Annotated in this window: 51 protein-coding genes, 1 tRNA gene, 1 other RNA gene, 2 pseudogenes and 1 riboswitch (2 of these 56 cut by a window edge); of the genes and pseudogenes, 26 read left to right on the plus strand and 29 right to left on the minus strand. The window is 46.3% G+C overall.

Annotated features, from left to right (window positions below; translation table 11 throughout):
• Positions 1 to 941 carry the 3' portion of a TRAP transporter large permease subunit gene (locus VC182_RS09575; protein WP_323485160.1) on the plus strand. Its footprint begins 592 nt before the window's first position, so only the last 941 of its 1,533 coding nucleotides appear in the window; its start codon lies off the left edge, out of view; its stop codon occupies positions 939 to 941.
• A 294-nt stretch (positions 942 to 1,235) separates the two neighbouring features.
• Here VC182_RS09575 and VC182_RS09580 read toward each other — a convergent pair whose 3' ends face one another.
• The 4 genes from VC182_RS09580 to VC182_RS09595 are packed head-to-tail and all read right to left on the minus strand — an operon-like array spanning position 1,236 to position 5,876.
• Complete coding sequence (locus VC182_RS09580; RefSeq protein ID WP_323485161.1) at positions 1,236 to 3,503, minus strand: arginine/lysine/ornithine decarboxylase; 2,268 nt, start codon at positions 3,501 to 3,503, stop codon at positions 1,236 to 1,238.
• Entirely contained in the window at positions 3,500 to 4,414 is a 915-nt protein-coding gene (locus VC182_RS09585) for an ion channel (protein ID WP_072583774.1), read from the minus strand. Before VC182_RS09585 ends, VC182_RS09580 begins: the two co-directional genes overlap by 4 nt.
• A 12-nt stretch (positions 4,415 to 4,426) precedes the next feature.
• A complete protein-coding gene (gene dcd / locus VC182_RS09590) occupies positions 4,427 to 4,993 on the minus strand; it encodes a dCTP deaminase (RefSeq protein WP_071464932.1) in 567 nt (188 codons plus the stop codon).
• 40 nt (positions 4,994 to 5,033) lie between these two features.
• The gene (locus VC182_RS09595; RefSeq protein ID WP_216121311.1) at positions 5,034 to 5,876 is read right to left on the minus strand and encodes a formate dehydrogenase accessory sulfurtransferase FdhD; all 843 of its coding nucleotides are present in this window, start codon (positions 5,874 to 5,876) and stop codon (positions 5,034 to 5,036) included.
• Between the two features lie 161 nt (positions 5,877 to 6,037).
• Between VC182_RS09595 and metG the strand changes: the two genes are divergently transcribed.
• The 5 genes from metG (at position 6,038) to VC182_RS09620 (ending at position 10,932) form a co-directional block, all read left to right on the plus strand.
• A complete protein-coding gene (gene metG / locus VC182_RS09600; RefSeq protein ID WP_323485162.1) occupies positions 6,038 to 7,708 on the plus strand; it encodes a methionine--tRNA ligase in 1,671 nt (556 codons plus the stop codon).
• Positions 7,709 to 7,811: 103 nt separating this feature from the next.
• Complete coding sequence (locus tag VC182_RS09605) at positions 7,812 to 8,000, plus strand: DUF3460 family protein (protein WP_072583777.1); 189 nt, start codon at positions 7,812 to 7,814, stop codon at positions 7,998 to 8,000.
• Between the two features lie 28 nt (positions 8,001 to 8,028).
• A complete protein-coding gene (locus VC182_RS09610; protein WP_237767787.1) occupies positions 8,029 to 8,868 on the plus strand; it encodes a segregation and condensation protein A in 840 nt (279 codons plus the stop codon).
• On the plus strand, positions 8,865 to 9,716 hold the full coding sequence (gene panC, locus VC182_RS09615) for a pantoate--beta-alanine ligase (RefSeq protein WP_323485163.1): 852 nt from the start codon (positions 8,865 to 8,867) through the stop codon (positions 9,714 to 9,716). Before VC182_RS09610 ends, panC begins: the two co-directional genes overlap by 4 nt.
• Before the next feature lie 70 nt (positions 9,717 to 9,786).
• Positions 9,787 to 10,932: a hypothetical protein gene (locus VC182_RS09620; protein ID WP_323485164.1), complete on the plus strand. Its 1,146-nt coding sequence runs from the start codon at positions 9,787 to 9,789 to the stop codon at positions 10,930 to 10,932.
• 165 nt (positions 10,933 to 11,097) lie between these two features.
• Here VC182_RS09620 and VC182_RS09625 read toward each other — a convergent pair whose 3' ends face one another.
• The 12 genes from VC182_RS09625 to VC182_RS09680 all read right to left on the minus strand — a co-directional run bounded on the left by VC182_RS09625 (position 11,098) and on the right by VC182_RS09680 (position 22,827).
• Positions 11,098 to 11,586 (minus strand): cupin domain-containing protein, encoded by a 489-nt coding sequence (locus VC182_RS09625; RefSeq protein WP_323485165.1) that lies wholly within the window; start codon positions 11,584 to 11,586, stop codon positions 11,098 to 11,100.
• A 6-nt stretch (positions 11,587 to 11,592) separates the two neighbouring features.
• The gene (locus VC182_RS09630) at positions 11,593 to 13,032 is read right to left on the minus strand and encodes an amino acid permease (RefSeq protein ID WP_323485166.1); all 1,440 of its coding nucleotides are present in this window, start codon (positions 13,030 to 13,032) and stop codon (positions 11,593 to 11,595) included.
• Positions 13,033 to 13,090: 58 nt separating this feature from the next.
• Positions 13,091 to 13,762, minus strand: coding sequence for an amino acid ABC transporter permease (locus VC182_RS09635; protein ID WP_323485167.1), 672 nt, complete (start codon positions 13,760 to 13,762; stop codon positions 13,091 to 13,093).
• Positions 13,763 to 13,764: 2 nt separating this feature from the next.
• Positions 13,765 to 14,493, minus strand: coding sequence for an amino acid ABC transporter ATP-binding protein (locus VC182_RS09640; protein WP_323485168.1), 729 nt, complete (start codon positions 14,491 to 14,493; stop codon positions 13,765 to 13,767).
• Positions 14,490 to 15,149 carry an amino acid ABC transporter permease gene (locus tag VC182_RS09645; protein WP_323485169.1) on the minus strand — a complete coding sequence of 220 codons (660 nt, stop codon included), beginning with the start codon at positions 15,147 to 15,149 and terminating at the stop codon, positions 14,490 to 14,492. The genes VC182_RS09640 and VC182_RS09645 overlap by 4 nt, the downstream gene beginning before the upstream one ends.
• Positions 15,150 to 15,169: 20 nt before the next feature.
• Positions 15,170 to 15,922 carry a transporter substrate-binding domain-containing protein gene (locus tag VC182_RS09650; protein ID WP_072583785.1) on the minus strand — a complete coding sequence of 251 codons (753 nt, stop codon included), beginning with the start codon at positions 15,920 to 15,922 and terminating at the stop codon, positions 15,170 to 15,172.
• 209 nt (positions 15,923 to 16,131) lie between these two features.
• Positions 16,132 to 17,064 (minus strand): methionyl-tRNA formyltransferase, encoded by a 933-nt coding sequence (locus tag VC182_RS09655; RefSeq protein WP_323485170.1) that lies wholly within the window; start codon positions 17,062 to 17,064, stop codon positions 16,132 to 16,134.
• Between the two features lies 1 nt (position 17,065).
• Complete coding sequence (gene frc, locus VC182_RS09660; RefSeq protein ID WP_072583787.1) at positions 17,066 to 18,313, minus strand: formyl-CoA transferase; 1,248 nt, start codon at positions 18,311 to 18,313, stop codon at positions 17,066 to 17,068.
• 139 nt (positions 18,314 to 18,452) lie between these two features.
• Positions 18,453 to 18,881 carry a PAS domain-containing protein gene (locus tag VC182_RS09665; protein WP_216121294.1) on the minus strand — a complete coding sequence of 143 codons (429 nt, stop codon included), beginning with the start codon at positions 18,879 to 18,881 and terminating at the stop codon, positions 18,453 to 18,455.
• An 82-nt stretch (positions 18,882 to 18,963) separates the two neighbouring features.
• Positions 18,964 to 20,214, minus strand: a complete 1,251-nt coding sequence (gene frc / locus VC182_RS09670) for a formyl-CoA transferase (RefSeq protein ID WP_215357501.1) — start codon at positions 20,212 to 20,214, stop codon at positions 18,964 to 18,966.
• A gap of 80 nt (positions 20,215 to 20,294) precedes the next feature.
• Positions 20,295 to 22,004, minus strand: a complete 1,710-nt coding sequence (gene oxc, locus VC182_RS09675) for an oxalyl-CoA decarboxylase (protein WP_323485171.1) — start codon at positions 22,002 to 22,004, stop codon at positions 20,295 to 20,297.
• Between the two features lie 205 nt (positions 22,005 to 22,209).
• Complete coding sequence (locus tag VC182_RS09680) at positions 22,210 to 22,827, minus strand: Crp/Fnr family transcriptional regulator (protein WP_072583791.1); 618 nt, start codon at positions 22,825 to 22,827, stop codon at positions 22,210 to 22,212.
• 82 nt (positions 22,828 to 22,909) lie between these two features.
• Positions 22,910 to 23,126: riboswitch (cobalamin riboswitch) on the plus strand.
• A gap of 142 nt (positions 23,127 to 23,268) precedes the next feature.
• Between VC182_RS09680 and VC182_RS09685 the strand changes: the two genes are divergently transcribed.
• The 5 genes and pseudogenes from VC182_RS09685 to VC182_RS09700 all read left to right on the plus strand — a co-directional run bounded on the left by VC182_RS09685 (position 23,269) and on the right by VC182_RS09700 (position 26,884).
• Positions 23,269 to 25,236, plus strand: a complete 1,968-nt coding sequence (locus VC182_RS09685; protein WP_323485172.1) for a TonB-dependent receptor domain-containing protein — start codon at positions 23,269 to 23,271, stop codon at positions 25,234 to 25,236.
• A 27-nt stretch (positions 25,237 to 25,263) separates the two neighbouring features.
• Complete coding sequence (locus tag VC182_RS09690) at positions 25,264 to 25,551, plus strand: hypothetical protein (RefSeq protein WP_323485173.1); 288 nt, start codon at positions 25,264 to 25,266, stop codon at positions 25,549 to 25,551.
• Positions 25,532 to 25,747, plus strand: a pseudogene (locus VC182_RS11580) (cell division protein ZapA); the annotation flags it as partial. The gene VC182_RS09690 and the pseudogene VC182_RS11580, both read left to right, overlap by 20 nt.
• A gap of 99 nt (positions 25,748 to 25,846) precedes the next feature.
• Positions 25,847 to 26,065, plus strand: a non-coding RNA gene (ssrS, locus tag VC182_RS09695) — 6S RNA.
• Positions 26,066 to 26,884: a sulfite exporter TauE/SafE family protein gene (locus tag VC182_RS09700; protein ID WP_323485174.1), complete on the plus strand. Its 819-nt coding sequence runs from the start codon at positions 26,066 to 26,068 to the stop codon at positions 26,882 to 26,884.
• On the opposite strand, the gene VC182_RS09705 is transcribed toward VC182_RS09700, so the two are convergent.
• The 9 genes from VC182_RS09705 to VC182_RS09745 all read right to left on the minus strand — a co-directional run bounded on the left by VC182_RS09705 (position 26,885) and on the right by VC182_RS09745 (position 36,740).
• Positions 26,885 to 28,414 carry a malonyl-CoA synthase gene (locus VC182_RS09705; protein WP_323485201.1) on the minus strand — a complete coding sequence of 510 codons (1,530 nt, stop codon included), beginning with the start codon at positions 28,412 to 28,414 and terminating at the stop codon, positions 26,885 to 26,887. It lies immediately after the preceding gene.
• Between the two features lie 13 nt (positions 28,415 to 28,427).
• A complete protein-coding gene (locus VC182_RS09710) occupies positions 28,428 to 29,783 on the minus strand; it encodes a TRAP transporter large permease (RefSeq protein ID WP_323485175.1) in 1,356 nt (451 codons plus the stop codon).
• Between the two features lies 1 nt (position 29,784).
• Positions 29,785 to 30,303 (minus strand): TRAP transporter small permease, encoded by a 519-nt coding sequence (locus VC182_RS09715; protein ID WP_323485176.1) that lies wholly within the window; start codon positions 30,301 to 30,303, stop codon positions 29,785 to 29,787.
• 1 nt (position 30,304) lies between these two features.
• Positions 30,305 to 31,339: a TRAP transporter substrate-binding protein DctP gene (dctP, locus tag VC182_RS09720; protein ID WP_216243956.1), complete on the minus strand. Its 1,035-nt coding sequence runs from the start codon at positions 31,337 to 31,339 to the stop codon at positions 30,305 to 30,307.
• Between the two features lie 142 nt (positions 31,340 to 31,481).
• Positions 31,482 to 32,786: a malonyl-CoA decarboxylase domain-containing protein gene (locus VC182_RS09725; RefSeq protein WP_072583799.1), complete on the minus strand. Its 1,305-nt coding sequence runs from the start codon at positions 32,784 to 32,786 to the stop codon at positions 31,482 to 31,484.
• A gap of 138 nt (positions 32,787 to 32,924) precedes the next feature.
• Positions 32,925 to 33,833 carry a LysR family transcriptional regulator gene (locus VC182_RS09730; RefSeq protein ID WP_216121284.1) on the minus strand — a complete coding sequence of 303 codons (909 nt, stop codon included), beginning with the start codon at positions 33,831 to 33,833 and terminating at the stop codon, positions 32,925 to 32,927.
• A gap of 7 nt (positions 33,834 to 33,840) precedes the next feature.
• Positions 33,841 to 34,629 carry a prolipoprotein diacylglyceryl transferase gene (gene lgt / locus VC182_RS09735; protein ID WP_072583801.1) on the minus strand — a complete coding sequence of 263 codons (789 nt, stop codon included), beginning with the start codon at positions 34,627 to 34,629 and terminating at the stop codon, positions 33,841 to 33,843.
• Positions 34,630 to 34,643: 14 nt separating this feature from the next.
• The gene (locus tag VC182_RS09740; protein ID WP_323485177.1) at positions 34,644 to 35,108 is read right to left on the minus strand and encodes a DNA polymerase III subunit chi; all 465 of its coding nucleotides are present in this window, start codon (positions 35,106 to 35,108) and stop codon (positions 34,644 to 34,646) included.
• A 27-nt stretch (positions 35,109 to 35,135) separates the two neighbouring features.
• Positions 35,136 to 36,740 carry a leucyl aminopeptidase gene (locus VC182_RS09745; protein WP_416350583.1) on the minus strand — a complete coding sequence of 535 codons (1,605 nt, stop codon included), beginning with the start codon at positions 36,738 to 36,740 and terminating at the stop codon, positions 35,136 to 35,138.
• A 164-nt stretch (positions 36,741 to 36,904) separates the two neighbouring features.
• Between VC182_RS09745 and lptF the strand changes: the two genes are divergently transcribed.
• The 3 genes from lptF (at position 36,905) to VC182_RS09760 (ending at position 40,175) form a co-directional block, all read left to right on the plus strand.
• Positions 36,905 to 38,020, plus strand: coding sequence for an LPS export ABC transporter permease LptF (gene lptF / locus VC182_RS09750; protein ID WP_216243967.1), 1,116 nt, complete (start codon positions 36,905 to 36,907; stop codon positions 38,018 to 38,020).
• Positions 38,017 to 39,171 (plus strand): LPS export ABC transporter permease LptG, encoded by a 1,155-nt coding sequence (gene lptG, locus VC182_RS09755; protein WP_323485179.1) that lies wholly within the window; start codon positions 38,017 to 38,019, stop codon positions 39,169 to 39,171. Before lptF ends, lptG begins: the two co-directional genes overlap by 4 nt.
• A 62-nt stretch (positions 39,172 to 39,233) precedes the next feature.
• Positions 39,234 to 40,175 (plus strand): CysB family HTH-type transcriptional regulator, encoded by a 942-nt coding sequence (locus VC182_RS09760; RefSeq protein WP_323485180.1) that lies wholly within the window; start codon positions 39,234 to 39,236, stop codon positions 40,173 to 40,175.
• A 38-nt stretch (positions 40,176 to 40,213) separates the two neighbouring features.
• Here VC182_RS09760 and VC182_RS09765 read toward each other — a convergent pair.
• Positions 40,214 to 40,298, minus strand: a tRNA-Leu gene (locus VC182_RS09765).
• Positions 40,299 to 40,450: 152 nt separating this feature from the next.
• Here VC182_RS09765 and VC182_RS09770 point away from each other — a divergent pair.
• From VC182_RS09770 to rng, 8 genes and pseudogenes are all read left to right on the plus strand, one after another.
• Positions 40,451 to 41,170 carry a YebC/PmpR family DNA-binding transcriptional regulator gene (locus VC182_RS09770; protein WP_072583807.1) on the plus strand — a complete coding sequence of 240 codons (720 nt, stop codon included), beginning with the start codon at positions 40,451 to 40,453 and terminating at the stop codon, positions 41,168 to 41,170.
• Between the two features lie 52 nt (positions 41,171 to 41,222).
• Positions 41,223 to 42,500: a phosphoribosylamine--glycine ligase gene (gene purD / locus VC182_RS09775; RefSeq protein ID WP_323485181.1), complete on the plus strand. Its 1,278-nt coding sequence runs from the start codon at positions 41,223 to 41,225 to the stop codon at positions 42,498 to 42,500.
• A gap of 42 nt (positions 42,501 to 42,542) precedes the next feature.
• Entirely contained in the window at positions 42,543 to 43,454 is a 912-nt protein-coding gene (gene hemF, locus VC182_RS09780; RefSeq protein WP_323485202.1) for an oxygen-dependent coproporphyrinogen oxidase, read from the plus strand.
• Positions 43,451 to 44,140 carry a nicotinate-nucleotide adenylyltransferase gene (locus VC182_RS09785; RefSeq protein ID WP_216243386.1) on the plus strand — a complete coding sequence of 230 codons (690 nt, stop codon included), beginning with the start codon at positions 43,451 to 43,453 and terminating at the stop codon, positions 44,138 to 44,140. The genes hemF and VC182_RS09785 overlap by 4 nt, the downstream gene beginning before the upstream one ends.
• 45 nt (positions 44,141 to 44,185) lie before the next feature.
• Positions 44,186 to 44,572 (plus strand): annotated as a pseudogene (gene rsfS / locus VC182_RS09790) (ribosome silencing factor); the annotation flags it as partial.
• Between the two features lie 23 nt (positions 44,573 to 44,595).
• Positions 44,596 to 45,039 carry a 23S rRNA (pseudouridine(1915)-N(3))-methyltransferase RlmH gene (gene rlmH, locus VC182_RS09795; RefSeq protein ID WP_072583962.1) on the plus strand — a complete coding sequence of 148 codons (444 nt, stop codon included), beginning with the start codon at positions 44,596 to 44,598 and terminating at the stop codon, positions 45,037 to 45,039.
• Entirely contained in the window at positions 45,032 to 45,667 is a 636-nt protein-coding gene (locus VC182_RS09800; RefSeq protein ID WP_323485182.1) for a Maf family protein, read from the plus strand. The genes rlmH and VC182_RS09800 overlap by 8 nt, the downstream gene beginning before the upstream one ends.
• Positions 45,664 to 47,127, plus strand: coding sequence for a ribonuclease G (rng, locus tag VC182_RS09805; RefSeq protein ID WP_072583964.1), 1,464 nt, complete (start codon positions 45,664 to 45,666; stop codon positions 47,125 to 47,127). Before VC182_RS09800 ends, rng begins: the two co-directional genes overlap by 4 nt.
• Positions 47,128 to 47,137: 10 nt before the next feature.
• Here the strand turns inward: rng and msbA are convergent, their stop codons facing one another.
• Positions 47,138 to 48,901, minus strand: a complete 1,764-nt coding sequence (gene msbA / locus VC182_RS09810) for a lipid A export permease/ATP-binding protein MsbA (RefSeq protein WP_323485183.1) — start codon at positions 48,899 to 48,901, stop codon at positions 47,138 to 47,140.
• Positions 48,902 to 48,911: 10 nt separating this feature from the next.
• Here msbA and VC182_RS09815 point away from each other — a divergent pair, with 10 nt between their 5' ends.
• From VC182_RS09815 to VC182_RS09825, 3 genes are read left to right on the plus strand one after another with little or no spacing between them, the layout of a single operon-like run.
• Positions 48,912 to 49,673, plus strand: coding sequence for a glycosyltransferase family 2 protein (locus VC182_RS09815; protein WP_072583966.1), 762 nt, complete (start codon positions 48,912 to 48,914; stop codon positions 49,671 to 49,673).
• Complete coding sequence (locus VC182_RS09820; RefSeq protein ID WP_072583967.1) at positions 49,670 to 50,449, plus strand: glycosyltransferase family 2 protein; 780 nt, start codon at positions 49,670 to 49,672, stop codon at positions 50,447 to 50,449. The genes VC182_RS09815 and VC182_RS09820 overlap by 4 nt, the downstream gene beginning before the upstream one ends.
• Before the next feature lie 14 nt (positions 50,450 to 50,463).
• Positions 50,464 to 51,621, plus strand: a complete 1,158-nt coding sequence (locus VC182_RS09825; protein ID WP_216121266.1) for a glycosyltransferase family 9 protein — start codon at positions 50,464 to 50,466, stop codon at positions 51,619 to 51,621.
• Between the two features lie 28 nt (positions 51,622 to 51,649).
• On the opposite strand, the gene dnaE is transcribed toward VC182_RS09825, so the two are convergent.
• Positions 51,650 to 55,267 carry a DNA polymerase III subunit alpha gene (gene dnaE / locus VC182_RS09830; protein ID WP_323485184.1) on the minus strand — a complete coding sequence of 1,206 codons (3,618 nt, stop codon included), beginning with the start codon at positions 55,265 to 55,267 and terminating at the stop codon, positions 51,650 to 51,652.
• Between the two features lie 15 nt (positions 55,268 to 55,282).
• Here dnaE and gluQRS point away from each other — a divergent pair, with 15 nt between their 5' ends.
• Positions 55,283 to 56,221 carry a tRNA glutamyl-Q(34) synthetase GluQRS gene (gene gluQRS, locus VC182_RS09835; RefSeq protein WP_323485185.1) on the plus strand — a complete coding sequence of 313 codons (939 nt, stop codon included), beginning with the start codon at positions 55,283 to 55,285 and terminating at the stop codon, positions 56,219 to 56,221.
• 12 nt (positions 56,222 to 56,233) lie between these two features.
• Here the strand turns inward: gluQRS and VC182_RS09840 are convergent, their stop codons facing one another.
• Positions 56,234 to 57,671, minus strand: partial view of a DEAD/DEAH box helicase gene (locus tag VC182_RS09840; protein WP_323485186.1) — the 3' portion only. The gene runs 29 nt beyond the window's last position; only the last 1,438 of its 1,467 coding nucleotides appear in the window; the start codon falls outside the window, past its right edge; its stop codon occupies positions 56,234 to 56,236.

Genomic DNA, 57,671 nt, shown 5'->3' on the forward strand with positions numbered 1-57,671 from the left:
AGATCGCCCTCTTTGCCCTATATACCTTCTTCCTGAGTCGTGTTCGCCCCGACTATCTACCGCCCGTACCTGAAAGCGATCTCACGCTCAACGGCTGGGCACTTTGGAAAAAATGTCTCATGGGGATCATCCCATCAGCGGTCCTGATCTTCCTGGTTCTGGGTACCATCATGACTGGCATTGCCACGCCCACAGAATCTGGTGCCATGGGTGCAATGGGTGCACTTCTTCTCGCTTGGCTGCGCCGCGCAAGCATTCCGAATCTCAAAGGACTGATTCAAGAGGCCTATCAAAACACGATGCGTATTACTGCCATGGTGGTTTTTATTCTGATTGGATCTACTTGCTTTTCTGTTGTGTTTCAAGGAGTAGATGGTGGCTTCTGGGTAGAAGAGCTTTTCTCTAATCTTCCTGGTGGTTGGATTGGGTTCTTAATCGTTGTGAATTTGTTTGTTTTCTTTTTGGCCTTTTTCTTAGACTTCTTCGAAATCGCCTTCATTGTTGTGCCAATGTTGGCACCAGTAGCAGTGAAATTACTCTCACCGGTATTACTCGATTCCATGAATGGCAATCCTCAAGCAGCAGCCAGTGCAGCACTAGTGTGGTTTGGGGTCATGCTTTGTGTGAATATGCAGACTTCTTTTATGCATCCCCCTTTTGGCTTTGCCCTCTTCTACCTGAGAGGCGTAGCGCCCAAAGAGGTGAAGAGTAGTGATATCTACTGGGGCGCACTCCCCTGGGTAGGTCTGCAGCTAGTGATGGTCGTGCTGGTGATGGCCTTCCCCGCGCTGGTAACAACACTCTTAGATAAGCCTGCTGCTGTGATCGAGAGCAAAGACTTTAATTTCACAGGGGGCGAAGAGGGTAAGCCAGAAGCACCATCAACGAAGACGGATGAGGATACTCCTGTAACATTTCAGTTAGATAAACCGATTAAATAAAAACTAATCGCGTCAATATTTCTTTTTCTTGCCATTTAAATATTGGGCAATGGATAAGCTAAGATGCCTAGCATTCGCTAGCCACCTCAATAGATTTAAGGTCTCCGTCATACCCTTATCAGCATGCGTAGAGTTTAGAGGATGGCCTAATAAAAATTTTGGTACGCGTTTCTTGCCCATTAAAATCTCACTCTTTCAAAATAATTATTAAGCAAGATACAGTACCGTTTTTAGATCGGCAAATAAAAAAATGCCCTGAAATTTTCAGGGCATTAGCTCAACTAAGAGGTGAGATTAAAGGGTGATGTCCCGCCCTTGCCTGACACAATCGACGTAATACTCACTCTTACCATCGATACTGGCTTTAACGAGCCCATGAATATCCGTCTCAAATCCAGGGAATTTTTCATTAAAGTCTCTAGCGAAGTAGAGGTAGTCAATGATGCGTTTGTTAAAACGCTCGCCTGGAATCAACAATGGAATGCCTGGAGGATAGGGAGTAACTAACATGGCTGTTACGCGCCCCTCTAATTGATCCAGCGGCACACGATCTACTTCTTTATGTGCCATCTTCGCCCATGCCTCTGAAGGCATCATGGCCGGCACCATATCGGATGTGTACATCTCAGTAGTCATGCGCGCTACATTGCGGCTCTTATAGAACTCATGAATTTGCTGGCAAATATCTTTTAAGCCAACGCGCTCATATCGTGGATGTTTAGCGACAAACTCAGGCAATACTTTCCAGAGTGGCGCATTCTTATCAAAGTGATCCTTGAATTGCTGCAACTCTGTTACGAGCGTGTTCCAACGACCTTTGGTAATACCGATCGTGAACATGATGAAGAATGAGTAGAGACCGCACTTCTCCACGATCACCCCGTGCTCAGCAAGGTATTTGGTCACGATACTGGCTGGGATACCCATGGAACCAAAGTTACCCTCAATATCCAATCCAGGCGTAACAACCGTCGCCTTAATGGGATCGAGCATATTGAAGTCTTTGGCCAATTTGCCAAAGTCATGCCAAGCAGCAGAGGGTTCCAATACCCAATCTGAACGTTCACCAATACCCTCTTCTGCCAAATGATCTGGGCCCCAAACCTTAAACCACCAGTCTGCGCCAAACTTATCATCTACCTCACGCATAGCGCGGCGGAAGTCCATTGCTTCAGCAATAGACTCCTCAACGAGCGTCGTGCCGCCAGGAGACTCCATCATGGCCGCAGAAACATCGCATGAAGCAATGATGGCGTACTGAGGACTAGTAGAGGTGTGCATCAAATAGGCTTCATTAAAGCAATCACGATCAAGCTTGGTATCTTCTGCATCTTGAACTAACACCTGTGATGCCTGGGATAAACCAGCCAGCAACTTATGGGTAGACTGCGTTGCAAACATCAAACTCTTCTTAGTGCGCTTACGATCTGATCCAATCGCATGCATATCCTTATAGAAAGGATGGAAAGCCGCATGCGGCAACCAAGCTTCATCAAAATGCAAAGAGTCCACCCTACCGTCTAACATCTCTTTAATCATTTCAACGTTGTAAACGATGCCATCGTAAGTGCTTTGCGTCAGCGTCATTACACGAGGTACAACATTCTTATCTTTGATGAACGGATTAGCATCAATTTTCTTCTTGATGTTTTTCCATTCGAACTCTTCTTTAGGAATGGGTCCAATAATGCCCAAGTGATTACGAGTAGGCATCAAGAAGATGGGAATCGCGCCCATCATGGTGATGGAATGAATGACTGACTTATGACAGTTACGGTCAACCAAGACCACGTCGCCAGGTGCAACCGTAGAGTGCCAAACAATCTTGTTGGAAGTCGATGTGCCATTGGTTACAAAGAATAAATGGTCTGCATTAAAGATGCGCGCTGCATTGCGTTCACTCTGCAGCACTGGACCTGTATGGTCTAGGAGCTGGCCCAACTCCTCCACTGCGTTACAAACGTCAGCGCGCAACATGTTTTCACCAAAGAATTGATGGAACATTCTTCCTACTGGGCTTTTTAAGAAAGCAACGCCACCGGAGTGACCTGGGCAATGCCAAGAATATGAACCTTCAGAAGCGTAGTTAGTTAAAGCGCGGAAGAATGGCGGCGCTAATGAATCTAAATACACTTTGGCTTCACGAATAATGTGACGTGCCACGAATTCTGGGGTGTCTTCATTCATATGAATGAAGCCATGCAACTCGCGCAAGATGTCATTAGGCATATGACGTGAGGTACGTGTCTCACCATATAAGAAGATAGGGATATCTTCATTACGTTTACGTACTTCGGTAATAAAAGCACGCAAGTTATTTAAGGCTGGAAGATCATTATCTTCTGAGTCAGAGTCAAACTCCTCATCATCAATCGAGACGATGAATGACGATGCACGAGAAGCTTGCTGAGCAAACGAAGTCAGGTCACCATAGCTCGTTAAGCCAATAACCTCCATGCCTTCATTCTCAATCGCCTCGGCGAGGTCACGAATTCCCGAACCCGAAATATTTTCGGAGCGGAAGTCTTCATCAATAATGATGATTGGAAAACGAAATTTCATAAAAACTCCCCTGCTAATTTATCCGAGACATTCGGAACCCACTTCTCAAAGTTGGCTAAATCTATTATCCGGCCGCCATCTGGCGAAACCGTGACTATATCGACAAAAGTCGCATTTTGCTGCACATCTCTTGGTAAGTAAACATGGCGAGCATAGACTTGATTGGCCAGGCTCTCGTGATACCCCGTAAAGGTAATTAAAAGATGCCAATGACCATTCAATTCTGCTTTACCCAAGAAATCTTTTAGTGGACTTGCCTCATCCACGCTATGCATCGCCGTCCAGGTCAAGGAAAAGACTGGGCTCTCGGAGCGATGCAGCTGCAATTCAACAGATCGACGATAGCGCTCACCCTCGCTTGTCATGCTTTCTGCAATGAGCCATAAGCGTAACTGCGCCTCCACAATATGGGAGCTGCGATCATTGGCTACTCGGAACTTCAATGTTTTGATGCCGTCATGGTTGCCCACTACAGCTACTTTAGAAAAACGTATGCCTGCGGTAGGCCTAGTAAAGCGCGCAAAGGCCAGACCCGTAGTTAATGCGGAGTAAACAATTCCAAAGAACGCCTCAAACGTCACAATCGCATTTGGCCAACTACCAACCGGAGTCATTCGGCCATATCCAATGGTTGCCATCGTTTGCACACTAAAGAAAAAGACATCCAACAAAGAGCCTGGTCGGGCATTGGTAATGGCCCCGTCTCCACATGCGATATAAGCAAAAGCAAATATAAGATTTGTACCGAGATATACAAAAACGACTAGCAACATAAAGCTAGTCCAGGTGGTACCTAGCAGCCAATGGTAGAAATTATTCTCTGGACGCGCCATTTCTGAGCGCGAGAGTGTGGCGCGATATTCTTCTAGATTAATCCGTGATGGACGGCGATTAAATAGAAATTTACGCACTGCCGTAATGGCTTAGGTCTTAGGCAGGGTTACGCCCCGCTGACCTTGATACTTACCACCGCGATCTTTATATGATGTTCCACACACTTCATCACTCTCAAAGAAGAGTACTTGCGCACAACCTTCACCCGCATAAATCTTTGCAGGCAATGGTGTAGTATTTGAAAACTCTAAAGTGACATAACCTTCCCACTCAGGCTCAAATGGCGTGACGTTCACAATAATGCCGCAGCGAGCATAAGTACTCTTACCAACGCAGACGGTTAATACGCTACGTGGAATCTTAAAGTACTCAACCGTTCTTGCCAATGCAAAAGAGTTTGGTGGAATGATGCAAACATCACCCTTGAAATCGACGAATGATTGCTCATCGAAATTCTTCGGATCAACGATGGTGCTATTGATATTCGTAAAGATTTTGAATTCGTCTGCGCAACGAATGTCATAGCCATAGCTTGAAGTGCCATAACTTACGATTTTGTTGCCGGCGGCATCTTGGCGAACTTGCCCAGGTTCGAATGGGCTGATCATGCCTTGCTCGCCCATGCGGCGGATCCAGTGGTCTGATTTAATAGTCATGACCGAATTGTAAAACCTTCGCCCTTACCTGCTGACGAATTTATTGGGGTTTTTGGCTAAAAACGACCCTCTCCGGGGCGTTATAGATCTCAAAGTGTTTGCCGGAGCAACGGGAGAGGATGGTGAGGTTAGTCTTGCGCGCCAGCTCCAGACCCATCAAGGTCACGCCAGAGCGGGTCAGAAGGAAAGGGATGCCCATCTGAGCCCCCTTGATCACCATCTCTGAGGTCAGGCGCCCAGTAGTAAAGAAAATCAAATCCTTGCCCGGTTTATTCACTAGCCACATCAAGCCAGAAATCGAGTCGACCGCATTATGGCGACCAACATCTTCAATAAAGTGCAGCAGTCGCACCCCATCCTGCCCGTCCCGCTCATAGACTGCGCAGGCATGAACCGAACCAGACTTCTTATAAATGGTGTCATGGATTCGAATGGAGTCAATCAAGGCAACTATTGCCTCTTGAGAGAGTAGCGGTCCCTCGGGAAGCTGAATCGCATCCATCTCCTCGATTAAGCCACCAAACATGGTTCCCTGACCGCAACCAGTCGTTACTACCCGCTTGCTGGTTAGGGCATCAATATCCACCGTACTCCGGCGGGTTTTAACAGCAGCCGAATCGGTCTCCCAGTCAACCTGAATGCTTTCGATGTCATCAGGAGACTCCACGAGGCGCTGGTTACGTAAATAGCCCAAGACCAGGGCTTCTGGAGCACTTCCCAAGGTCATCAGCGTCACCACTTCACGCTTATCCAAATAAATGGTTAAAGGGCGCTCCCCCGGAATATGGGTAGTTTTAAGGCGACCCAGCTCATCCATAACCTCGACCTCATGCACCAAAGGCACTGAGGCACAAGACATCTGAATGGTTGGTTTTGCTGCCATAAAATACTCTCTAAGGTCGGGCTGAACTCAATTTTATCGGGGTTTAGGAACACTCCGAGGAGCCTTACTTTAACCGCAGACTAAAATCACTGCATTAGCCAGCATAATTGAGCGCTGCACCCTATTTAACCTTCTTACATTCTTATTTAAGTCCGCACTACATGAGCAGTTCTCAACGCCGCCTTCTTGTCACCTCCGCCTTACCGTATGCCAATGGTCAGATCCATATCGGCCATTTGGTGGAATACGTTCAGACTGATATTTGGGTTCGCTTTCAGAGAATGCGTGGTCATGAGGTTCACTATGTTGGTGCTGATGACACGCATGGCACCCCCATCATGTTGCGCGCTGAAAAAGAAGGCATCACCCCTAAAGAACTCATTGCTAATGTTTGGAAAGAACATAAGCGGGACTTTGATAACTTCCTCATCTCATTTGATAACTACTACACCACAGATAGCCCTGAGAATGAGAAGTTAGCGCAAAGTATTTATCTCAAGCTGCGTGATGCTGGCTTGATTGAAAAGCGTGCGATTGAGCAAGCTTACGATCCTGTTAAAGAAATGTTCTTACCGGATCGCTTCATCAAGGGCGAGTGCCCTAAGTGCGGCGCTAAAGATCAGTATGGTGACAACTGTGAAAAGTGTGGCGCAACGTATTCACCTACAGACCTGAAGAATCCTTTTTCAGTAGTCAGCGGTGCAACCCCTATCAAAAAGATTTCTGATCACTATTTCTTTAAGTTATCTGATCCACGTTGCGAAGAGTTTTTACGTGACTGGACTCAAGTCAAAACTCCATTGCAGCCTGAAGCTCGCAATAAGATGAAAGAATGGGTTGGCCAGCCCGGCGAAAGCAAACTGGGCGATTGGGACATCTCCCGCGATGCCCCATATTTCGGGTTCGAGATCCCTGATGCACCAGGTAAATACTTCTATGTGTGGCTTGATGCCCCGATCGGCTACTATGCCAGCTTCCTCAATTACTGCCAAGCTAAAGGCCTTAATTTTGATGAGTGGGTTAAGCCAGATACCACTACCGAGCAATACCACTTCATCGGCAAAGATATTCTGTATTTCCACACTTTATTCTGGCCTGCTACTTTGAAGTTTGCCGGCTATCGCACACCAACCAACGTATTTGCTCATGGCTTCTTAACCGTAGATGGCGAGAAGATGAGTAAGTCACGCGGCACTTTAATTTCTGCAAACAGCGTGATTGAGTGCGGCTTTAATCCTGAGTGGTTCCGCTATTACTTTGCGACTAAGCTTAATGACAGCATGGAAGATTTAGATTTAAATCTTCAAGACTTTGTTGCGCGCGTGAATAGTGACCTACTCGGTAAGTACATCAATATTGCTAGTCGTAGCGCAGGCTTCTTAGTGAAGCGATTTGGTGGCGTAGTTTCTGATGAAGCGATGAGTAATCCACTACTCAAAGAGATTGCCGCTGCTAGCGAAAAAATAGCTGAACTCTATGAGGGACGCGAATATGCAAAAGCACTGCGTACCGTGATGGAGTTAGCTGACAAGGTAAACGGCTTTGTAGATGAGAACAAGCCATGGGAAATCGCTAAAGATCCAGAACGTGAAGCAGATTTACAGCGGGTTTGTAGTATTACGTTAGAGGCATTCCGGATGATGAGTCTGTACCTCAAGCCAGTGATTCCTCAAGTTGCAGCTGGCGTTGAAGAATTCTTCTCCTTGCCACCCCTTTCCTGGTCAGACATTTATACACCGCTCTCCAGCAAGAACCCTATCAAGCCCTATAAACACCTCATGACCCGGGTGGAAGCCCCTCAAATTGAGGCTTTGCTGGCTGCAAACTTGTAAAAAGCCCCCTAAAAAGCACCTATAATGGCGGTTGTAGTCCCTAGATAACTTTTCGAATTAATTTCATAAGTTATTGAATTTATTGAGTATTTTAGGAAATGCCATGGCAAGATATCAATCTGAAATCACCCAGTTCTTAACTGAACTCAAAACCGAGCATCCACAGCTCGAAGCTGAACAACAGGCTGGTCGCGCCCTCCTGTGGGACAAAGAGCCATTGAGCGTTGAAGATCAGCGCCGTGCCAAAGCTGCAAAACTCAAGCAACGCGCCTACGTGTACTCGAATGACTAATCAAGGCAATGAGCCTAGCGCTCAGCCAATGTCGGATTTACTCGATAGCACTCCATCGGTTACCGATGGCATGTCGGCCGCTTTCGCCAAACTATATGGCGAACCGCTTTTTAAGCTCCCTACTGATCTTTACATTCCACCAGATGCACTAGAAGTTTTTCTAGAGGCATTCGAAGGTCCATTAGATCTATTGCTGTATTTGATTCGCAAACAGAACTTCAACGTTCTCGATATTCCAATGGCACAGGTTACTCAACAGTACCTGAGCTATGTCGATCAAATCCGTCATCACAATCTTGAACTGGCTGCTGAGTATCTACTCATGGCTGCCATGTTGATTGAAATTAAATCTCGCATGCTCCTGCCAATGAAGAAGGCAGATAGCGAAGAAGAAGTAGAAGATCCACGCGCAGAATTAGTACGTCGTCTCTTAGAGTACGAGCGTATGAAGCTTGCTGCACAAGAGCTTGATCAGATTCCACAGCAAGGGCGTGATTTCCAGGTAGCACACGGCTATGTGGATACCACCGTCGCAATTGCGTGGCCAGATGTCAATGTAGAAGACTTGCAAATGGCTTGGCGTGATGTTTTACACCGCGCCAAACTCACTCAGCATCACACGATTACCCGTGAAGAATTATCGGTACGTGACTTTATGACCCGCATCTTGCGCCGCTTGCAGAGCACTAAGTTTGTTGAGTTCAGCGAGTTATTTGAAGATGCCATCAATTCCGGCAAAGGCATACCGGTTGTTATCGTGAACTTCATTGCGATGCTTGAGCTCTCACGCGAAGCTTTAGTAGAAATTACCCAAGCTGAGCCCTATGCGCCGATTTATGTGCGCCTTGCCTACACACCCGTTGCATGAAAATCATTAGCGACATACAAGAATTACGTGACCATTTAAGAGGTCAAAACCGCGCTTCATTTGTACCGACCATGGGTAACCTCCATGAAGGCCATCTTTCATTGATGCGTCTAGCAAGACAGCATGGTGACCCTGTAGTAGCGAGCATCTTTGTAAATCGTTTGCAGTTTGGTCCTAACGAAGACTTTGATAGCTACCCACGCACCATGCAGGCGGATATCGACAAGCTAGAAAAAGAAGGTGTGTACATCTTGTTTGCGCCTACCGAGCGAGACCTCTATCCACAGCCACAAGAATATCGAGTTGATCCACCACAGCAGTTGGGCGACATCCTTGAGGGTGAGTTCCGTCCAGGCTTCTTCAAAGGCGTCTGCACTGTTGTATTGAAGCTCTTTTCTTGCGTGCAGCCTAAGGTTGCCGTGTTTGGCAAAAAGGATTACCAACAGCTGATGATTATTCGTCAGATGGCTAAGCAGTTTGCTTTGCCGGTGGAAATAATTCCCGGTGAAACCATTCGCGCGGAAGATGGCCTTGCCCTCTCCTCTCGCAACGGCTACCTCTCAGTTGAGGAACGTGCTGAAGCACCAGAGTTAATGAAGGCACTCAAAGAAGTTCGGGAACGCGTCATCCAACTGAAGGATCGCAACAGCCAGTCTATTTCCGAGATTGAAAAGGCTGCAGTTGCCTCTTTAGCTAAACGCGGTTGGCAACCGGATTACATCGCTATTCGTCAGCAGAGTGATTTAGCACCTGCAAGCAACGAACAATTACAAGCTGGCGAGCCGCTCGTTATTTTGACGGCAGCTAAGCTTGGCAAAACACGCTTGATTGATAACCTAGAGATTTAATCTCTAGGCTTTCTAACTCCAATAGGGCGATAGTCAATATCTCCCTTTCAATAAATTTTATAAGGTAAAAATGAATACCATCAACTTCAATCGCCGTCTTGCACTCAAAGGAATTGGCGCCATGGGAACCTCAGGGGCTCTTGTTGCATGCGGTGGCGGAGGCTCTTCATCCCCGGCCATTCAGTACTTTACTGAACCCTACATGCCAGCGGGATCGACTGAGATTACTGGCGTAAGAGGTGTTAGCAACTCTACAGATGTCTTTCTTACAGGCATCAACATGGACACCACTACCACACCCACAACCAATTACGGTCTACTCTACCGCGGCCCTCTATTAATACCCAATGTGAGCAGCTGGAACAAGATTGGTCCAGCCAAGACCATTATTAAAAAGGTTGGGACCGATACATCATCAGGCTTAAACTTTTACGGACCCAATAATGGTGCAAGCTCTGGATCAATTGTGGTTGTTGGCAACTACAACCTTACCGGCGTAAGTACAGCATACGGACTACTGTATCTAGGCAGCATTGATGGCTCCGGGACTTACACCAAAATCTCGCCAGATAGCCTCACTGTTGGAACGGTAAGTAGCACTATCGCTCATAGCAATATGAATGGCTATGTTGTAGGAAACTTCAACACCTCCTTAGATTCCGCAAGCCATGCATTTATTATGGCTATTGGCAGCGCACCTACCAATCCGAACACCTATACCTATTTTGATATTCCATTGAGCATAGTGAGCGGCGGAGCAGCAAGCATTACTGCGTATGGTATATGGTACAACTCAAACCTCAATAATTACACGATCGTTGGTGGATATAGCAAAGTAATTGGAGATAATGGATTATCAACTGGCTATATCGTTGACTGGGATCCAATAGGTGGATTTGTAAATTTTGCACCTCTCTTCTACAACAACGATTCGACCACCTCTAAAGTTTCACACGTCGAAGGCATCACTACAGACAATGCAGGTGGATACTATCTTTCAATTGACTGGGCTCAAACCTCTTCAACATATCCAACCGGTGCTGCGCTAGTTCAAGTAGGTCGCAACTCCTCAGGAGGTTTTGGTACACCAACTTGGACTAACTTTGCCTTCCCAGGCGCAGCGATTACCTCGGCGAATACTGTATTTGAAAAGAATGTTTTGGGTGTATACGCAGATCCGGCTCCGACAACTCCTTATCTCGCCGTTTTCCCATAAGCCCATCAAGAAATTGTTCGACAAAAGCCTCGCTCTGCGGGGCTTTTTTATTGCCTATATTTTAGAGGGCCCTCAGAAAATCCTACTAACTCATCTACCATAGTGAGTAAAAAATCTCAGCTAATAACCTCGAAATCTAAGTCTTGGGGTCGGTCGAGATATTGATCAAGCCCTTGTAAGGGTCTCAATAGCCTTGATGTTATCTGCAGAGTGGCCAAGCTCTCTTAACAAGATCTCCCGCTGACCAATTTCAAAATCTACAAACTCGAAACCGGGCGCTACAGCACAGCTCACTAAGCAAAACGAGTTTTGATGCATGGGTTTGGCAGCAAACCAAGTATTGGCTGAAATAGTGGCTTGCAAGCATTTCGAATCCAACCCCAATTGAATGGTTTGCAGCTCTTTATTCATATCAAAGAAGTAGATGATGACATCGCAGCCACTATGAAAGTACCAAGTCTCATCTGATTTGATTCGATGCCATGATGAAAAATCTTCACTCGCAAGGAGGTAGTAAATACTGGTGTAAGCGCTCTTTTGTCCTGAGCCGTCAGCACTAACAATAGTTGGCGATCGATACATCTCTCGATAAAAGCCACCCTCTGGATGCGGGAGAAGGCTGAGATCTTCTACGAGAGAATTCACTGTTTGCATATATTCCTATCGAGCCCTATATATTTTTGCAGCAACATTTTGCTCTATGACTTTTTTCTTAAAGGCTGCAATCAATGCTTTCTGATTCACACTTCTACGAGTTTTAAACCAGTAGAAAAATCCAAGCACCACAAACCATAATGGCAAGAAGTACAGCGCAATGCGTGTGTTCTCATTTAGGCCTAGAGCGTAGATCACGATAGCAAAAAATACAAATGCTACATAAATCATCGTTTTACCCAGAGGAGTCTTAAACTTCGACTCATCATGAGCCTGGGGTAGACGCTTGCGATAAGCAAGGTAGGCCAACAAAATCATCGACCATATGTAAATAAAGAGGATGGCCGTTACGCTACCAACCAATTCAAATGCACTCATCATGGACTGTGTAGTTGTCAGTATGAGGGATGCCGATAGCACAAGACCTGTTCCAAAAAAGATGCCACCAGTTGGAATTTTATGAGAAGACAACTTTCCAAAGATGGATGGTGCATGATGATTCTTTGCTAGGCCATACACCATGCGTGATGTAGCGTATATGCCGCTATTGCTCGAAGACGTTGCCGAACTAATCACCACGCCGTTAATCAAGGATGCAGCACTCACCATACCCACCAGCGAAAACATTCCGACAAAAGGACTTTCGTTAGGAGAGATATCCACCCAAGGAGTCACCATCATTAAAACCATGACCGTGCCAATATAGAAAATCATGATGCGGAAAGGTATTTTATGAATTGCATCGGGCAGCATCCGCTCTGGATCCTTTGTTTCTGCCATCATGGTGCCAATGATTTCCATGCCAGCAAATGCGAAGATGGCAGTCTGAAGACCTCCCAGCAAGCCCGAGACCCCATTAGGAAACAGTCCTCCGTAGGACCATAGGTTACTAATGTGGGCGGTAACCCCACTCGGAGAAACAAAGCCAGTAATACATAAGTAAATCCCGAGAGCAATCAGACTAATAATGGCGATCACTTTAATAATGGCTAACCAAAACTCTAGCTCCCCAAATGCTTTAACACTAAGAATATTTAATGCGAGCAATAAAAGCACAATAGAAAGAGCGGATATCCAAGGGGGCAAGTTAGGCCACCAGAAAGCAATATAGCCAGTAATCGCAATAATCTCAGCAATCGCAGCTACGATCCAAGCAAACCAATACGTCCAGCCCATAAAAAATCCTGCTGACGGTCCCAGTAAGTCTTCTGAAAAATCAACAAAGGATTTGTAATTGAGGTTAGATAGGAGCAACTCTCCCATAGCTCGCATCACAAAATATAAGATGCAGCCAATGACGGCATAAATCAAAATGATGCTGGGGCCAGCAATCGATATGGTCTTTCCAGAGCCCATGAATAAGCCGGTGCCAATACAGCCGCCGATGGCGATCATTTCGATTTGTCGCTGACCTAAACCACGCTCTAATTTATGATTGCTTTCCATACAAGTCCAAGTTCTGGTGAAAACTAATTTAGCTTTCTTTAGCTGAATTTAGCTGAGTTCAATTAATCGGTATTAGCACCCGCCGCTCAATCCTTCTAGCAATCAAGACAATCACGGAAACCAAGAGTAAATATGCTAAAGCGGTGAGCAAGTAGGCTTTGAAGAACTGAAAATTAGTGGAAGCCAGCTCTTGCATACGGGCAAAGAACTCGGTGTACTGAATCAAAAACGTAATTGAACTGTCTTTGAGGTTTCCTATTACTTGGTTGGTTAGTGCTGGCACTGAAGTATGCAATACCTGCGGCAGAGTTATCAAGCGAAATACCTGTGACGACTTAAAGCCTTGCGCCCTAGCAGCCTCTAACTGAGTCTTATCCAGGCCATTAAACGCTGTCTTTAGATATGCTGCATTGTATGCAGCCACATTTAAGGTAAATCCAATCACTGCCACTGTAAATGGATTGAGTCGGACCCCCCATTGAGGGAGTCCGTAATACATTAAGAACAAAAGCACGATCAAAGGCATGCCGATAAAAAAGGAAATGTAGCCATTAATGGCATTGCGGATCAAGACATTCTTACTGAGCGTCAGATAAAAGACAACAACACCCAATAAAAATCCTGTAATGCTAATTACAACTGCTAATTGGAGAGTATTGGAAAGTCCAGCCAATATGAGCGGCATCTGCTCAAGAAGATCACGCTCAAAACCGCTCCAAGATCCCGCCATGACTACCCTCTCTTACCAAAAAAAGCTTGCAGCTCTGGATCAGAATGATTGTTGGCAAGAACATCAATGCGCTCGTCTGCACGAATGACACCCTTGTCCAAAAATAGCACCCGATCTGAAATGGCGCTTGCCAAATCCAAGTCATGAGTTACACAAATCATGGTGATTCCATTATGGTGCAGGCGATTTATGAGATCTCCCACATCACGAGACATGATGGGATCCAGTGCTGAGGTTGGCTCATCCAACAGCAATACGGCTGGGTCCATCGCTAAAGCTCGTGCAATAGCAACGCGCTGCTTCTGTCCACCGGATAATTGAGATGGGTACTTACTTTGATGGGACGTCATCTCAAATCGAGACAACTCATGTAAAGCCTTCTCATTGGCTTCTTTAAGCCCCATACCCTCTAATTTACGCAATGCTAATGTGACATTTTCTAAGGCAGTGAGATGGCTATACAAAGCAAATTGCTGAAACACAAAGCCAATTTGCTTGCGTAATTGCCGCACATCTACATTGGGGCCCAAGATCTCATTACCCTTGAACTGAATTGATCCGGAGGTAGGCTCTACTAAGCGATTTAAGCACCTCAAGAGGGTTGATTTTCCGCTTCCAGAAGAGCCCATCAGGACCTTCACCTCACCTTGCTGCAAGTCTAGGTTAATCCCAGAGAGAACTAAATGACCCTCAAATTCCTTGGTGAGGTCTCGGATGGTAATAACGGTCATACTGCTGCTTCTTTCATGCCTGGAATTTCATAATGTTTTTGAATTAATTGGACACCGATCAACAAAATCCGATAGATGACAAAGTACAGCACTCCAACCATCAGATAAACATCAATTCCCTTTAGGGTATTGGCTGTCAATGTCATGGCTTCCTTGGTGATCTCTGGAATACCAACGGTGTAGGCAAAGGGAGAATATTTCAGAACGGAGGTAAATTCATTCACCATGCCGGGAATGGAAAAGCGGAGCATCTGAGGAATTTCAATATAACGAAGCACCTGGATGCGACTCATGCCCATTGCCTGTGCAGCAACAATTTCGGCTGGATCAACAGAATTAAATGCCCCACGAAAAACTTCTGTTAAGTAGGCGCCGGCCACCAAACCCAGGCTAAGGGCCATGGCCATTAAAGGCGGAGGTTTAATACCAATTCCGGGAAGGCCAAAGTACACCATGAATAGGAGAACAAGTACCGGCACTCCCCTAAAGACGTAGGTGTAGATATCAATAAGAAATGAAACACTTCTGATGGAGAGTCGATGAAGACTAGAAAGCAGTAGACTGACAACAAGGCCGGTCATACTGCAAACCAGTGTCACGATAACGGTGTAGATAACACCCTTACAGAGCTCCAGCAGAATATCTAAAAGACTCATGACAACCTTTTGTTAGAGGATTACTTCATCCACTTATCTAAGATCGCTTGAATTTTTTCCGGTCCTAGCTCTGTTAAATACTTATCAAAGTCATCACGCAACTTGGATCCTTTGGCAAAGGCAAATCCCAACTTATCGTAACCCTTGAATACATAAGCACTTTCCAATGGTAGCTTCAGTTTGTTTTCATAATTTAAGAGCACAGGCTCTTCAATAAATGCCAAATCAATATTGCCATTCTGCAGATCAGTTACCACCTCAGCATATGAGGGATAAAGCTTTACCTTGCTTAAAGAGTAGTAGCCCTTAGGCTCCAGCTCATTTCTGATCAAGTCATCGTAAGCCATGCCGCGTGGGTAGCCAATCGAATACTTCTTGAGTTGATTTAAGTCCGTAATCTTAATGTTCTTACTTTTAAGACTTACGAGATGCCAAGAGTTATCGTAATAAGGCTGAGAAAAATCCATCGCCTCTTTGCGCTTATCCGTGATTGAGATGCCAGAAAAGGCAACATCGGCTTGACCGCTTGAAACAGCACCAAGCATTCCCTGCCAATCATAAGGAGTTACTTTTAAAGTGCAGCCACGGGATTTGCAATAGCCCTGGAAAATATCCATATCGACGCCAACAATCTGACCATTTTGATCAAATAGCATTGGTGGTGACGCAGGCGATACGGCTACCTTAATTTCACTTGAATTCGTCCCCTTAGAGCAGGCAACCATTCCTAGGCTTAGGGCACAAATCAGTAATAGCAAAAATCGGCGTTTCATAGACAAAATCCTTGTAGTAAAAATCGGGGCAATTAAGCTTAAAAACATTCCGTAAATCTGACCAATAATGCACCAAGATCAGAAGCGGCACAATGAAAAGTATTTCATCAAAAGGTATTGGCAGAAAGGCTGTTTGCAAATGATGATTCTTTGGCAGGAATTGCAGAACATCACAATTCATGCCGTCATTGGGTTGTTTGCCAACCGATCTAAAGAATAAAGAACCGCCCTACTTCTAGATTCAGCTCTTTAGCCAATTCAGCACCAGTCACTTTACCCGCAGCGCCTTTAGCCTTCAGGACCTCAATCTGTCCACCATGGCAGGTGACGAAGAATGAATCTAGCGTGATTTGGGTCACTTCACCTGGCTTGCCTTTGACAGCACCAAACGTTGCAGCCACATGTTTATGGCAATCGTAGATCTGTACTTTTTGTTCGCCAAACTTAGTCCATGCACCAGGCGCTGGATTACATGCACGAATGAGATTGTAGATTTGACTGATGTGTGTCGCCCAATGAATCTGTGCAGCATTCGCATCAAACCAACCTTCGTAGTTCGCTTGCGATTCATCTTGAACAACTTCTTGATGCTTACCTACAACTACAAGATCAGCAGTCTCTAGGAGAGCTTGTACACCGATCGGGAATAAATGATCAAAGTAGATCTTGCCTAATGTGTCATTAGGCCCAATGGCTACTTCTTTTTGCAAAATCACTTCGCCTTCATCTAAGCCATCGGATGGACGGAAGATGGTTAAACCAGTCTTCTCTTCACCCAATGCAATTGCCCAATTGATGGCGCTCGGACCACGGTATTTAGGCAGCAAGGATGGGTGGTACTGAATCGTGCCGTGCTTCGGAATCTTACAAAGCTCTTGCGGCACAAACTGAAGCACATAAGCCATTACACAGATGTCTGCGTTGGCATCAATCATGGCTTGAGCAGCTTCTGGGCCCTTCAAGGAAGAAAACTGCAAGGGGGTTAAGCCCCTTGCTAACGCCGCTTCTTTTAAGACTTCGGGTTTGCTTGATTTAGGATTGTCGGGTGGGCAGAAAACGGCAACCACTTCATCGCCGCGATCTAAAAAGGCTTCTAGCGCCGCCTTACCAAAATCCGCACTCCCAATTAAAGCAACCCGCATCTTAGATCACCTTCTCGTGACGTAATGCGATCAATTCATCAGTTGAGTAACCTAACTCACTAAGAATCTCATCAGTATGCTCACCAAGCAAAGGTGAACGAGTCACATCGGTTGGGCTATCAGACATCTTGATTGGGTTACCAACAGTGAGGTACTTGCCACGAATTGGATGATCAACCTCAACAACTGTCCCAGTCGCGCGCAATGCAGGCTCTTCAGCAATTTCTTTCATGGACAGAATTGGACCGCATGGAATGTCATATTTATTCAATACGTCCATGACTTCAAACTTCGTCATGGTCATGGTCCACTTTTCGATCTCACCGAAGATTTCCATAAGGTGTGGCAAGCGTGCCATTGGCGATGCGAAACGCACATCGGTAATCCAATCTTCACGGCCGATTACTTTGCAAATTGCTTCCCAAACTGGCGCTTGTACGATCACATACATGTAAGCATTTGGATCAGTTTCCCAGCCCTTACACTTCACAATCCAACCAGGCTGACCACCGCCAGAAGCATTACCAGCACGGGGTACAGCGTCACCGAACTCACCGTTCGGGAATTGTGGGTACTCTTGCATCAGACCAACGCGCTCTAAACGCTGTTGATCGCGCAACTTCACGCGGCACAGGTTCAACACTGCATCTTGCATTGCTGCCAATACTTTCTGACCACGGCCAGAGTGCGTGCGTTGGTATAGAGCTGTAACAATACCAAGTGCTAAATGCAAACCGGTTCCGCTGTCACCAATTTGTGCACCAGTCACCATTGGAGGGCCGTCATCAAAACCAGTAGTAGATGCAGAACCACCAGCGCACTGCGCTACGTTCTCATACACCTTGCAATCTTCATATGGACCAGGACCAAAGCCTTTGACAGAAGCCATGATCATCATTGGATTGAGTTCTTGAATGCGCTCCCAAGAAAATCCCATGCGATCAAGTGCGCCGGGTGCAAAGTTCTCAACCAATACGTCGCACTCTTTAATGAGGCGCTCTAGAATTTCTTTACCCTTTTGGGTTTTGGTATTCACGGTAATGGAACGCTTGTTATGGTTCAACATCGTGAAATACAAACTATCCGCATCGGGGATGTCGCGCAATTGGCCACGCGTTGCATCGCCTTCACCGGATTTTTCTACTTTGATAACATCTGCACCAAACCAAGCCAGCAACTGAGTGCAGGTCGGACCTGATTGAACGTGCGTAAAGTCGAGAATTTTGACCCCTTCTAGTGCTTTTGCCATGATTTAAGTCCCAATAAGAATGAAATTTTGAATTAAGGCGATTTTACCAGTGGGATATAGGGGAAATTGAGGCGTGCCCGCTTTTTGGGCATATATTCCGTCTAAACCTGCATTTACTCTTGTTAGGGTCTATATGCGACTAAGCCTGGGGATTTTCAAGCTCAGAAAGTCGCTTTTTAAGGGCCCTTTCTTCGGCAAAACGCTCGCTTTCATCCCGAATAATGGCAGCCACCCCGCTAGCCTTCCCCGAGGCGTCAAACAGCATGCCTACAGTGAATGCAATCGATATAGTGCTGCCATCCTTGTGCTTGGCTGGCACTTTCAATAAGGATGCGCCATAACGGGTCGTGCCCGTCTCCATTGAATGGTTGTATCCCTCATTGTGTTTCTGGCGCTGACGCTCAGGAACAATGAGATCTAAAGTATTTCCAAGGGCTTCTTGCTCTGAGTATCCAAAGATACGTGTGGCCGCAGGATTCCACAGCACGATCTTTTCATCAGCATCGGCAACCACAATCGCATCGCCTACGCACTCTACTAACTGGTGTAAATCAATATTGGTGTTCATGTGATCAGTCTATAGAGTTTTTAAGAAATAAAAAAGGCGCTCACTAGGAGCGCCTTCAAATTAATGCCAATGTTACTTGTTATTAAACTGCTTTAGCTGTGTGCAACTTAGCGATGTCATCAGCGCTATAGCCAAGGTCAGCCAATACTTCGTCAGTGTGCTCACCCAATACTGGTGATGGACCAACTTCGATTTCCAAATCAGAGAACTTGATTGGGCTACCGATAGTCAAATACTTACCACGTACTTTGTGGTCCACTTCAACAATAGAACCGCTCTTACGCAAGTCAGGTGAGTTAGCCAATTCTTTCATGGAGAGAACTGGGGCACATGGAATATCAAACTTGCGGAGAATGTCTACAGCTTCGTATTTAGTCTTATCTTTGAGCCAGTCTTCAATAGTTGCGAAGATGTCAAAAATCTTGTCTTGACGCGCTTCAGCAGTCATGTACGCTGGATCAGTTGCCCACTCTGGCTTACCAATCGCACGAGTAATTGGCTCCCAAGCGTGACCTTGAATAGTGAAGTAGATGTATGCGTTTGGATCTGTTTCCCAACCCTTACACTTCAACACCCAACCTGGCTGACCGCCACCACCAGCGTTACCGCCACGTGGAACTACGTCAGTAAATGAACCGTGTGGGTACTGTGGGTACTCTTCCAAGTAACCAATTTTGTCCAAACGTTGTTGGTCGCGCAACTTCACGCGGCACAAGTTCAATACAGCGTCTTGCATTGAGCAAGAAACTTTTTGACCTTTGCCAGTTTTTTGACGTTGCATCAAAGCTGTCAAGATACCGATTGCCAAGTGCATACCAGTATTTGAGTCACCCAAAGCAGCAGCAGAAACTGTAGGAGGACCATCCCAGAAGCCAGTTGTAGAAGCAGCACCGCCAGCGCACTGAGCAACGTTCTCATACACTTTTAAGTCTTCGTATGAGTGGCCATCACTAAAGCCTTTAACAGAAGCCATGATCATTTTTGGGTTCAATTCTTGGATACGCTTCCAAGAGAATCCCATACGATCCAAAGCGCCTGGGCCAAAGTTCTCAACCATGACGTCAGAAGTTTTGATCATCTTCTCTAAAACTTCTTTACCTTCTTGAGTCTTAGTATCCAAAGTCAATGAACGCTTGTTACCGTTCAACATTGTGAAGTACAAAGCATCTGCACCTGGAATGTCGCGCAATTGGCTACGAGTTACGTCGCCAGAACCTGGACGCTCAACCTTGATTACGTCAGCGCCGTACCAAGCCAACAACTGAGTACATGCAGGGCCTGCCTGTACGTGTGTGAAGTCAATAATGCGAATACCGTCTAATGGTTTAGTCATGTGTGTTTCTCCTTAAGTCTTTCTTGTTTACTTCAAATTTAGCTCAAAAATATTAACTTTTTATTACCGTTTTTAATATCTTATTTCTTAGCAGCTGCTGTGGATGGGTTTAAGTTCGTTAAACGTCCACTCTCAGTACCTGCAGTTTCATCAATAACAGCATTGATGAGGGCTGGTTTACCGGCAGCAATCGCTTCTGTTAACGCTGCTTCTAATTCTGCTGGGGTAGTTACGTAGTAACCAACACCACCAAATGCTTCAATCATTTTGTCGTAACGAGCATCTTTAACGAACACAGTTGGTGCAACATCAGCGCCGCCTGTTGGGTTAACGTCAGTACCGCGGTATACGCCGTTGTTGTTGAATACAACAGTCGTGATTGGCAAGTTGTAACGGCAAACTGTTTCCAATTCCATACCGCTAAAGCCAAATGCGCTATCGCCTTCAACTGCAACTGTTGGCAAGCCGCTAGTAACGGCCGCGCCAATTGCATAACCCATACCGATACCCATAATGCCCCAAGTACCAGAGTCAAAACGCTTACGTGGCTTGTACATATCAACGATTGCACGGCAATAGTCGAGTGTATTTGCACCTTCGTTTACCAAGTTCACATCTGGGTTCTTCTTGATCACATCACGAATCACACGTAATGCGCCATGGAAGTTCATTGGATTTGCTTCTTTAGCCAATGTCTCTGACATCTTGGCTAAGTTCTTATCCTTCTTCTCAGTGATCGCAGCAATCCACTCAGCACTTGGCTTAGGAACAGCAGAGATGCCCTTCAAGAGTTCACCAACGCATGAACCGATATCACCAATCAATGGAGCAGCAATTTGAACGTTGCTATCCACTTCGTTTGCTTGAATATCAATTTGGATAAATTTCTTAGGCTCTTTGCCCCAAGTTTTACCTTTACCGTGTGCCAGCAACCAGTTCAAACGTGCACCAACCAATAACACTGCATCAGCTTCAGCCAATACAAATGAACGCGCTGCAGAAGCAGATTGTGGGTGATTGTCTGGCAACAAACCTTTAGCCATCGACATCGGCAAGTAAGGGATACCTGATTTTTCAACTAAGTCACGAATCTCTTTATCGGCTTGAGCATAAGCAGCGCCCTTGCCCAAGAGAATCAATGGACGCTTAGCGCCCTTCAACACATCTAATGCACGAGCAACTGCATCAGCCGCTGGGATTTGACGTGGAACTGGATCGATTACTTTGAAAATGGATTTCTTAGCTTCATCAGCAGGCATCGTTTGAGCAAGCAACTGAGCTGGCAAGTCTAAATACACGCCACCTGGACGACCAGAAACGGCAGCGCGGATTGCGCGAGCAAAACCGATGCCGATATCTTCAATATGATTAATACGATATGCAGCTTTGCAGTATGGCTTAGCAGCATTGAGCTGATCCATCTCTTCGTAGTCACCCTGTTGCAAGTCAACGATTTCACGTTCGCTTGAACCAGAGATCAAAATCATTGGGAAGCAGTTCACAGTGGCGTTAGCTAAAGCTGTCAAACCGTTCAAGAAACCAGGAGCAGAAACAGTCATACAGATACCTGGCTTTTGCGTCATGTAACCAGCAATAGCGGCAGCATTACCTGCGTGTTGTTCGTGGCGGAAGCCGATAAAACGCAAACCTTCTGCTTGCGCTAAACGGCATAAGTCAGTAATTGGAATACCAACGAGGCCGAAAATAGTATCGAGATCGTTTGCTTTCAGGGCGTCAATGACGAGGTGAAAGCCATCGGTTAATTGTGTGTTTTGATTATCAGTTGTCATAGAAATTTATATAGAAATTGCGGGTTTGCTCTTCTAGAGCCAATGCAATTTAGCTTTCGCTAACGTCTCCAATGTAGTTATAAATCGCATAACGGGTTTTGTGTCCCGCTTAGGCTGAGATGAATATTAGGCTTGGGGGAGAGGTTCATCATTGACTTCGGTCAATTTCCCCCCTAAATCCTGTAATTACGGGCGGTTTTGCCCCTTAAACAAAGAGCTCTTTATGCTTCGTTTTAAGGCGACTTAGGGTCTCAGGAGAGAGATTGAGATAGGCTGCCAGCTCCTTCTTTGGTAGAAGCTCGAACAAATCCTCATATTTACGCAAGAAACGCTCTACCCGGCCTGGGGCATCGAGCATATGCAAGGTAATGGTGTGGGCCATGATTTCACTCATCAGGCGCATTACCTCGAACTCAAAGCTCTCTTTGAGAGGTTTGTGCTCCTCAAGAAATTCAGCCCACTTCTTCATGGGCATCCGGGCCACACGCGCCTTAGTGACACACGCAATACTGTAGGGGGCAGCGGTTTTTAAGCGCCATGCGGCATAGCTCGTTTCAATATCTTTTTCGATGGCAAAACGCAAAATCATCTCTTTGGCATCAGCGCTTGAAACAATCCGCTTCAGAATGCCATCCAAAACGAAGTACTGCTCCATCTGGTGATCACCTTGATGCAGCAAAATTTCTGATTTTTTGAGGTCCGCAATTTCTAAATGGCGCTCTAAATCAGCCATTGCTGAGGGATCCAAGCTTTTTAAGACCGAGTTTTGACTCAACTGTAAGCGAATCAAGTTTTTTTCGGGATGCTTATCTAATACGGTCATGAATCCTTGCTCCAAGACCCTCTATTGTAGGCTTTTTTACCTCCCAAAGCCTTGAACCCCCTCTTGGCGCACTTCAAATCCGCTAGAATGATGAGGTCGTGGTGCTTTATTGCAGTGCAATAAAGTTAAACGGGAAACACTAAATGTGTGCTGCCCCCGCAACGGTAGGTAAATGCGCCCTTTTTGCTTTATTTGGGGCGTCAGGAATCTGACAAAGCCACTGTGCGCGTCAATCGCATGGGAAGGCCAGATTCTGATATTTACTAGCCCGGATACCGGCCAAGATAGGTGGAATTTTGCGGACGGGGATCTTCGCGCGCCAAGAAAGCGCTAAGTCTCTCGATACTGCGCCCAATTGACGCCTGAACTCCTGCACGGGAAATTCTGTTCGACCCAGCTAACGGGGAAGTTAGCTAGGCAATCGATAACAGAAAGTGAATCATGAAGCAGCAGTTCAACAACAAAAAAGCGGCACTTCTTTTGGGTGCCCTCATCAGCATTAATGCCTTCGCACAAAACAACTCACCAATAGTTTTAGCAAGCGCTGCTAGTCCACTTAACCCTATCATCGTCACCGCAACGCGTACGCCAACCAAAGCGAGCGATGTATTGGCCGATAACGTTTACATTGGCCCTGAAGAAATTGAGCAAGCCGGACAGACGAGCTTGGTTGAATTACTGCAACGACAAAAGGGGGTGACCATTTCTAGTTACGGAACGGGCGGATCTAATGCCAGCGTTTTCTTGAGAGGCACTACCAATAACCAGACTCTGGTATTAATCGATGGCGTGCGTATTGATGATGCAATTAATGGCGGCACCAACTGGTCAGTTATCCCGCTGACCATCATTGATCATATTGAAATTGTATTTGGCCCTCAAAGTAGTCTTTATGGCTCTGATGCCATCGGTGGCGTAGTGCAAATCTTTACCAAAAAAAGCGATGGCCCTGCTAAGGTGGGCGCCTCTTTTGGATACGGCAGTTACGGCACGAGCATCAGTGAAGCCAGCATTAATGGCTCTACGCAAGGCGATCAAAAAATTCGCTACTCGCTTGCCGCAAGCCAAACGCTCTCCATGGGTTTCAACACTATCGCACCGAACAATAAGGATGGGCTTAGCGCATCAGGCAGAACGGGCTACGTTCAAGACAGTATTACTGGCAGACTATCCCAGGAGTGGAGTAAGGGACAAGAGTTTGGATTACAGTTTTTAAATAGTCGTCTAAATAACCAACTACCTGGGTTTGACCCACAAGAGTTTTTATATCAACAAACTCAAAATCAAGTTTCTCAATTGGGAACCTATTCCCTCTACTCTAAAAATCAAGTGATGGAAAACTGGCGCAGCCTCCTGCAAGCATCCGCACAAACAGGAACCGCACTAAACCATGCTCCTGGCACGCCAGATAACCCAGCATACGACAGCACCCTGAATCAAAGACAAAATACCTACACCTGGCAAAATGATTTCGCTATTGGCACTGATGTTTTGCAAGTATTAGCGGAAAGAAAAACCCAAAAAGTTTCCAGCAATCAACTGGACTACAACAACGGTGACTTCAACAACTTGACAGCGCCCTATCCTTTTTTAGGCTTTAGTCAAACTCGTAATACCAATTCAGGTGCTATTGCTTATCAACTAAAAAGAGAGGCGCACTTAGCTAACTTCTCGCTCCGCAATGACAGCATTACAGGTTATGGACCACAAACTACCGGTGCCGCGGCTTATGGTTATTTCTTCACCAAAGAATGGCGTGCGAACATCAACTACGGAACTGGATTTAGAGCACCAACCTTTAATGACCTCTACTACCCAGGATACGGAAATACAGCCATCCTTCCTGAGAAAAGTAAAAACACTGAAGCAGGACTGCATTATGAAAAACCAGGTCTTGATGGGCATGTTGTGGTCTTTAGTAATTCCATCTCAAATTTAATTCAAGTTAGCAATTCAGATACTTGCCCAGTGGGAACAGGTATTTTTGGCTGTGCATCCAACGTAGCCAGCGCCAAAATTACTGGCAGCACTTTGAGTGGCGCCGTACAAATGTCTTCACTCAGCTTAAAAGGCTCCTTCACACAACAAAACCCGGTAAACGAGAGCACTAATAGCACTTTGATAAAACAGGCTAAGCAATACGGCAATGTGGCGGGCGAGTATCTTTATCTCAAATTAACTACCGGAATTGGGGCTACTTTTTCCGGAAGAAGGGACGATTTTCAGGGTGCAAACACTGGCATGGGCGGCTACACCATCTTCAATCTCTATGCTAATTACGATTTAGAGAAAGACCTGAGCGTCTTTGCCCGCTGGAATAATGCTTTAAATAAGACCTACCAACTTAGTTATGGCTACAACACCCCGGGCTCAAACGTATTTGTAGGGCTGCGTTACGCCATGAAATAAGCTCTTTTTTCAGACTACAATGCCAGTATGAGCGAGACCTCCCCTCTTTCCACTGGCGACCTAGCCTTAGGTATGGATGCGCTATGCGCATCCATCAATCGAGTGGCTGGAAAAATTCAGGTTATTGCTGAAGCCGTTCAAAACTTAAACCAAAATCGAGTGCAACTCGAAAACAAGATTGAAGATGCGCAAAAGCGTATTCAACATATCCTAAGTCGTCTGCCAGAACAAAGCGACGGTCGCCAGCTCAATCTACTAGGCGAAGCTATCCCACCAAATAACCCCGAGGATGACAATGAGCCAGCAACGCATTGAGGTAAGTCTTGCCGGCCAGAAAATTACTCTGGCAACCAGTGCCGAGCATGAGCCATTACTCCGTGCAGCGTGTGTCTTGGTAGACGAACAAATTCAACTGGCTATTAATGGTGGTAACCGCAGCATTGAAAGAGCGAGCATGATGGCGGCACTCAAAATTGCTGGCGATCTTATTACTTTACAAAAAAATCAATCGCAACAAAGCACCTCCTCCAACGTGAGCTCGGATGAAGTTACTCGCCTACAAGGTGAAATTCGCGCTCTTGAAGATCAAGTAGATGCTTTGATGCAAACCCTTTCCCTGCCTGGTTCGCCAAGGCCAATAGTTCCTTGAACCGATGCGCAAGCATCAGGAACGATCTTTACATTGCGGGCGTGAGCGTTTTGCAAGTTCACAGTGCCAACTTAGACTTGGTTACTCCCTGAACCTCTTAATGCACCCAAAGCAGAGTAGCCGTTCCACCTTGAACCTTAGGGTTCAGGATGACGGCCTAGCGGCTAAGGCGGGGAATTCATGTTACTAAACGATATCTTGATGTTGATGTTGTGCGGCGCCATCTCTGGCTACTTGGCTGGACTACTAGGCATTGGTGGCGGCATGATTCTGGTCCCCTTCATGATCTTGGTTTTTAATCATCTCGGATTTAACCAAGAAGTCATCGTACATATGGCAATTGCCACCGGAATGGCCACCATTTTATTTACGACAACTTCTGCTATTTGGGCACATCACAAACATAGCTCAATTGATTGGAGGCTGGTTGCATCCTTAAGTCCCGGAATGGTTTTTGGCGGACTGATTGGTGGCAGCGAATTATTTGAAGCGCTCAAAACTTCTTGGCTCTCACTTTTCTTTGCCGTCTTTATTGTTTACACCTCAATCCAGATGTTGCTCAATAAGAAGCCTAAGGCAGGCAGAGACTTACCTGGGACGCTTGGATTATTTTCGTTTGGCACCTTTGCTGGAGCCCTTGCAAGCTTAGTAGGCGCAGGTGGGGCATTTATTACTGTGCCATTTATGCTTTGGTGCAACGTCAAGCCGCATACAGCAATGGCTACTTCATCTGGCTTGGGCTTTCCAATTGCTGCAGCGGCCACTATTGGTTATATGTATGGGAGCTGGGGCAACCCCGATCTTCCAGCAGGCTCTTTGGGCTTTGTATATTTACCAGCGGTTGCGTGCATCGTGACGGTCAGTATTTTTACTGCACCTTTAGGTGCAAAGATGGCCAGAAAACTCGATATTGCTCAACTCAAACGAGTTTTTGGCATCATGCTTTTTTTCCTTGCAGCCTTCATGTTTAATGAAAGCCGCAAGGCATTCGGCTTCTAATTACGCTGTGTACTGCTGACGCAAAATATTCTTTTGCACCTTACCCATAGCGTTACGAGGTAAATCAGCAACAATCTCTACGCGCTTTGGAATCTTAAAGTTTGCAATTTGTGTTTTCAAAGTAGCAATCATGGCTTCTGCATTGAGTTTTGCTCCGGCCTTAGGCACCACTACTGCCATCACTGCCTCACCAAAATCAGGGTGCGGAATACCAATCACAGCACTTTCATCAACGCCAGTCATGTCATCAATAAAACTTTCGATCTCTTTCGGGTAAACGTTGTAGCCACCAGAAATAATCAAATCCTTGCTGCGACCAACAATGCACAAGTAATCATTTGGAGCTTTACCGCCATTGGCATCGCCACCCCAACGACCGACGTCGCCAGTTTTAAACCAGCCGTCTTTGGTAAATTCTTCGGCAGTCTTCTCAGGCATACGCCAGTAGCCTGCAAATATGTTCGGGCCCTTCACTTGAATACTGCCAATCTCGTTTACTTTGCATGGCTTGTTATCTTCATCCACTACACGCACCTTAACGCCAGGCAATGGTAGGCCAACTGAACCACCTACGCGCTTGCCTTTGTAAGGATTAGAAACCAACATCACCGTCTCACTCATGCCATAACGCTCAAGAATCGGCTGGCCAATCACTTCTTTGAAGGTATTAAATGTTTCTGTCAGCAAAGGAGCTGAGCCGGAAACAAATAGACGCATATTGCTTGCTACTTTTTTAGTAAATCCTTTGTCAGCCAATAGGCGTACATAGAATGTAGGTACACCCATCATCACTGTGGACTGTGGCATGTGCTTAATCAATTGCGCCGTATCTAAACGTGGCAACCAAATCATTTTGCTGCCATTAATCAATGCGCCATGCGCCGCCACAAACAATCCATGAACGTGGAAGATAGGTAAAGCATGTAGCAATACGTCGCCTTTTTTCCAGCCCCAGAACTTTTGCAGCACTTGTGCATTGCTGCCAAGGTTCTTATGAGTCAGCATTGCGCCCTTGCTGCGTCCTGTCGTACCGGAGGTGTACAGAATCGCTGCAAGATCATTATCCTTCGCTGGAACGGTCTTGAATTTGTCGCTCAGGTTTCCTGCACGCTCTAATAAAGTACCCATACGATTCTCGTCCAGCGTGAATACATGTTTAGTGCCAGCCTTGGAAGCTACCTTAGAAACCCAAGAGAGATTCTTGCTGCTGCACACAACCACTGCTGGCTCAGCATTCTCTAGGAAGTACTGGATTTCAGCTGACTGATAAGCAGTATTCAGCGGCAAATACACATAGCCCGCACGAATCGTTGCTAGATAAAGAAAAAGTGCTTCAGGAGACTTCTCAACCTGCACTGCAACCCTAGCTCCTTTTGGAAGCTTCAAGCTAACAAGTAAATTAGCCAGCTTGGCGGTTGCTGACTCAAGGTCACCCCAAGAGTAATAAAGACCGTCGTGTGTCTCGAGAGCGCACGCTTTTTTATCCTTTGGAAAACCTTTTTCCAATACTGAATACAAATTCATGAAAATATTCCTTGATTTCTTAAACTAGAGGCGCACCCATTACCCAATTAGATAATCCAGTGGCGATTTCTGGGAATGCGCAAAGCAATACAACAGAAAAAAGCATGATGAATACAAATGGCATCACGCCGTAGATGATTTCACGCAAGGTGATATCAGGGGCAATATTCTTAATAACGAAAATATTCAAGCCAACTGGTGGATGAATTAAGCCCGTTTCCATCACAATAGTCATCACCACGCCAAACCAGATTAAATCAAAGCCAGCGGCACGCAGAGGTGGCAAGAAAATTGGCGAAGTCATCAAAATAATCGAGACAGGTGGCAAGAAGAATCCTAGGACGATCACCATTAGTAGAATGGCTCCCAATAGCACCCATCTGGAAGTATTTAGATCAACAATTGCCTGTGCAGCAGACTGACTTAAATGCAAGTAACTCATCACATTTGCAAATAAGAGGGACATGCCAATGATGAACATCAACATCGCGGATTCGCGGATCGTGACATCTAACAATGGGTACAGGTCCTTGAAACGCCACATCTTATAAATCACTGCAATTAATAGAAATGCAAAGACTGCGCCCAAGCCCGCTGTTTCAGCAGGCGTTGCATATCCTCCGTACAAGGCAACCATTACACCGATCAATAAAACTAAGAAAGGCAGCACTCTAGGCAATGAGCTCATTTTTTGCTGAATGGTGTAGGTTTGACGCTCCAATATGGGCGTAGAAACCTTAGTCACGGCATAAGCTTCGTAAGCGCTGGTGTACTCTTTACGGAAGCGATAGACCGTGTAGACGGAAAAGAACATGACCAACATTACGCCAGGGCCAATAGCCGCCAAGAATAAGCGCCCCAATGATTGCTCTGCTGCCACAGAATACAAAATCATGGTGATTGAAGGTGGCAATAAAATTCCCAAGGTGCCACCAGCAGCAATAATGCCTGCTGCAAAACCTGGAGAGTAGCCACGCTTACGCATCTCAGGAATTCCTGCGCTACCAATTGCAGAGCAGGTTGCAGGGCTAGATCCGGCCATAGCAGCAAACAGCGCACAAGCAAATACGTTCGCAACTCCTAAGCCGCCAGGTATCTTACCCATCCATACATGAAGAGCATCATACAAATCCTTGCCCGCACGTGAACGGCCAATAGCAGCACCTTTCAAGATAAACAATGGTATGGACATCAAAGTAATGCTGGACATTTCCTCATACACGTTCTGCGCAACCGTATCCAATGATGAAGCAGGCATGAAGAAATACATAAAAATAATTGCAACAATACCTAAAGCAAAAGCAATTGAAATCCCCGAAAACATAATCACCAGGGTTACAAAAGCAAATAAAAGACCAATGGTAAGAATAGACATATTAGTGACCCCCACTCACAACATCAGTAGCGATCGTTTTTCTGATGAAAATTTGTAGAAATAGTTGAAATGTGAGCAATGCCATGCCAGCAAACATCATTAAATAGGGAATCCACAAGGGAGGAGCCCATGTGGAGTTAGTTACTTGACCATCTACCCATGCTTCCTGAAGCAAATCCCAAGTTTTCGTAGAAAAAAAGGCAAAAAATAGGCAGGAAATCACATCAATAACAATTCCGCGCACTTTATTAACCGGGTGAGGCAACAGGCCCTCAATTGCAGAAATTCCTATATGGCCACGCCTCTCTTGCACATATGAACTGCAGAGAAAAGTTACGCCCACCAAGCAAAATAGAGCAGCTTCATCTTGCCAGTCGTTCGCCGTATGAAATAAACCACGAGACATAACGCTGTAACTCAGAATGAGAGCTGCGGCCATCAGGGCGAGTGAGCCCAGTAACACCAAGAATTTATTCACTGCCGACATCACTCTGTCGGCAGCCTCTAGAATCAACATCATTTTATGAAATCTTCTCTGCCGAGCGCATCATTGCAGCACAAGTTTCATTACGCTCGGAGAATTCTTTCCAAGCAGAATTTTTAGCTACTGCCTTCCATTTATCAACTACCGACGTATCCATTTCAAAAACCTTGTTGCCGGCTTTAGCAAATGCAATCGCTGCATCAATATCATCCAATTTGGCCTGTTCGGTACCAAATTTTTCCATATCCGCTCCGACCGCCATAATGACGTCGCGTTGTTTTGGTGTTAAAGAATCAAACACCGTTTTTGACATCATGAGCGGCTCTAACATATACCAATAGGATTTATTTTTGGCGGAAGTAAAGTTTTTAGTTAACTCCGCAAGCTTGAATGACATTAAGCTTGCCGATGATGTGTAGGCCGCCTCTAGTGAGCCGGTTTGCACGGCCTGATAAATCTCATTTGAAGGAATTGAGGTCATTACGGATGCACCTGCTGCCTTAAGCATGGCATCAAATTCACGACTGCCACCCCTCACCTTAACGCCTTTAACGTCGTCCGGAACCACGATAGGACCAGAACGTGTAGCAACGCCACCAGCCTGCCACACCCAACTAACAATCACAATACCCTTGGACTCCATGACCTTATTCAAGATCTTGCCAACTTCAGCATTTTTCCACTTAGCGCCTTGTTCATAGCTAGTAACTAGCGCTGGCATTAGACCAATGTTAGCCTCAACAACTTCTCCACCTGCATAAGGCATTGGGTAGAAACTAAAGTCAAGGGCACCTTTACGGAGAGCGCTAAATTGAGCATTTGTTTTCATTAATGAGGATTGCGGATAAACGTCGAACTTCAATTCGCCGTTTGTTTTTTTAGTGACCTCTTCACCGAACTTCTTACATAAGCGATCACGGAAGTCTGTGCCACTTGGAAATTGGTGAGAAATCTTTAAACTTTTGGCGCCTGATTGAGCAAACGCGCTCAGATCGTAACCAGCAAGGGATGCTCCAGCCGCACCCAGCAACAATGTGCGACGCAATTGAGAAATTTCTTTTGAATCTGTCATGTTCATCTCCTAAATGACTATTATTTTTCTACTTACAACTGTGGGTACTGCCAGTTTTGTGACCGCCGGCTTCTTCATGTTCCATTCTAAAGCGAATACTCTGTGAATTCTGCTTTAGCGTCTCCTCCACTAAATTTCTTACTTAGGGCTGCATTAAACGACCAACCGCACGGGAATAATCAATTTCACCCCGGGTAAATCGCTCATGATTTTCCTCAACAGCCGAAAGATCATATAAATAATTAACCATAAGTGCCGCGGACTGTCGTAAACCCTTGCGAGAAAGGTCTCCAGCCCAGTTAATCTGATGAAGCTTGGCGCCGTTGCCCAAGTGAAACTTGGCAACCGGGTTACCGTTACGGCCAGCAGAACCTAAACCCAAGTAAATACTTGCGAGGCACAGTAAAGCGGCCTTTTCTTTTTCATTAGCATTGTCTGGATGCCAGCCAGCACTTAAGCGCTCAGACCAAGAGCGATTAGCAAGTCCAAGGATCTCCAGGGATTGCTCACGAGCTGTGCGAACTGCCGGCTTGAGTTGGGTACCTGTCTTTTCGCTGCCAATATCTGCACCAGCTGCGACCCAGTCAATGAAGCCTGGAATTGGAGAAAGCGTCACAAAGGTTTTGAGACCAGGAAATTCTGCATGTAACTGTTCGGCAACGCGCTTAATCAAGAAATTACCCATTGAAACACCGCGCAGGCCTGGCTCGCAGTTACTTATAGAATAAAAAGCAGCCACTTTATATTGTGAAGTTTGATGAACTGTCTCTGCCTTCTTATCTACCAAAGGCGTAATCACAGCGGGAATTTCTGGCAAAAGCGCTACTTCAACGAAAATCAAAGGCTCGTTTGGAAGCTGCGGGTGAAAGAAGGCAAAACACCTACGATCAGGCTGCAAGCGGCGGCGCAGGTCATCCCAACCATCAATTGCGTGCACAGCCTCATGCTGAATCAGTTTTTCCAGAACCTCGGCAGGTGACTTCCAATCCACCCGATGCATCTTTAAAAATCCTGGGTTAAACCAAGAAGACAAGAGGTGACGCAAGTCAAAATCAACTGCTGTTAACTCCGGCTGCTTTTCAAGTAATTGCAACAGATCACGACGCATACCTACAAGCGCAGCAGTTCCATTGGTTGCACGATTAAGTCGACGAAACAATTCCTGCCTCGGAGGCTCAGTCACGCGTTGTAATTTAATGTAATTACGCGCACTTGCTTCTGCTGAAAAATTTTGCGCAGCAGCCATGACCGCAGCAGCATCAGGATTGAGTTTTTCAAATAGAAAATTAAAAAATTTAGAGTGTTGATCTTTAGAGAGCTTGCGATAGTTGTGGATCACATCATTAGCCATGCTGACGGCATTCGATTCGCCGCGCTCGGAAATGAGTCGATTAACCGCGCCGGTAACGCGGGAAAAGTAACGGGCTTTTGCTAGCTTTTCAAGCATGTGTATCTCTCAAAGAATTCAACCCAAAGGGTGGCGGGTTGATTACTAATGTATAGCTGAGCCATACCTGAATCAATTAATGAAAGTATATATTCATTAACTTTAAGTTAATGAATTAGCTAGCGCGTTAAGCCAGGTTTAGAAATTATTGCGATGCATCATGCGGGTTTCAGCCGCTAGAGCGAGGATATTGGGGTTTGATTCATTAGCCTGGAGGTACATTAGGGCAATATGTTGGGTTGCCTGATATTTTGGCAATAACGGGGTAAATTCAATCGCATCCCCCATTAATGCCTTCACCCTACCGGGCAATAAAGATCTTCCCAGGTCCCCGGAGACCATATTCATTAAAGAAAAGATATCACCCACCTTCATAACTACATTGGGGGCAAATCCAGCCAACTGGAAAGCCTCATAAAACCCTGAGGTGGTGGCAAAACCATCTTGAAGGGTTAAAAATTTCTCATTTTGGTACTCGGATAAATCAATATTAGCTTCGGCTGGCTTATTGTTTTTTGAGGAAGCTAAAAACAACTGGTCCTCAAAAAGAGGGACTACCTGAACACCCTCCGGAAGATCTCTTGTAGGAACCGCCATGACTACTGCATCTACATTTCCCTCGCTGAGCCTTTTCATCAAGTCCTCATTAGATCCCAGATACAAATCAATATCCAAATCAGGTCTACGAATTTTGGTACCCATAATGACTCTAGGAATAATATTGGCCGTCAAAGAGTACATTGACCCCAGGCGAATTTGCCCGCTTTCGACACCGGCTTTTGCTCTCGTCTTTTTGAGAACACGATCTACGTCAGCCAATAAATCGGCACTTGCTTCAGCCAAATAAATAGCTGCCGGCAAAGCTTTTAACTGGCGTCCATCTTTTACAAATAGGGCGCACCCTATTCCGGATTCCAGGGAATGCAATGCCTTGTGAATACTGACTGAACTTAAACGCAACTCTTCTGCTGTTTTTGAAAGACTGCCGGTCCGAATAAACGAGCACAGTACTTCTAATTTTCGAAGTGTTAGCTCTTCATTCAGCATGAGCTAATTATTGACTCTTGGATTTAAATGCAGTCATGAGATAGAGGCCAAACAATATCATTGGCACACACAACCACTGACCCATAGATAAACCCAAGCCTAGAAGGCCCAAGAAGGAATCGGGCTCACGCGCATACTCAGCCAAGAAGCGGCAAATACCGTAACCCAACATGAAAAATCCAGATATCTGGCCAACACGTCTTGGCTTGCCTGCATAAATCCAAAGCGCAATACCCAGGAGTACACCTTCACCAAGCAGTTGATAAATCTGTGATGGATGGCGTGGCACAGAATCTACTAAAGGAAAAATCATTGCCCATGGAAGATCAGTAGGTCTTCCCCATAACTCGCCATTAATAAAGTTCCCTAGTCGACCAAATGCCAACCCAAAGGGAACTAGTGGAGCAACCAAATCACTTACGACAAAAAAAGTGGTCTTATGCTTTTTAGCAAACCAGAAAAGTGCAACTAGCACACCTAACAAACCACCATGAAAAGACATGCCGCCTTCCCATATCTTAAAAATACTCAAAGGGTGAGTTAGATAGAAGCCTGGCATATAAAACAAGGTGTAGCCCAAACGACCGCCTAACACGACGCCCAGAACGCCGGCAAACAGGAGATCCTCAAGATCTTTATAGGTCCAACCTAGGGATTGATAACGTGGTGATTTAATGCGTAAGCGACCCAGAAGCAAAAATTGAACGAAGGCCATTAAATACATCAAGCCATACCAATGAATTGCAAAAGATCCAATACGAATTGCTGCAGGGTCAAACTGTGGATGAATCAACATGGGTATTGGGATCGTTAGCTTTTGGATTGGTCGAAATTATGCAACTCGTGGCCCAACTCTCGATAGGCTTTAAAACGCTCGCGCCCTGCTAATCGCTCTGTTTCATTCACAGTAACTACCTCAACGATTCTGGGAAAGCGCGCAACCAAGGCCGGCACATCAGCAGGCATACGCATTCCCAAATGAATCATGACATCAGCATGGGGAATATCGTTCAGGGCCAAGGAAGCAAAGTCATCCGTGAGTACTATTGGGGTTTCAGCTGCAGCTTCTTCCTCAATAAAACAATGCGGCAAGAAATCAGTACTGCTAAATGCCCAAAGAAGCTCGTTCAACTTTTTCAGATCTGCTTTCTCACCCACCATCACAATATTGCGGACTGGCTCACCTTCAGGCGCAGCACTCCAAATCTTACGCGTAAGGCGACAAGCATATTCCAGCTTATCACTCACATTGCTATGAAAATCAATTCGAGCCATTCAATATTTATCCAAGATCTAAAGCGCTCACTTGCGCTCGAGCAAGAAGTTCACCAAGAGGGGCACAGGACGACCGGTAGAGCCTTTGGCAGCGCCACTCTTCCATGCAGTACCAGCAATGTCTAAGTGAGCCCATTTGTATTTCTCGGTGAAGCGAGACAAGAAGCAAGCCGCTGTCACGCTGCCAGCTGGACGACCACCAATGTTGGCAACATCTGCAAAATTAGATTTGAGCTGCTCATGGTAAGCCGCATCCAAAGGCAAACGCCATACCGTATCCAAAGAAGCATGACCTGCTTTAGTCAACTCACTTACCAAGCTCTCGTCGTCAGAAAACAAACCGCTATGCACATGACCCAAAGCAATCACGCAAGCGCCTGTTAAGGTGGCAACGTCAATCACTGCCGCCGGCTTAAAGCGCTCTACATAAGTCAGCGCATCACACAGAATTAAGCGACCTTCTGCATCGGTGTTGAGAACCTCAATGGTCTGCCCAGACATACTCTTCACAATATCGCCAGGACGTGTTGCTTGGCCTGATGGCATATTTTCACAAGTAGGAACTACGCCAATCACGTTCTTCTTTAACTTCATTAAAGCAACGGAGTACATCGTACCGATCACTGAAGCTGCGCCACACATGTCGTACTTCATTTCATCCATGGCTTCACCTGGCTTTAATGAAATTCCACCAGTATCAAAAGTGATGCCCTTGCCCACCAAAACAATCGGAGCCTCTCCTGCTTTGCCACCTTGATGTTTCATCACAATAAATTGCGGCGGGGTAGCAGATCCTTTGGCAACGGATAAGAATGAGCCCATTCCCAAGGCCTCAATTTGTTTGAGCCCAAGTACATCCACTTTCAAAGCAGTCTTTTTACTTAAGCCCTGCGCGGCCTTACCGAGGTAAGTTGGTGTACAGATGTTTGGAGGAAGGTTACCCAAATCCTTCGCCAGATTCATACCCTCCACCATAGCTACGCCCTGCTCTACCGCAGGCTTCAGTTCTTTAGCGCAGGCATCGTTACCTGCAAAGACGAGATGCTTAAATGTGTCTGCTTTATCTTTTACTTTGAATTTCATAGCGGGCTGACGCACGCCAAAACGATAAGCTTGGTCGCCAGCGTATTGAACAGTAAGGCGAACCTCTTCGGCAATAAAGTCAGCTTTGTGTGCAAGCGCAAAACTTGGTGTAAACCAAAGCGCACTTTCAATGGATCCGCCACTTAAGACCTTCAAAGCTGCGCGAGCAACTTTGGAATAAGTAGTCAAACTCCGTTCGCTAGCAAGATGTACATCACCCAGAGCAACGAGTAATACTCGTTTTGCCTTAACCCCATTAGTGGACCAAGATTTTTCTGCGCGTAGCATGCATACGGAAGCTTGCTTGGAATCTAAATCCCCAACAAGATTGGCATGATTGACTGAGCCTCCGAGCAAAAGATCTAGCTCTAGCAAAAATCCCGCTTTTGCCTTGGCGCCCTTAGCACCAGAGAAACTATCAAAATCCGCCTGGGAATATGCCAAAACTAAGCAGTCGGTATTGTGGCTAAGCAAGGATTTGAGGCTAGATTTCTGGAGTTTTAGGCTCTGAAGGTCTGCTTGAGGGAAAATCTTGGTGCTGAATTGAATTGTCATAATCTATTACAGTGTTTTGGTCGCTTCAAAAGGGGGTAATCTGCTAATTTGGGACGTTTATCCATTATCCTCCGACATGAGAATAACTTCCCTTACCTGCAGCAATATAAGCCATTTACAAGCCCAATAACCCTTCAAGTCCAGACCTATAAATTCTCATGATTTTTAACCAGGCCCTTCGCCGCGAACTCAGTTTTACGACTGGCGGGGTCTTTTTGGTCTTAGTCACCATTATGGTGACCACCTTGGTGATCCGAATTTTGGGTTATGCCGCTAACGGGGCGGTCAATCCAAAAGACGCTCTAGTGTTAATTGCCTTAGCTACCCTGGGTTATCTTGCGGTTCTTTTAACAGTCTCACTATTTGTCGCAACATTAATTGTTCTGGTGCGCTGGTACAAAGATTCTGAAATGATTGTGTGGTTTGCTAGTGGTCTAAGCGTTACCAATCTTATTCGCCCTATCATGCAATTTGCCACGCCGCTCATTATTGTGATCGCGCTCCTGGCTCTTTTTGTGTGGCCCTGGGCCAACCGAGAATCCACTTTAATTAGTCAACGCTTTCAACAACGTGATGACGTATCCATGGTGAGCGCCGGACAATTCAAAGAGTCCGCAAAAGCAGAGCGTGTATTTTTTATTGAAGAGCTCGATGTTGATAAAAGCGAAGTCAAGAATATCTTCGTAGCTGATTCCAAGAATGGTCGGCTGAGCATTGCAGTTTCCCAAACTGGATTTATTCAAAACTCTGCAGGTGGTGAGAAATCCATCGTGATGCATAACGGTAGACGCTATGAGGGGCAACCCACTCAGCCCGATTTCAGAATTCTAGAATTTAACGAATACAGCACCAAGATACGGAGCAAAGAATCATTGGCACCCCCGCCACGTGATCGCGAGAAGACGATCACTGAGCTTTTAAATGACCCTAATCCAGTCTCTATCAGCCCTAATCGCGCTGAGTTACTGTGGCGCATTGGCTTGCCATTAATGGCATTAGGTTTGGTGCTGATTGCAATTCCGCTTGCTTATGTAAACCCTCGCCTGGGCAATTACACTGCGATGTTTTATGCGGTCTTAATTTATTTAATCTATAGCAACTTACTGAACCTGACGCAAAATTTTGTCTCACAAGGCAAGGTCAGTGTATTTGTTGCAATTTGGCCTATTCATTTGCTCGCCCTATTAATTGCGATAGCCTTAATTCGCAATCGTATGAATCCTTCTCTAAAGTGGTGGCGCCGTCAATTGCCCGCTTCAATGGCTACCAAATGAAATTGCTCTTTCCTTTCATTTACGAGCGCTATCTAGCCAAGCAGATTTATGCTGCTTTCGGCTTTATCTTGTTCGCTTTGGTGGCCTTGTTTTTGTTCTTCGATATCTTGAGTGAGTTGGGGTCTGTGCAGGGGGGCTACACGCTTCCTCTAGCGCTACTTCATGTTCTTCTGAAAGCCCCAAGCCGCATTTCAGAAATCATTCCCATTGCAGGTTTGATTGGCAGTATCTATGTGTTTGCAATGCTAGCTAGCCAGTCTGAGTTCACCATTTTGCGCATCGCTGGATTAGACGTTAAACGCGGGCTCATTACTCTCACAAAAATTTCACTTCCATTAATAGCGCTCACACTCATCATGAGTGAATGGGTTGGCCCTTATTCCGAAGCAAAGTCTGACCAGATTCGCATGAAGGCTATGGGCTCAGCCTATACGTCACAATTTAAAACGGGTGTTTGGGTAAAAGATCGCCTACGCGATGAGGATGGCAGCGGGCCCGTGCGTCCAGGAGTGCGCTATGTCAACGTGGGCAAAGTTGACAAGGATAATGAGATTCAAAATATCCGTATGTATGAGTTTGATGACACCTATCATCTTCTCTCAATCCGTAGCGCAGACTCCGGACAGTTTGATGAGACTGGCATTTGGGTTTTAAATGACGTCACCGAAACTCGCTTTAAAGAAACAAAGCAGTCTGACCCACTGAACCCAGTTTTTTCAGCGCAAACTTTTACTCATCCGATTCTCACTTTGGAATCGGAGGTTACACCCCAAATTTTGAATGTGCTTTTAATTAGCCCTGAAAAAATGTCGATCATGAGTTTGGGTCGCTTTATCTCCCACCTTCGTGAAAACAAACAAGATGCGCAGAGACATTCCATCGCCTTCTGGAAGAAAGTGGTTTATCCCTTCACGATTTTTGTGATGCTCGCGCTAGCCCTTCCCTTTGCATACCTTAAGGTTCGAGCAGGAAGCGTTGGCATTAAAGTGTTTGGCGGAATCATGCTGGGCATGAGCTTCCAGCTATTTAATTCCCTCTTCTCCAACGTAGGGCTTTTGGGCTCTTGGCCAGCGCTTCTAACAGCGCTTACCCCGCCTTTGCTCTACTTCCTTTTGGCACTATTCGGGTTGCGCTGGGTTTCTAAGGCTTAATACCCAAAAATCATTTAGAATTTGATTCCTATATCATTGCTGATATATAGACAGGAATCCTTATGAATCTCCACCAATTTCGCTTTGTGCGTGAAGCCGTTAGGCAAAACTTCAACTTAACCACTGCCGCTAAAGCCTTATTCACCTCTCAACCAGGGGTTTCTAAAGCAATTATCGAATTGGAGGATGAGTTAGGCGTGGAGATCTTTCGTCGCCATGGCAAGCGGATTCGCTCCTTGACGGAACCAGGTAAACGCATTTTGAGCTCGGTTGAACGCATCCTTGATGAAGTGGAAACACTGAAGAGAGTGGGTAAGGATTTTGCTAGTCAAGATCAAGGTAGCCTCGTCATTGCCACTACCCATACACAAGCGCGCTACGCACTTCCTAAAGTGCTGACTGAATTTACTAAACGCTTTCCAAAGGTAAAGGTGAGTATTCAGCAAGGTAATCCAGGTCAAATTGCAGAGTTACTCACACATGATCGTGCGGATATTGCGATTGCCACGGAAGGTATCGCCAACACTCCGGGGGTACTGGCCCTGCCGGGCTATCAATGGCAGCACGTACTCATGGTGCCGCTAAGCCATCCCCTTCTCAACCAGGCAACACTTAATCTCGAAGAGATTGCTAAGTACCCAATCATCACCTACGACAAAGCATTTGCTGGTCGCAGCAAGGTTGATGCAGCCTTTGCGCAAAGAAACATTACGCCCGATATTATTTTGGAAGCGATTGATGCCGACGTCATTAAGACTTATGTAGAAACGGGTATGGGCATTGGTATTGTTGCGGGTCATGCTTATGACCCCGATCGAGATCGCAATCTTAAAGTGATTCCTGCGGGACATTTATTTGGTAACAACGTGACCCATCTTGGCGTCAAACAAGGCGCTTACTTACGCTCATTTGTTTACACCTTCATTGAACTATTCTCACCAACGCTCACCAAGAAGATTGTTGAGCAGGCAATGAATAACGAATCCGAGACTTACGAAATTTAAATAATCTAGGGATGCTCAAGGACTGAACAGTCTTTGAGTGGTGCCTCGGGGCGGACTCGAACCGCCACGCCTTGCGGCACCGGATTTTGAGTCCGGCACGTCTACCAATTCCATCACCGAGGCAGGTGTTTGCAGTGGAAATTCTGCTTACTTTGCTACTTTGTTACTGCTAAGACATAAGAGTGTAACAAAAAATGGTCAGATACCCCCTACCTTGGGTCTAGAACCCCTTAAAATGAGCTCTTCTAGCCAAATTATTAAAAGGACTTACCCGTATGGCCGGCCATTCGAAATGGGCCAATATTCAGCACCGCAAAGGTCGTCAGGACGAAAAACGCGGCAAGATTTGGACCAAACTCATTAAAGAAATTACCGTAGCCGCCAAATTAGGCGGTGGTGATATTGCTACTAACCCACGTTTACGCCTAGCTATTGATAAGGCCAAAGACTCCAATATGCCAAACGATAACGTGCAAAGAGCGATTCAACGCGGCACTGGATCTCTAGAAGGCGTGAACTACGAAGAAATTCGTTATGAGGGTTATGGCATGAATGGCGCCGCCATTATTGTGGATTGCTTAACCGATAACCGTACCCGCACCGTTGCTGAAGTTCGTCATGCTTTTAATAAGAATGGCGGCAATATGGGCACCGAAGGTTCTGTTGCTTTTTTATTCAAACACTGCGGTCAGATGTTATTTGCTCCAGGTACTAGCGAAGATCAACTCATGGAAGTTGCATTAGATGCTGGCGCTGAAGATGTGATTACTCACGATGACGGTTCTTTAGAGGTACTGTCTCCTGTTCCTGATTTTTCAAACGTACAAGATGCCATTAGTAAAGCAGGTCTCAAGCCTGAGCTAGCAACGGTTGCCATGCGCCCTGAAACTGAGATTGCCTTGGAAGGTGATCAGGCTGAGAGCATGCAGAAATTGTTAGATGCGCTTGAGAATTTGGATGACGTTCAAGAAGTGTTTACGAACGCGGCACTTTAATTTTTAACTTTATTTCTTTTAATTACTTCATTTAAATACTAGATAGCTTGTTATGAAAATTCTCCTAATCGGATCTGGCGGACGCGAACATGCGCTAGCTTGGAAGTTGGCTCAATCACCACAAGTCCAAACGGTTTATGTTGCTCCTGGCAATGGTGGTTCAGCAACTGCTAAACAAACTGCTGCAGGTATTGAGAACCTACCGATCACTGGATTGCAAGAGCTGGCTGATTTTGCTAAGCGCGAGAAGATTCATCTAACAGTTGTGGGCCCAGAAGCTCCGCTGGCCGCCGGCATTGTGGATGTATTCCGCAACAATGGCTTGCGTATTTTTGGCCCAACACAATTGGCGGCTCAACTGGAATCCTCTAAAGACTTTTCTAAAGCCTTTATGAAGCGTCATGGTATTCCAACGGCCGATTACCAAACGTTTTCTAGTGCACTTGAAGCGCATGCTTATATTGATGCCAAGGGTGCGCCAATTGTGATTAAGGCTGACGGCCTTGCGGCAGGTAAAGGTGTTGTAGTGGCAATGAGTCTTGAAGAGGCACATGCCGCTGTTGACATGATGTTGGCTGATAACAAATTAGGCAATGCAGGTGCCCGTGTGGTGATTGAAGAATTCCTAACAGGTGAAGAAGCCAGCTTTATTGTTCTTGTGGATGGCAAGAATGTTCTTGCTTTAGCGACCAGCCAAGATCACAAGCGCTTGCTCGATGCTGACCAAGGGCCAAATACGGGCGGCATGGGTGCTTACTCCCCTGCACCAGTTGTTACCCCAGAAATTCATGCGCGTGCATTGCGTGAGGTGATCATGCCAACAGTGAAGGGCATGCAAGCAGATGGCATTCCGTACACAGGCTTCTTGTATGCGGGCTTAATGATCTCTCCCGATGGCAAGATCAAGACTTTGGAATTTAACTGCCGCATGGGCGACCCAGAGACACAACCGATCATGGCTCGCCTGCGCAGTGATCTCGTCAATGCACTAGATCATGCAGTAGATGGAACGCTCAATGAAGTTGAACTGGAATGGGATCGTCGCACTGCCTTAGGCGTTGTGCTTGCAGCCCACAATTACCCTGATACCCCGCGTGCTGGTGATGTGATTACCGGCATTCCGGCTGATACTGAAGATCAAATTACGTTCCATGCTGGTACAAAATTACAAGATGACAAAGTAGTGACCTCCGGTGGACGGGTGATGTGCGTTGTTGGACTTGCTGATACCGTGCGTGGCGCCCAACAAAAAGCATATGAAGCCATCAACCATATCCAGTTTGACGGCATGCAATATCGTAAAGATATTGGCTACCGCGCAATTAAGTAAACCCATCAAGTTAGAACGCCCTTGTCAGATCAACAGACCCAAATCGATATCGCAACCTTAAAAGAGTATTTTTTAGGCTTGCAAGACCGAATCACAAGTGCAATGAGTGCTTTGGATGGCAAGGTCTTTGTTGCTGATGAGTGGCACAAACCTGAAGACAGCAAACTCAAGGGTTATGGTCGCACCTGCATTTTGGATGGCGGCAATATTCTGGAAAAAGGTGGAGTAGGCTTCTCCCATGTCCGTGGCGATCAAATGCCCCCTTCTGCATCACATCATCGTCCAGAGGTAGCAGGTCGTAGCTTTGAAGCAATGGGCGTGTCTTTGGTATTCCACCCGAATAACCCCAAAGTACCCACCACGCATATGAATGTGCGTTGCTTTATTGCGCAAGCGCCTGGTAAAGAGCCGGTATGGTGGTTTGGGGGTGGCTTTGACCTCACACCCTATTACGGCGTTGATGAAGACTGCAAACACTTTCATCAAACCGCTAAAGATGCCTTAGACCCTTTTGGCGAGGAGCTCTACCCTCGTTTTAAAAAATGGTGCGATGAATACTTTTACTTAAAACATCGCGAAGAGCCTCGTGGTATTGGCGGCGTTTTCTTTGATGACTTTAATGAGCTTGGGTTTGAGAAAAGTTTTGCTATGACTCGCGCAGTGGGTGATGCATTTATTTCTGCTTACCTACCAATCGTGCAGCGCCGCTATCAAGATAGCTTCACTCCCGAAGAAAAATCTTTCCAAGAGTATCGGCGCGGTCGCTATGTGGAATACAACCTGATCTTTGATCGTGGGACTATCTTTGGTTTGCACTCTGGTGGTCGCACCGAATCTATTTTGATGTCGATGCCACCAGTAGTTCAGTGGTGGTACAACTGGCAACCCAAGCCTGGTACTCCTGAGGCAAAGCTGTATGACTATTACCTTAAGCCACGAGATTGGCTAGTTTGAGCGCTATAAAGAAAATTGGCATTCTCGGGGGTACATTTGATCCGCCCCATGTTGGTCATTTAAAATTAGCTACGCATTTTGCAAAGCTACTCCACTTAGATGCACTGCTACTTATTCCGAGTGGTGAGCCATGGCAAAAGGGAACCGGTATTACTCCTGCAGAAATGCGCCTGAAGTTGACTGAAGCTGCCGGTATTGATTTAGCGCGCGCATTTTTATATCTCAAGATTTCCACTCAAGTAGGCATTGATCGCATGGAGATTGATCGCGCTGGGCCTAGTTATGCGATTGATACCGTTAAAGCCTTGCGTGAGCGCTTTGGAACAGGTGCTAGCCTGACTTGGCTAATGGGGGCAGATTCCTTGGTTGCCCTCCCTAGCTGGAACTCCTGGGAAAAGCTGAGTCAGTATGTTAATTTTGCGGTGGCGACTAGGCCGCATCATGATTTAAAGCTAGAAATAAGCTCTGAAGTAGGTCAATTTTTGAAGACCCATCAAACATCTGATGCCGACGCCCTTGAAAATAGCGCTGCAGGCCTCATATACATCGATGAAAGCTTGAATATTGATCTATCCTCAACAGCACTACGAGATCGCCTTAAATCCAGCTTACGGACCTCTATTGCATCCGAGCAAATTCCAACCCACACCCTAGAAATCATTACAAATCTGGGCTTGTACCAGTAATCAAGCTAAGATCACCCTAAATAGAAAAATTATTGCCGAGAAAATATGGACTTACGTAAATTACAACGCGTCGTGATTGATGCCCTAGAAGATGTTAAAGCACAAGATATCCGCGTGTATGACACCACTAAATTAAGCGAGTTATTTGATCGAGTAGTCATTGCCACTGGTTCTAGTAACCGTCAAACACGTTCTTTAGCTATGTCGGTTAAAGAAGAGGTGAATGCTAAAGGTGGAGAAGTCATTTCTATCGAAGGTTTAGAAACCGGCGAATGGGTACTGGTTGATTGTGGCGACATCGTCGTACATATTTTGCAACCGATGCTGCGCTCTTACTATCAGCTTGAGGGTATGTGGGGTGCCAAACCTGTACGCGTGAAATTAGCTGGTGACAAAGGTCTTGTTAAGGCCAGCGAATCCGAAGACGACGAGTAATATCGTCGTCACTTGCGGCAATGCGGCTCACCATCGTTTCTGTTGGTCATAAGATGCCTGAATGGGTTGCTACGGCAACTCATGACTACATCAAACGAATGCCTGCGGATTGCAGTATAGAAATCAAAGAGATCAAACCTGATCTCACACCCGCAAAGGAAGCCGTAAAAATTGCAGCAGCCATTCCCAAGGGATCCAGAGTGATCGCTTTGGATGAACGAGGCAAAGACCAAACCACTCAGAACTTAGCAACGCAACTAGCCAGCTGGCGCCAAGAAGGTTTTGACATTACCTTTTTAATTGGTGGTGCGGATGGCTTGGATCCTAGTCTGAAAGCAGGTGCGCAAGCCATGTGGCGACTCTCCAGCCTTACCTTGCCACATGCCATGGCCAGAGTCATGTTAGTAGAGCAGCTTTATCGAGCCTGGACTATTCTGCAAGGCCACCCCTATCATCGTGAGTAATCCGTTGAACTCTTTTATTTATCTGGCTTCGCAAAGTCCTCGCCGCCAAGAGATCTTGAGGCAAATGGGTGTTCGCTTTGAAATGCTGCTACCAAGTTCAGATGAAGATAGCGAGAGCATCGAAACCCCTCTCCCGCAAGAAAAGGCACGCACCTACGTAGAGCGCGTTACCTTAGCAAAAAGTGCTGCAGCACTTTTAAGGTGGGGAAAAAGTGGTTTGCCTTGGGCTCCCATTCTTTGCGCCGATACTACTGTGAGCTTACCCACTCATCCTGATGGTGAAATTCTGGGCAAGCCGGTTGACGCAGAGGATGCCACTCGAATTTTGACAATGCTCAGCGGCAAAATACATGAAGTTCTCAGCTCAGTAGCGGTGACCGTCAGTCCTGATGAAAAACCCATACAGCTTGTACAGGTCTCTAAAGTTCAGTTTGCCGATTTATCAACGGAACATATTGATGCCTATATTGCTAGCGGCGAACCCTTTGGTAAGGCTGGCGCCTATGGCATACAGGGCTTGGGTGGGGCTTTTATTCCCTCAATTCAGGGCAGCTATAGCGGTATCATGGGCCTACCTATTTATGAAACAAAGCTTTTACTAGATCGCGCCCAAGTCAGCAGCATATGAATGAAGAAATACTGATCAATATCACCCCGCAAGAAACGCGCGTTGCTTTAATTCAGCAAGGAGCAGTTCAAGAGCTACAAATTGAGCGCACTCGCCAACGCGGTATCGTGGGAAATATCTATTTAGCCAAAGTCGTTCGTGTACTGCCAGGCATGCAATCCGCATTTATCGAAATCGGTCTTGAGCGCACGGCATTTATGCACGTCGCTGACATCACACAAAATAATCCTCAAGCACAAATTGAAAAATTATTATTTGAAGGTCAAACACTGTTGGTGCAGGTATTAAAAGACCCTTTAGGGACAAAAGGTGCACGCTTAACAACCCAACTGAGTATTGCTGGACGCAATTTAGTTTATCTACCGCCAGCAGGTAGCGATACCGCTACCGAAAAATATATTGGTGTTTCTCAGCGGATTGATCAACCTGAAGAACGCGAAGCCATTAAGGCGCGTCTTGCAGGTCTAATGGCTGAAGACGAAAAAGGCGGCATCATCGTCCGCACTAGCGCTCAAGATGCATCTGATACAGAACTACAGCATGACATGCTTTACCTGCGAACTACCTGGGAAAACATTCATGCAGCCATGAAACACAATCCGGCGCCTACCCTACTCTATCAGGACCTTAGCCTAGCAGAGCGGGTATTGCGCGATGTTGCCGGTGAGGACACCACCCAAATCCGTGTGGATTCTGCCGAGAATTTTGAGAAGCTCAAAGCATTTACAAATGCCTACATGCCTAACCTTTTAGGTAAGTTGACTCTGCATCGCGGCGAACGCGCACTCTTTGACTTATTTGATGTTGATGCGGAGATTAATAAAGCACTAGGTCGCCGAGTCGATCTCAAGTCTGGTGGCTACCTCATGATCGATCAAACAGAGTCGATGACTACGATTGATGTGAACACAGGTAGTTACGTCGGTGCACGCAATCTCGATGACACTGTCTTTAAAACCAATCTAGAGGCAGCCCAAGCGATTGCACGTCAACTCCGTTTACGCAATCTGGGTGGAATCATCATCATTGATTTCATCGACATGATTGGCAAAGACCATCAAGAATCTGTGTTGCATGAACTCAAACGTAATCTTGAACGCGATCATGCACGCACCTCAGTAAGCGACTTTTCTGCATTAGGCTTGGTAGAAATGACCCGCAAACGGACGCGTGAGTCCTTAGCCCATATCACTTGTGAACCTTGCGCCACTTGCCTTGGCAAAGGTGAGATTAAAACTGCCCAAACGATTTGTTATGAGATTTTGCGGGAAATTGTGCGAGAGCACCGCCAATTTAATCCACGTGAATTTAGGATTGTGGCTGCGCCTGATGTAATTGATTTATTTCTAGAGGAAGAGAATCAATTCTTGGCGCAGTTGGGGGATTTCATTGGCAAGCCAATTACCCTACAAGCGGAAGGTAGCTTCCGCCAAGAGCAATACGATATTGTTCTGAGTTAAGTTTTCTGAATTAAGCGTTCGAGAATTGAATGCGATGCAAGTTCGCATACAAGCCATCATGCTTAATTAAATCCTCGTGAGAGCCATTCTCTACAATTTTGCCATGTTCCAAAACCACAATTCTGTCAGCATGCTCAATGGTCGATAAACGGTGTGCAATCACTAAAGTCGTTCTATTAGCCATTAGGGTATCCAGCGCTTCCTGAACCTGACGCTCGGATTCAGAATCCAGAGCCGATGTAGCTTCATCCAATATCAGAATTGGTGCATCTTTATAGATAGCACGTGCAATGGCTAAACGCTGACGTTGGCCGCCAGATAAGCGATTACCGTTGTCCCCAACCATGGAATCAATGCCTTCTGGCAATTCTTTGATCATAGCGCTGAGATTAGCGGCTTCTAATGCCTCTATCACGCGACCGCGATCGACTCCAGCTGGGCCATTTGCGCCATATGCCACATTAGCGGCAATAGTGTCATTAAAGAGAATAACGTCTTGACTGACAAATGCGATTTGTCGACGTACATCTGCGAGCACAATATCTTCCAGCGGAATGTCATCCAAGTAAATGTGGCCACTAGTGGGCTTGAAGAATCGAGGTAACAAATTGACCAGGGTCGACTTACCGCCACCAGATGGTCCCACAAAGGCAATCACCTCCCCAGGCTTGATGGTGAGATTGATATTACTTAAAGCGTCTTGACGTCCAGCTTCTTGCTGATAAGAGAACCCTACATTATCAAAACGAATGGCGCCTTTTGCCTTATTAAGCGGCTTCATACTTTGCTTGCGGTCTTGATCTTCCTCAAAAGGTTGATCCATCAATGCAAAAATCATCTCTGCTGCAGTAAGACCACGCTGCAAAGGTTGGTTGATATCCGCTAAATGCTTCAAGGGAGAAATCACCAACATCATTGCAGTAATGAAGGCTGCAAACCCACCCACAGTAGCACCTTCCGTAGCAGATTGCATCAAGGCAATCACCAACACCACGGACAAAGCCATGGAGGCAATGAGTTGTGTAATTGGCTGATTTAGACCGCCGGCCACTGCAGACTTCAAGGCAAACTGGCGCAAGCGTTCTGCCTTTTGCATGAAGCGGGACATTTCATACTCTTCAGCACCATGAACTTTAACGATCTTGTATCCAGCTGCAGCCTCTTCAACAATATAAGCAAGATCGCTTGTGAGCGTTTGCTGCTCCCTGTTAAGAGACCTTAAGCGACGATTAATTTTGCTCATGATGAATGCAATGACGGGAAAAATAACTAAGACAACTAAAGTCAACTGCCAATTTAAATAAATTAAATAACCAATTAAACCAACGACCGTCAATGAATCTCGCACTAAGCTAATTAACATTGTTCCCATGACGGAGAGAACGTTATTCACCTCAAAGACAACGCCATTAATTAAAGTCGATGCCGAGTTCTTTTGAAAAAAAGTAGTGCTAGCGTTCAAAAGGGTTTGAAACATTTGCGCACGTAACTTTAAAAGTACGGAGTTAATTACCCTAGTAAGTAAATAGTTCGACAAAAATTGGGCCAAACTTCGCACCAAAGCCAAACCCACCAAGAAAACCGGTACTTGCCAGAGCTTGCTATTAAGTTGACCTGTAAATCCACGATCCAACAAAGGCTTCATTAGGGCAGGGATTGAGGTCTCGGCGGCGGCAACTACAGCCATAGCCAACAAAGACCCAACAATCAAGTTGATATGGGGCTTGAGATAGGTAATTAAGCGATTTAGGGCGGTACGGTCTTGAGCATTCATATAATGAATTATGCCCACCTTATCAGTCATACTCATCACCCGCAATGAAGAGGCCAATTTGGACGATTGTTTGGCCTCTCTGGAGGGGATCGCCCAGCAGATCGTGGTTGTTGATACCAACAGCTCTGACCGCACCCTTGAGATAGCCAAAAACCACGGTGCAACGATAGCCCAGCCGCCGGATTGGCCTGGTTTTGGGCCCCAAAAGAACCGCGCCCTGGATTTAGCTACCAGCGAATGGGTTCTATCCTTGGATGCCGATGAAAGACTCACCCCTGCTCTAAAGTCAGAAATTCTGACGGCCATTCACCATAGCGCCCATGTAGATTGCTTTGCCATCCCCAGACTTTCTTGGTATTGCGGACGCTTTATCCGTCACTCCGGCTGGAGCCCGGATTATGTCGATCGTTTATTTAAACGAGGCACCGCCCGCTTCTCAGATGATTTGGTTCATGAACGCCTAGTTCCCAATGGTCAAGTCGCAAAATTGGAAAATCCCATGCTGCATTACAGCTTCATGAACTACTCTCAAGTACTCCAAAAGCTAGATCGCTACTCCACAGCCTCAGCAGAGCAAGCATTTGCTAGAGGTAAAACAAGCAACCCTCTTAAGGCAGTCCTGCATGGTGCATGGGCATTTTTCCGCACCTATGTTTTGCGTGCGGGATTTTTAGACGGTCCTCAAGGATTTGCATTAGCAGTATCCAATGGTCAAGGAACCTATTACCGCTATATCAAGTTGTGGCACCTGAATCAGGAAGCCGGTAAATGATTTCGATTTTGCTAGCCACCTATAACTGGCCACAAGCACTCAAGCTTTGCCTAGAATCTCTGGCTACGCAAACCGATCAGGACTTTGAAATCATCATCGCTGACGATGGCTCTACTGAGAGCACAAAACACCTCATTGAATCTATTAAAGGTTCATACCCCGCTTCTATCACCCATCTTTGGCAAGAAGACCAAGGCTTTCAGAAAACCAAGATCCTCAATAAAGCCATCGCTGCAGCTCATGGCGATTACTTGGTTTTCCTGGATGGCGATTGCATTGTCCAGCCAGACTTTGTGGCTCAGCATCGTGCGCTAGCACAAAAGGGATACTTAGTTACCGGCAGCAGAGTCCTGCTCAATGAACACCTCACCACCGAATTACTCGCTTGGCCTCAGTGGAATTATGAGCGCTTTTCTTCAAACCTTATCAGCAAGCGCTTGAGTGGAGGCATCAATAAATATTGGCCCCTCAAAGTAAAGCTGGGTAACGGCTCCTGGCGTGACTACAAAAAATTTGTTTGGCGTCGCATCAAGGGTTGCAACATGGCTTGCTGGAAAGCCGATGCTGAAGCAATCAATGGCTTTGATGAAACTATGACCGGCTGGGGCCATGAGGATGCCGATTTTATCTTCCGCTTACAACACCATCGCATCCGTCGCAAGTCAGGCTCATGGTCCACGGAAGTACTCCATCTCTTTCATCCAATCCACGATCAAGGCAATGCTGCCGAGAATGCTCGACGTGTTCGCGAGAAGATCTTGGCTAAGGCTCTTTGACTTTTTAAAACGCTATGACTGCTTATTCCGCACTTAAACCTAAAAAGGTTTTATTTATTGCCACGAGGCAAATTGGAGACGTATTAGTAACAACGCCTCTGATTAGCAAAGCCAGAGAGCTTTGGCCTCATGCGGAGTTTCATTTTTTAGGATATCGCGGCAAGTTAGAGATGCTTCATGGCAATCCCGACATTGCTGAAGTGATTGAAACTTCAGATCGCCCCGGTTTTGGTGAATATCTCACCCTCTTTAATCGCCTCTTTCAGCGTTATGACTTAGCAGTTGTGACGCAACCTAGTGATCGCGCCTACCTTTATGGCTTAGTAGCGGCCTTTAGAAGGGTTGGTGTACTGGGTGGTCATCCTCAAGGCAAAGATGCACAAGACCAACAGAAAAGAAGTAAGAGTGAGAAGCAAAATGCCTGGAAGAAATTTATCTGCATGCACACAGTGGATGTTGACTACTTTAAGCAGCATGTTATTGCCGAAAAACTGCGCCTACTAGAGGACTTTTTTAAAAACCGAGCTGAATTATTTTCCAAACCGATCTTAGTTACTCCGCCTGCAGGAGAGCCCTTAACGCCGGTCATTGCAAACGAACTTAAGCAACCTTATGTTGTTGTACACCCAGGACCATTAACGGCCTATAAGCGCTGGCCGCTTGCGTATTGGCAAGAGCTCATCACTTGGCTCGTAAGTCAGAACTTCCAGGTAATCCTCAGTGCGTCACCTGCTAAGCAAGATATACAACTTAATCACGACATCATTTCCTTGTTGGATGATGAAACTAAGAAAAAAGTGATTAATGCTGCTGGTAAATTATCCATCCCCCAAGCAGGCACTTTGATTCGTGGGGCCGCTTTGTATATTGGGGTTGATACTTCAATCACCCATTTAGCAGCAGCATGCAATACCCCAACCATCACTCTGTTTGGTGCCACCCCACCAACGAACTTTGGTCCATGGCCCAATGGTTTTATTGGTGAGCAGCCATATCAATTGCGTGCTCGCACCCAAACCGTTGGCAATGTCACCATCCTGCAAGGCCCTGGTGAATGCGTGCCTTGCCGTAAAGCCGGATGCCTAGATAAGGCCGATAGTTATAGTGAGTGCTTGGACCTGCTAGAACCCAAGCAAGTCATTGAGGCAATTCAGAAGGCATTACCGAACTAAAGCAACGGTCAATCCTGCAATACCGTACTTAGTGATACTGAATCTGTACAGGATCTTTTTGCTTAGAAGCTAGGATTTGATTTAAGCCATGCAAACAGGCATCGTCAGGATAGATACGCAACTCTTCTGGGAACTGCATCAAGCAAGCACCGCCACTAGTAGTGACGGCAGCCGTCAGCATTAAGCCCTTCATACCATCATTGGATCCCGGCGCAGCAGGGGCAGATGCACCAAGCTTAGGATCACGCACACGATTAGCCATAAGGTAGGGATTAATTTGGCTACGGAGCATCTTGATATCAACCGCATTATCAATACAGACATGCACGTTACGGGCAAAGCGCATTCGCGCACCCGTGATATCCATTACCGCCTCAGACACAATACGCATGCCGCCTGAGAACTTATCGGGCGTCACATTCACCTTTGCAACCAAGAGCTCATCCTCTTTTAGCCAAGAACGATTGGGCTCGTAGACTTCGCTATACAAGGTGACTTCGAGGGCAGCAGAGCCATCATCGATAGTTGCAATCATCATGCGACCGCGTTGACCAGTCAGCATTCGAGCTGAAGTAATAATGCCAGCAATGAGTTGATCTTTACCCTCTGTTACCTTAGATAAAGGCTGCCGGATAAAGTGAGAAGTCTCATCGCGATAGGCGTCAAACATGTGCCCTGTTAGGCAAAGACCCAAGGCATTCTTCTCTTCTTGCAAACGCTTCTTTTCAGACCAGATAGGCTCACGCACTAACTCTGGAAGATGGCGATCCTCTTCACCGGCCGCCTCAAACAAGCTCACCTGGTGAATCGATGCCTCGGCTTGTTCAGCAGCCTCAATCGCTCTGGCTAAAGAGGCAAGTAAGGTAGAGCGAATGTCATACAGATTCCCACCCGCTGGAACGGAATCACGATACAAGCTATCAAAAGCACCTGCACGCATCAGCGCTTCAATCGCGCGGCGATTGACTTGCCTACGATCCACTCGTGCACAAAAATCAAACAAATCTTTAAATGGCCCGCCACTTTCACGTGCCTTCACGATAGATTCAATCGCCGCTTCACCGGTACCACGCACCGCACCTAAACCATAACGAATATGGCTGATGGAAGAATCTGGAGCAGCATCTGGTGCGCGCAATGGGGTGAACTCATAAACACCGGTATTGATATCTGGCGAGAACACCCGAATGTTATTCACTGAGCAATCGTCATACAGAATTTTCACCTTATCGGTGTCATCCATTGCGAGTGATAAGTTGGCTGCCATAAATTCAGCCGGGTAATACGCTTTGAGCCAAGCGGTTTGATATGCCAAGAGTGCGTAAGCGGCAGCATGGGACTTATTAAATCCATAACCCGCAAAACGCTCCATCAAGTCATAGATCTCATTTGCCTTTGACTCGGTAATGCCACCCGCTTTTGCACCATCACTAAAGATCTTGCGATGTTGAGCCATTTCTTCAGGCTTTTTCTTACCCATCGCACGACGTAACATGTCGGCACCACCCAATGAGTAGCCGCCAATCATCTGCGCCATTTGCATCACCTGCTCTTGATAGACCATGATGCCGTAGGTCTCGCGCAGAACAGGCTCAATACGGGGATCGGGATACTCTACCTTTTGACGACCATGCTTACGCTCAATAAAGTCTGGGATCAAATCCATTGGGCCCGGACGATACAAAGCCACTAGGGCAATAATGTCCTCAAAGCGGTCTGGCTTGGCTTCACGTAGCATGCCCTGCATGCCGCGGCTTTCTAGCTGAAATACTGCGACAGTATTAGCGCGCTTCAGAACATCAAATGCTTTTTCATCATCGAGCGCAATCTCTCCGATATTCCAGTCTCTGCGATCAGCGTGTAATGATTTAATCCAACGCTCTGCTGCTGCCAAAATAGTGAGAGTAGTCAGACCCAAGAAGTCGAACTTCACTAGACCAATCGCTTCTACGTCATCCTTATCAAATTGACTGATCACAGAGCTACTGTCTTGATCTTTGCTTTCTTGTGTGTAGAGTGGGCAAAAATCAGTGAGGCGCCCTGGGGCAATTAAGACACCGCCCGCATGCATACCCACGTTACGGGTCATGCCCTCTAACTGCTGCGCCAAGGAAAGTAATTGACGCACTTCATCTTCATTCTTTTCGCGCTCGGCTAATTGCTTCTCTTCCTTCTTCGCCATCTCAATGGTCATATACTGACCTGGCTTATTCGGAATGAGTTTGGCAATTCCGTCTACGAAGTTATAGCCCTGCTCTAGTACACGCCCCACATCACGAATCGCCGCTCTAGCTGCCATAGTTCCGAAGGTGGCGATCTGACTCACCGCATCTTTACCGTACTTATCCTTTACATACTGAATCACACGGTCGCGACCATGTTGGCAAAAGTCGATATCAAAGTCGGGCATCGATACCCGCTCTGGGTTAAGGAAGCGCTCAAAGAGTAAGTTGTAACGGAGCGGATCCAAGTCGGTAATACCGAGTGAGTACGCCACTAAAGATCCGGCACCGGATCCGCGGCCTGGACCTACAGGCACGCCATTATTTTTAGCCCAGTTAATAAAGTCTGCCACGATCAAGAAGTAACCCGGGAAGCCCATTTGAGAAATCGTCTTGACTTCAAATACCAAACGATCGTAATAACGCTTCATTTCTGCTTCGCGCTCTTCTGCATCCGGGAAATTGCGCTCCATGTGGCGCTTCAAACCGACCTCGGATTGCTGCAACAAATAGTCTTCCAAAGTAATTCCAGGCGGTATTGGAAAATCTGGTAAACGCGGTTGACCCAATACCAATGAGAGATTGCAACGTTTGGCAATTTCAACCGAGTTCGCTAGTGCGACTGGCAAATCAGCAAAACGCTTTTCCATTTCCTCTTGGGTCAGGAAGTACTGCTCGTCATTAAACTTTTTGGTTCGGCGTGGATTGCCGAGTAACTCCCCTTCAGCAATACATACGCGGGCTTCATGCGCTGTAAAGTCGCTCTTTTGCATGAACTGCACTGGGTGGGTTGCAACCACCGGTAGGTTTAGTTCACTGGCGAGATGGCAAGCAAGCTGGAGTTGCTTTTCATCTTGAGGATTACCGCCGCGCTGGACCTCAATGTAGAAAGACTTCGGAAAGAGTTTTTCGTAGCGTCTAGCAACAATCTTGGCATGGTCTTCTTGCCCACCCAATAGCGCGATGCCGACTTCACCCATACCTGCGCCAGAAAGTGCAATCAAGCCATAAGAGAGAGTGCGCTTGGCCACTTTATCTTCTGCTTTGGCCGCAGGCTCACTAAACCAAGCGGAATCGACTTCAGCGCGACCACGAGATTGATTGTCGAGAGATGCCCTACTGAGTAGCTCACATAAATTGAGGTAACCGGAATGATTTTGTACCAAGAGCAATAAGCGATGAGGCTGATCTGGATCCTGAGGATTGCTCACCCAAACATCCGCTCCGGCAATCGGCTTGATCCCGCCAGAACGGGCAGCAGTATAGAACCGCACCAAACCAAATAAATTACTTAAATCCGTAATCGCTAACGCGCCCATCTCATCTTTGACGGCAGCAGCTACCGCATCATCAATGCGCACGACTCCATCCGTAATCGAAAACTCGGAATGGACGCGAAGATGAACAAAACGGGGTGAAGCCATGAGATGATTTTAGCTGTGTCCACACTCAAAAACCCTTCATCCCCAACCGGCGGCTATCGCGGGCGATTCGCCCCCTCGCCCACCGGTCCGCTACATGCCGGATCCCTGGTTGCCGCCCTAGGAAGCTGGCTAGATGCCCGTAAAAATGGGGGTAAATGGCTGCTTAGAATCGAGGATTTGGACACCCCAAGGTGCCTCCCTGAAGCAACCGGGCAAATTCAGACTCAATTACTCGCCTGCGGCCTTTCTTGGGATGAGGAGGTCATTCATCAATCTCAGCGCCAAGAGGCTTATCAAAGGGCTTTAGAGCGCTTAAATGGGCTTCAATGCCTCTATTCCTGCACTTGCTCAAGACAAACCATTGCCAATGCCCTAGCTAAGCTCGGAATAGAGACACCCCGCAATCAAGAAATGATCTATCCCGGCACTTGCCGCCCTGCCCACATAATCAGCAATCCCACAGAATCTATCGAGGAATTACAACGTGCTTGGCGAATTGGTCTTCCCCAAAATTGCCATATTGAATTTAACGACTTAGCTCTGGGCTCTCAAAGCCAAAACCTCAATGCAGAAGTAGGCGATTTTGTACTACGCAGGAATGATGGCTTATTTACCTATCAGCTAGCTGTAGTCGTTGATGATGCCGAGCAGAACATTACACACATCGTTCGTGGCAAAGATTTGCTGAGTAATACTGCAAGGCAAATTTATCTACAAGAGATATTGGGATACAAGCGGCCAGAATATCTTCATCTTCCACTGGTGCTCGATGAGCATGGTGAAAAACTGAGCAAGCAAACTTTAGCAACACAAATTAATACGCAAGATAAGAAACACTCGCTGAGAGAGTTACGTAAAGCAGCAATACATTTGGGATTGCAGAATTTGCCGGATGGCGAGAATGTCACTATTGCAGAGTGGCTGCTTGCAGCCACTCATGCATGGCGAAGTTAATTACTCAGTTAATTATTTTTTCTTAAAGCCGCCGAGTAAAGCACCAACAGCAGGTTTTGCAGGAGTAATGCCCGCTTTCTTCTCTTCTGGCTTAGCAGCATCTACAGTAGATACAGACGCTGCACTTGGCTCGTAAGGCTTATAGAAGAAAGGGTCAGACATTTTTACTGGCGCGCTGTAAGAGCTTCTAGAGCCACTGGAGCTGCCATAACTACTAGATGAAGGACGGCTTTGCGAAGGCGCACCTTCAGGCAAAGGCTGAACATCCAACTTACGCTTCATTAGCTTTTCGATATCGTCAAGCAAACGCTTTTCACTGGCATCAACTAAGGCAATCGCATCCCCTTTACTGCCGGCACGACCTGTACGACCAATGCGGTGAATAAAGTCTTCTGCGTTATAAGGTAACTCGTGATTAATCACGCACGGCATATCGGGAATATCTAAACCTCGAGCAGCCACATCGGTTGCCACTAATGCTTCGATTGCGCCAGATTTAAATGCGTCCAAAGTTAAAGTACGCTCACCCTGACTCTTGTCACCATGAATCGCGCCCGCTTTAATACCGTCACGCTCTAAGGCACGAGATAACTTTGCACATCCTAAACGACTATTGGTAAAGATGATGCATTGGCGTGATAAGCCAGCACGAGTACGTGCTTCAAGGACTTTGACAATCGCGCGTTGCTTATCGGCAGAGGAAACCATGTGCACTACTTGTTTCACCGTATCAGCCGCAGCATTTTGACGTGCCACTTCAACCGTTACCGGAGTACGTAAATAACTTTGTGCCAGTTTCTTAATTTCTGGTGAGAACGTTGCAGAGAACAACAATGTCTGTCTTTGCGCAGGAATCAAATCAATGATGCGCTGTAGGTCAGGCAAGAAACCCATATCAAGCATGCGATCGGCTTCGTCTAAAACCAAAATCTCCACTTGGGAGAGGTTGGCAACCTTAGAGCCAATGTGATCAAGCAAGCGTCCTGGAGTGGCGATCAAAATCTCTACGCCATTACGCAGTATTGATACTTGTTCTTTCATATCCACGCCACCATAAACAACGGCAGCGCGTAAATCAGTGTGTTTGGAATAGCTTGCCGCATTTTCGGCTACTTGCACTGCCAGCTCACGTGTCGGAGTGAGAACCAGTGCACGGATTGGATGACGTGCTGGCGATGCGCTGTTATTCGCGTGACGCAAAATCTTTTGAATGATCGGCAATACAAAGGCAGCCGTCTTACCAGTACCAGTTTGTGCTGCACCCATCAAGTCACTACCCGCCAATACATGCGGAATAGATTGCGCTTGAATCGGAGTGGGAATAGTGTAACCCTGCTCAAGAACCGCTTTTTGAATTTTCGGGTCTAAACCAAAGTCAGCAAAAGTGATTGTTGCTGGAGGAGCAGTATCAGTAGCACCAGGGGTAGCGGTATCGCTCACCCCTGTAGAA

This window comes from Polynucleobacter sp. AP-Nickl1-40-C4 (assembly GCF_035012665.1).
Lineage (GTDB): Bacteria > Pseudomonadota > Gammaproteobacteria > Burkholderiales > Burkholderiaceae > Polynucleobacter.

Bases quoted from the DNA above. Each gene is read 5' to 3' on its own strand.
- VC182_RS09580 (WP_323485161.1), bottom strand. From the start codon at position 3,503: ATGAAATTTCGTTTTCCAATCATCATTATTGATGAAGACTTCCGCTCC.
- dcd (WP_071464932.1), bottom strand. From the start codon at position 4,993: ATGACTATTAAATCAGACCACTGGATCCGCCGCATGGGCGAGCAAGGC.
- VC182_RS09595 (WP_216121311.1), bottom strand. From the start codon at position 5,876: ATGGCAGCAAAACCAACCATTCAGATGTCTTGTGCCTCAGTGCCTTTG.
- metG (WP_323485162.1), top strand. From the start codon at position 6,038: ATGAGCAGTTCTCAACGCCGCCTTCTTGTCACCTCCGCCTTACCGTAT.
- VC182_RS09605 (WP_072583777.1), top strand. From the start codon at position 7,812: ATGGCAAGATATCAATCTGAAATCACCCAGTTCTTAACTGAACTCAAA.
- VC182_RS09610 (WP_237767787.1), top strand. From the start codon at position 8,029: ATGTCGGATTTACTCGATAGCACTCCATCGGTTACCGATGGCATGTCG.
- panC (WP_323485163.1), top strand. From the start codon at position 8,865: ATGAAAATCATTAGCGACATACAAGAATTACGTGACCATTTAAGAGGT.
- VC182_RS09620 (WP_323485164.1), top strand. From the start codon at position 9,787: ATGAATACCATCAACTTCAATCGCCGTCTTGCACTCAAAGGAATTGGC.
- VC182_RS09625 (WP_323485165.1), bottom strand. From the start codon at position 11,586: ATGCAAACAGTGAATTCTCTCGTAGAAGATCTCAGCCTTCTCCCGCAT.
- VC182_RS09630 (WP_323485166.1), bottom strand. From the start codon at position 13,032: ATGGAAAGCAATCATAAATTAGAGCGTGGTTTAGGTCAGCGACAAATC.
- VC182_RS09635 (WP_323485167.1), bottom strand. From the start codon at position 13,762: ATGGCGGGATCTTGGAGCGGTTTTGAGCGTGATCTTCTTGAGCAGATG.
- VC182_RS09640 (WP_323485168.1), bottom strand. From the start codon at position 14,493: ATGACCGTTATTACCATCCGAGACCTCACCAAGGAATTTGAGGGTCAT.
- VC182_RS09645 (WP_323485169.1), bottom strand. From the start codon at position 15,149: ATGAGTCTTTTAGATATTCTGCTGGAGCTCTGTAAGGGTGTTATCTAC.
- VC182_RS09650 (WP_072583785.1), bottom strand. From the start codon at position 15,922: ATGAAACGCCGATTTTTGCTATTACTGATTTGTGCCCTAAGCCTAGGA.
- VC182_RS09655 (WP_323485170.1), bottom strand. From the start codon at position 17,064: ATGCGGGTTGCTTTAATTGGGAGTGCGGATTTTGGTAAGGCGGCGCTA.
- frc (WP_072583787.1), bottom strand. From the start codon at position 18,313: ATGGCAAAAGCACTAGAAGGGGTCAAAATTCTCGACTTTACGCACGTT.
- VC182_RS09665 (WP_216121294.1), bottom strand. From the start codon at position 18,881: ATGAACACCAATATTGATTTACACCAGTTAGTAGAGTGCGTAGGCGAT.
- frc (WP_215357501.1), bottom strand. From the start codon at position 20,214: ATGACTAAACCATTAGACGGTATTCGCATTATTGACTTCACACACGTA.
- oxc (WP_323485171.1), bottom strand. From the start codon at position 22,004: ATGACAACTGATAATCAAAACACACAATTAACCGATGGCTTTCACCTC.
- VC182_RS09680 (WP_072583791.1), bottom strand. From the start codon at position 22,827: ATGACCGTATTAGATAAGCATCCCGAAAAAAACTTGATTCGCTTACAG.
- VC182_RS09685 (WP_323485172.1), top strand. From the start codon at position 23,269: ATGAAGCAGCAGTTCAACAACAAAAAAGCGGCACTTCTTTTGGGTGCC.
- VC182_RS09690 (WP_323485173.1), top strand. From the start codon at position 25,264: ATGAGCGAGACCTCCCCTCTTTCCACTGGCGACCTAGCCTTAGGTATG.
- VC182_RS09700 (WP_323485174.1), top strand. From the start codon at position 26,066: ATGTTACTAAACGATATCTTGATGTTGATGTTGTGCGGCGCCATCTCT.
- VC182_RS09710 (WP_323485175.1), bottom strand. From the start codon at position 29,783: ATGTCTATTCTTACCATTGGTCTTTTATTTGCTTTTGTAACCCTGGTG.
- VC182_RS09715 (WP_323485176.1), bottom strand. From the start codon at position 30,303: ATGATGTTGATTCTAGAGGCTGCCGACAGAGTGATGTCGGCAGTGAAT.
- dctP (WP_216243956.1), bottom strand. From the start codon at position 31,339: ATGACAGATTCAAAAGAAATTTCTCAATTGCGTCGCACATTGTTGCTG.
- VC182_RS09725 (WP_072583799.1), bottom strand. From the start codon at position 32,786: ATGCTTGAAAAGCTAGCAAAAGCCCGTTACTTTTCCCGCGTTACCGGC.
- VC182_RS09730 (WP_216121284.1), bottom strand. From the start codon at position 33,833: ATGCTGAATGAAGAGCTAACACTTCGAAAATTAGAAGTACTGTGCTCG.
- lgt (WP_072583801.1), bottom strand. From the start codon at position 34,629: ATGTTGATTCATCCACAGTTTGACCCTGCAGCAATTCGTATTGGATCT.
- VC182_RS09740 (WP_323485177.1), bottom strand. From the start codon at position 35,108: ATGGCTCGAATTGATTTTCATAGCAATGTGAGTGATAAGCTGGAATAT.
- lptF (WP_216243967.1), top strand. From the start codon at position 36,905: ATGATTTTTAACCAGGCCCTTCGCCGCGAACTCAGTTTTACGACTGGC.
- lptG (WP_323485179.1), top strand. From the start codon at position 38,017: ATGAAATTGCTCTTTCCTTTCATTTACGAGCGCTATCTAGCCAAGCAG.
- VC182_RS09760 (WP_323485180.1), top strand. From the start codon at position 39,234: ATGAATCTCCACCAATTTCGCTTTGTGCGTGAAGCCGTTAGGCAAAAC.
- VC182_RS09770 (WP_072583807.1), top strand. From the start codon at position 40,451: ATGGCCGGCCATTCGAAATGGGCCAATATTCAGCACCGCAAAGGTCGT.
- purD (WP_323485181.1), top strand. From the start codon at position 41,223: ATGAAAATTCTCCTAATCGGATCTGGCGGACGCGAACATGCGCTAGCT.
- rlmH (WP_072583962.1), top strand. From the start codon at position 44,596: ATGCGGCTCACCATCGTTTCTGTTGGTCATAAGATGCCTGAATGGGTT.
- rng (WP_072583964.1), top strand. From the start codon at position 45,664: ATGAATGAAGAAATACTGATCAATATCACCCCGCAAGAAACGCGCGTT.
- msbA (WP_323485183.1), bottom strand. From the start codon at position 48,901: ATGAATGCTCAAGACCGTACCGCCCTAAATCGCTTAATTACCTATCTC.
- VC182_RS09815 (WP_072583966.1), top strand. From the start codon at position 48,912: ATGCCCACCTTATCAGTCATACTCATCACCCGCAATGAAGAGGCCAAT.
- VC182_RS09820 (WP_072583967.1), top strand. From the start codon at position 49,670: ATGATTTCGATTTTGCTAGCCACCTATAACTGGCCACAAGCACTCAAG.
- VC182_RS09825 (WP_216121266.1), top strand. From the start codon at position 50,464: ATGACTGCTTATTCCGCACTTAAACCTAAAAAGGTTTTATTTATTGCC.
- dnaE (WP_323485184.1), bottom strand. From the start codon at position 55,267: ATGGCTTCACCCCGTTTTGTTCATCTTCGCGTCCATTCCGAGTTTTCG.